This is a genomic window from Flavobacterium sp. LHD-80 (genome assembly GCF_030929605.1).
GTDB lineage: Bacteria > Bacteroidota > Bacteroidia > Flavobacteriales > Flavobacteriaceae > Flavobacterium.
On record NZ_JAVFVS010000008.1, the window covers coordinates 1 to 57,671 of the forward strand.

The window sequence follows — 57,671 nt, forward strand, 5'->3', positions numbered from 1 at the left end:
GCATATACTGTTAGTCCTGCTCTTCCGGGCGGTCTTTCACTGGACGGGTCGACCGGAGCGATTTCTGGTACTCCTACGGGAAGTTCGGCTGCAGCAAATTATGTAATCACTGCGACCAATTCGTGTGGCAGTACAACAGCAACGGTAAATATCACGGTAAATCCACTCCCAACAGTAAACCCAATAGCAGGAGGTGCAACATCAGTGTGTACAACATTAACAACTCCAGCTTTTACAAATACAACCCCATCAGGAACTTGGTCAATTATTAATGGTACCGGTACAGCGACGATTAATAGCTCGTCAGGAGTTGTAACCGCAGGAAATGCTGGAGATGTAACAGTGGTGTATACCGTTACAAGCGGAGGTTGCTCAAATACTGCAACTACAACTTTAACGATTAAGCCAAATAATCCAGCGCCAACGGTTGGAACACCAACTAAACCACTTTGTTCAACAAATGGAGCAAGTGTAACATTAAGTGGTGTGCCAGCTTCAGGAAATTTATTCGTAGATAATGGAACTACAGTTGTTAGTAGACCTTACACTTCGAGTACAATTGGTGGATTAGTACCAGGAACGTATCGATTTGCTTTAGATAATGGCTGTACAGTAACGTATTCTGCAGCGGTAACAGTACTCGCTAATACATTTACTAGCGGTGGTTGGTCATATGGCAGCGCTCCAACATCTGACAATTACGTTGATTTTGCTTTAGGTACGACTATTACAGCAGATGTAACATATTGTTCGGTAACTGTAAGTAATACTGCAGTTGTAACAGTAGATACAGGAAAAACATTAACTGTTACAAATGGAGTACACGTTATTCCTGGAAGTCAATTAATTTTTGAGAACAGTTCAAGTTTACTACAGACTACTCCAGACAAAACCATAAATACAGGAACTATTAAATACAAACGTAAGAGTACCAAAATCCGCCAGGCTGATTATGTGTATTGGTCAACACCAGTTTATAATATGCTTTTGGGAGCTGTTTCACCTTTAACAGATCCAACAAAAATGTATGCTCACAATGGTTCGGGATGGATTTATAAGCCGGGAAGCACTATTATGGTTGAGGGTAAAGGTTATATTATTCGTGGAGAAGAAGGAACTTCAAATACGGTGCGAAATGATTTTGAGGCAACTTTTACAGGAACTCCTATAAATGGTGATATTACGAGCGAAGTAATGACAGGTAATAAGTTTTACTTAATTGGAAATCCATACCCTTCAGCTTTGTTTGCTGATAAGTTTATAGTCGATAATCCAAATTTAACAGGTACACTCTATTTTTGGACACATAATAAACCAGTGGTTTTAGGTGGTGCTTACGAATATGGTGATGATGATTATGCGGTGTATAATTTAAGTGGTGGTACAGGTGTAGGTGCGCCATCCGGAACAAGCAATCCAGCAGGATCGGCTCCTGACGACTCAGATAATATTCAATATGGACCTAGTGGTTATATTGGAGCTGGACAAGGTTTCTTTGCTGGAATTAAAACTACTGGTACTATCACTTTTAGTAATATTATGCGTATTGGAGGAGCAAATAATGGCTTGTTTTTTAAACCTGGAAAAAATTCGAAAACAGCTGTTTTAGAAAAACATCGCGTTTGGTTAAATATGACAAATACAGGAGGTGCTTTCAAACAATTGCTGGTTGCATATGTAGAAGGAGCAACCAATACTTATGACGATCGATACGATGGAATAAGTTTTGATGGTAATCAATATCTCGATTTTTACAGTATAAATGTGGGTGCTAAATTCGCTATTCAAGGACGCAGTTTGCCATTTGCAGATACTGACGTTGTTCCATTAGGATATCGTTCTGCGATTGCTGGAGATTTTACGATTTCAATCGACCATGCAGATGGTAATATGAACACTCAAAAAATCTATATTGAGGATAAATCTACAGGTAAAATTCATGATTTAACAGAAAGCAATTATACTTTTACTACAGCAATTGGAACTTTTACAGATCGTTTTGTTCTTCGATATACTAATAAATCTTTAGGAACAGGTGACTTTGAAAATATTGAAAAAGGTATTACGGTTTCTGTAAAAGATAAAGCGGTTAAGGTAATTTCTTCAAATGAAGCGATCCAAGATGTTTCAATTTTTGATGTTGCCGGGAAACTGCTTTATACTAAAAAGAAAGTGGGAACATCAGAATTAGTGATCTCAAATTTACCATCAAGCAATCAAGTTTTACTAGTCGATATAACACTTGAAAACGGATATAAAACAACAAGAAAAATTATTTTTCAATAAATAAAAATAGTTTTAAATAACAAAAAAGCCATTTCTTTTATGAGAAATGGCTTTTTTGTTGCCTGTAAAATATCACTAAAAGTGGGTATTGCACAAGTATATCGGAGTTCTTAAATTTCAGAAAATTCGTATATTATTAATTGATCTGATTTTTTTGATTTTGATTAGAAAATTACTTTATGCAGTCATCTTGACTGTGTTTTTTGGGAACTTTGAATTTTATGGACAACAAGGAAAAGTGGATGTCACTTTTAATACGCTGGATGACGGTTCAATCGGAGATGGATTTGATGGTCCGGTTCAGACTTTATCTTTGCAGTCTGATCAGAATCTAATTGTAGGTGGTGAATATTTAAACCTGAACGGAATTTCTTCTTCTTATTTGACACGCTTGACACCAAACGGCACAATTGATGAAAATTTTCATACCGGAAGTGGTTTTAATGGGAAAATTTATGCATCATGCATTCAGCCTGATGGGAAAATAATTGTGGGTGGCAATTTTACCTCATATAATGGTCTAAGTGCAGGGAGACTTATTCGTCTAAATCCAGACGGAAGCATCGACCCTTCCTTTAATACCTCAATAGGGGCTCCAACAGGATTTATATATGATATTGCACTTCAGCCTGATGGGAAAATAATTATTTGCGGAAGCTTTACAAAATATAATAATGCAACTGCAAATTATGTTGCCCGAATTTTAACAAACGGATCTTTAGATACTTCTTTTGCAGGTTCGGGGGCATCGACGATAAAAAATGTCAAAGTTTTAAATGATGGAAAAATAGTACTTTCAGGAAATTTTACCAATTTTAATGGTACGCAAATCAACAGAATTATTCGTTTAAATAATGATGGACGAACAGATCTAACTTTTAACGTAGGAGAAGGTTTTGATAGTGAGGTCAGCGCGATGGCAGTTCAGCCAGACGGTAAAGTTATTCTGGGAGGAAAGTTTACCAGTTATAATGGTATCACAGCAAATAGAATTGTCAGAATACTGCCGGACGGAAGTGTGGATCCTTCTTTCTTTACAGGTTCTGGGTTTAATTCTGGAGCTGTTCTAGCGTTTAAAATTGATTCATTTGGAAATATCATGGTTGGTGGATCTTTTTCATCAGGAACTTATAATGGATCCAGCGTTAATCGAGTGTGTATTTTAGATAATTTAGGGTTTTTAAAAAGTGATATTGATTTTGGATCTGGCCCAGCAACCGCTTCCGTTTTTGCATTAGAGAGTGATGCCGAAGGGGCTTGGTATATTGGAGGTTCTTTTTTGGTATTCGATGGTTTAAACCAAGGAAGATTGGCCAAGATTAATTCTGATGGAGATTACGATACAGGTTATTTGGCATCCGGAATAGGACTTGACAATTCAGTTTATAAAATTCTGCCTTTAGAAAATGGAAAATCAATGGCATTTGGCAATTTTAAGAAATTTAATGGCAAAACCGTTTCTAGAATTGTCAAGCTTTTAGAAGATGGTTCATCTGACCCTGATTTTAATTTTGGTCAGAACGGAGCCAATAATTTGATTAAAACTGCAGTTCAACAGCCTGACGGGAAAATCATTTTTGGCGGAAATTTTACAAAGTACAATGAAACAGTAATCAATCGTATCATACGAATTTTACCAAACGGATCTGTTGATCCTTCTTTTAATGTGACTTCGGGCTGTAACAGTCAAGTTTATGCAATAGCAATACAGCCTGATGAAAAAATCATTGTTGCTGGAGGTTTTGCTAAGTATAATGATGTAAAAGTGGGTGGAATAATTAGACTTTTGCCTAATGGTTCTGTAGATACGAGTTTTAACTCTGGACTTGGCGCAAATGCCATTATTGAGTCGGTTTTACTTCAGCCAGACGGAAAACTTTTGGTAGCTGGACGATTTACTACTTTTGATGGCATCTCATTTCCTCATTTGATACGCTTAAATACAGATGGAAGTATTGATCCAACTTTTACCATTGGTTCAGGATTTAACAAAAACGTTTATGCTTTGGCATTGCAGTCTGATCAAAAAATAATAGTTGGCGGAAATTTTACAAGTTTCAAAGATGTCACGCAAAGAAGGATTTTGCGATTAAATCCAAACGGAAGTTTAGATGCAACATTTGAGTCGGGTGCGGGTTTTAGCAAAGGAGAAGTAAGAAGTATATTAATACAGCCAGATGATCGTATTTTAGCTGGTGGTACTTTTTCAGGGAATTACAAAACCACTCCATCATTGCGATTAATGCGATTGCTAAAAAACGGAAGTGTCGATGATTCTTTTGATGCTCAGTTAAACAATAAACTCTTCACAATGAGTTTTTCTTCAGATTTCAAACTCTTGATTGGAGGAGATTTTAATTCGGTTTCAGGGATTTCTAAACATAGAATTGCAAGATTGAAACTTTGTTTAGAATCGACAGTTTGGAATGGAACTGCATGGTCAAATGAGTTTCCGTCTGGTGGAAAAGAATTATTTTTTAAAGAAGATTATCCAGAATTAACATCGGCCAATGTATGTAGCTGTAGTATTGACGAAGGAAAAAAAGTTACCTTATTAAGTGGAAACACTTTGGGAATTGAATTTTCATATTCAGGTTTAGGAACTTTAATTTTAGAGGATTCGGCAAATTTATATCAGCCAGATGATGATATTAAGAATACAGGAATAATTAATCTAAAGCGAAATTCATCACCTATTTTAAAATCAGATTATACGTATTGGTCGTCGCCTGTAGCAAGTCAAAAATTGGCTGATGTTTCTCCAAATACTCCTTCAGATAAATATTATTCTTATGATCCTGTCGTAAGGGCTTGGAATCATGAAAATGGAACAAATACAATGGCATTGGGTAAAGGTTATATTATTCAAGGCCCTTGGAATTTCTCGGCTACTGTTCCTTCAAGTTATGAAGCAACTTTTAAAGGGGTTCCAAATAATGGCAAAATAAATGTCAATTTAAAGACAGGGAATGTGATTTTCAATTTAATAGGAAACCCTTATCCATGCACAATTGATGCCGATATTTTTTTGAAAGAAAATGAATCAAAAATAAAAGGAACTTTATATTTCTGGACACATAATACGCCTATTTCTAATAACGAGTATTCATCTGATGATTATGCTGTCTACAATTTGCTCGGTGGCGTTGGAACTCGAGGAAGTTTAGCCAATGGTGTAAATAATAGTACTCCAGATAACACAATTGCATCAGGACAAGCTTTTTTTGTTGGATGTAAAAATGCAGGTACGATTGAATTCAGTAACAAAATGCGAATGCAACAGCGTAATTCTACTTTTTTTAAACCTAATAAAAATAGTAAAATTCAAAAAAGCGGAATTGAAAAGCAAAGAATATGGCTCGATTTACAGAACAAAGAAGGTGTATTTAAGCAAATTTTGATTGGTTATGCCGAGGGAGCTTCAAACTCTTATGATGAAAATTATGATGCAGACTCTTTTAATGGGAATGAGTTTGCAGATTTTTATAGCATATGTGAGAATAAAAATTTAGCTATTCAGGGAAGAGCTTTTCCTTTTGAAAAAACAGATTCAGTACTACTTGGTTACACAACGATAGTAAGTGGAGAATTCAGCATAAATATTGACCACATCGATAATCAGTTTTTAAATATGGATGTGTATATAGAAGATAAGGAAAAGCAGGTAACATATAATTTAAAAGACGGTCCTTATGTATTTAAAACTGAGAAAGGAACTTTTAATAGTAGGTTTGAATTAAAATATGTTGATAAAGAATTAAATAGTGGAGAATTTAGTACCACTACCAGAAATGTTTTTATTTCAGTAAAAGACAAACAAATTCATATAGAAACGCCGAACGAATTAATTGAAGAAGTTGAAGTTTATGATATTGCTGGAAAGATACTTTATAAAAAAACTAAAATTAGTTCATCTAGTTTGTCTATTCAAAAAGTAATTTCAGCTAATGGAGTTTTATTTGTTACTGTAAAATTAGAAAATGGTTTTTCAACTTCAAGAAAAGTAATTTTTTAATGAACTTTTCTATTTAGAAAAATGACCCGTTTGTGTCTTTTCAAACGGATTTTTTCTTTTGCATTTTTTTCACAGAATTATCATCGACTAGACGTTTTTTCTTGGCATTTTTTTTAAGAGATGTCTGATTTTTTAAAATGAATTGAAAATTTAAAAAATGTAGATTTTAGAATTTCAGATGATTTGCAAAATTTAAAAGACCAATAACATGAAAAAAAAATATTTGAAAGAAATAACTTAAAATTAAAGATATCTAAAAGAACTTTAAATTATAAGTGATTGTTTTTTAAATAGTTGTTAAAAATTTGTAAATTGTTTAAGGGTATTTCTGATAAATTTACCCAACAATATTATTGTTAGTTTTTACATTTTTTAAATAGAAAATAGACTTAAAAATAGAATTGCCTTTATCGCCCCCTTTCTTCCTAAAATCAAATACTTAATGTGAACATTTAAATACCAAATTTAGGGAACAAAATTACTTTACACGATTACTTTTTCATTATTGTCCAGGCCTATTATTAGAATCCCTGTTGAATGTGGTATTTGAGATTGCAGAATAAATTTTCAGTTGAATCTGAATTTAATTTTTGTTATTTAAAAAGCTACAGTATGAAAAAAACATTACTTGTCTCAGTACTAGTTTGTCTTCCTGTTTTTCTTTTGGCACAAACTACAGCAACATTTACATTAGGAGGTACACAAACCTTTGTTAGTCCGGCTGGCGTTACCAGTATTACCGTGCAGGCTTGGGGTGCTGGTGGTGGTGGTGGAAGTTCTACAACGCCTGGTTTTGGTGGTGCAAGAGGAGGATCTGGTGGTGGAGGTGGAGCTTTCGCGAGTACAGCTTTAACAATAACATCAGGCGAAACATTAACAGTTGTAGTTGGAATTGGAGGTAAAGGTGTCGATAACAATAATGGAGGGAATGGAGGCTCTTCAAGCATAACTGGTTATTCTATTCTAGGAGAAGGAGGAAAAGGAGGTTTGTTAAATAATGGTAGTTTAGTTTTAGGTGGAGCTGCTGGTTTAGTAACAAATTCTACGGGAACGACAAGAACATCAGGAACGGCTGGAGGTAATGGAGAGTCTGGCTTTACAGATGATACCGGGGCAATTATAAGTTCAGGCGCAGGAGGTAACGGAGCTAATGGTGGTGGTCTTGGAGGAGCGGCTCTTGCAACAGCTTTTACTACTAATTATGGAAACCCAGGCGCAGCACCAGGAGGAGGTGGAAGCGGAGGAAGATCTTCCTTTTTTGGTGGAGCAAGACGTGGTGGCGATGGAGGTAACGGAAAAATTACGATTACCTATAATTGTCCAACTTATAGTTTGACCAATACCACAGCAACTGCTGTAAATGTTTGTTCAGGAACTTCATCTGAAATTACTTTGACCGGAAATCTGCCTATCGGGCTTTATTCGGTTTCTTATGATATTCAAGGTACAGCACAGACTCCAGCATCAATGAAAGTCACCACGGCAGGAACGGGAAGTTTTATTGCGACCGGTTTTACAACTGTGGGAACAAGAACGGTTAAAATTACAGCTTTATCATCTGGATCAAGTTCCGTTGCGTCAGAGAATTGCAGTTCGCCCATTATTACAAATAACTTTGCAGATGTAACAGTAAATTCATCTGGAACAGCTCCAGTCGCGTTAGCAGGAAGCAATGCGACTTGTACACAAATTACTGCAAATTGGCAGGCGGTTGCTGGAGCAACGTATTATGAATTAGATGTTTCAACAGTAAATACCTTTGCTACTTTTGTGGTGGGTTGTAGCGCGCTTAATGTTGGAAATGTACTGTCCCATGTTGTTTCTGGAAGTACAAATACAACCTATTATTATAGAGTACGAGCTTTTAACGGAAGTTGTATCAGCTCAAATTCTAATACAATAACATATGCAACACCTCTAGCTCCAGTAACTCCAACCTTGGCTGCTATTCCAATAACAGGGAATGCCTGTACACAGTTTACGGTAAATTGGAATGCCGTTCCAAATGCCACAAGTTATACTATTCAGTGGTCGACAACTGCGGCTAACTTTAGTCCAGTTTTAGGAACTGCTACCAATGTGACAGCTACAAATTATACAATAGCAGGATTAACCAGCGGGACTTCTTATAGATATCGAATCGCCGCCGTTAATGGTTGCGGTACTAGTGGATATCTAATAGGAGATGCTACACCATCAGGTTCTGTACTTGGAGCACCAGGAGGCTTAGGACATAGCAATATTTTATGCACTCAATTTAATACTTCATGGACTCCAGTAACTGGTGCAACGAGCTATGAAGTGCAACGAGCAACAGACGCTGGATTTACAACTGGGGTTGTTTCGTTTACTGGCATAACGACAAATTCATTTACAATAACTGGTTTGACTTCTCTTGGCACATATTATTATCGTGTACGTGCAATTAATGGTTGTGGGAATAGTCCGTATTCAAGTGGAGGTCCAGTAACAATGAACAATGCATTACCTGCTGCGCCTACAAATGTTGCATATACTTCAGCTACACTATATTGTAGCGAATTTACAATAACTTGGACTGCTTCTATGGGAGCTGTCGATTATACAGTCCAACGGGCAACCGATGCTGGTTTCACGGCAGGGTTTGTTTCTGTTGGCGGAATAACAGGTACAAGTTATACTTTTACAGGTTTAGTGTCAAATACAAATTATTATTATAGGGTTTATGCCCGAAATGGCTGTGGGACTAGTACTGCAGCTGGGACACCTACTCCAGCTTTTGTTAAAACCAATAGTCCCGCAACAGCGCCTACTGTTTCAGCAGATGGTGCTTTAACAATTTGTCAAACAGATGGTGTTAATCTTACTTCGAGCCTCGCACCCTCTGGTTACTCTTATTTATGGTCTACTGGCGCAGTATCTCAAAGTATATTCGTGACAGCTACAGGAAGCTATACAGTTCAGTTTACTAAAACTGGCGGATGCAATAGCCCTTCATCAGCAGCATCAAATGTTGTTATTCAAGGTTTGCCAACAGCAACCGCAGGTGGTTCTCAAACAATTTGTTCCAATGGCTCTGCAACAGTAAGTGGAGCATCAGCTACTAATGGTACAATTAAATGGACCTTTAGTGGAGGCGCAGGAACTCTTTCAGGAGATACTACGCTTACTCCAACTTACACTCCTGCATTTGGTGGAGCAGCTAGAACTGTTATTTTAACTTTAACAGTCACAAGTAATAATACTTGCGCACCTCAAATCGCAACTGCAACTTATACAGTAAATATTCAAGCAGCGCCTACGGTGTCAATTACCGGATCTAAAATTATTTGTGCAAATGAGACGGCAACAGTTTTGGCTGGAGAAGTTAACGTTGCAAATGGGAATGTTTCATGGACACATGATGGATTAGGCACTCTTTCAAATAGTACAACTTTAACGCCAACCTACAATTCCGTTGCGGGTGATGCCGGAAAACAAGTTACTCTGACTTTGACTGTAACAGCCTCACCAGCTTGTACAACTGCTTATACTGTTTCAGATATATATCCTATTGCTGTTCGATCTGAAAATACAGTAACGGCAGCATCTTTGTCACCGGTTTTATGTGTTAATACATTAATGCCAAATGTAACACACACAACAACTGGAGCCACTGGTATTGGGACTCCTTCTGGTTTGCCATCAGGTATAACAGCAGCATGGGCATCAAATACTATTACAATTAGCGGTACACCAACAAATGCTGGAACATTTAATTATAGTATACCTTTAACGGGAGGTTGCGGAACCTATAATGCAATAGGTACTATTGTAGTAAATTTAAATACTGCGGGAGTCGCATCTTCATCTCCCACTGTTTGTAATCATACAGCAATGACAACTGTTACTCATATAACAACAGGTGCAACTGGTATAGGAACAGCGACAGGTTTACCGCCTGGGATAACAGCATCATGGACATCAAATACGATTACTATTAACGGAACGCCTACAAATACAGGAACATTTAACTATATAATTCCTTTAACTGGTGGCTGTGGTTCAGTAAATGCAACAGGAACCATAACAGTTAATCCGTTGCCAATAACTCCTGGTATTGGTACTATTGTTCAGCCTACTTGTGTTATCCCAAAAGGAAGCATAGAACTAAACGGTCTTCTTACAGGAACAAATTGGACAATAACTCAATCAGGAGCGGCTTCACAAGTTTATAATACTTCAAATGCAAATTTTATAGTTCCTGATTTAATTCCGGGAAATTATACTTTTACTATTCATGAAGGTGTTAATTGTCCATCCTTGGCAACAGTTAGTATAGAAATTAAGACACCAGTAACAAATGTTTATAATGGAACTTGGTCGAATGGAACTCCAGTAGCAACTGATATACTTGAATTTGTAGCTGATTATAATTCAACAGGTGATTTAAGTGGTTGTTCTTGTAAAGTAAACGCCGGAAAAAAAGTAACTTTTAATTCAGGACATACTTTAAAAGTAGATAATCAAGTATTTGTTGACTCAGGAAATGGAGCCTCTTTAACGTTTGAAAATGCAGCCAGTCTTGTTCAAACAAATAACGTTGTAAATACAGGCAATATTATTTACAAACGGAATACTTTTCCTATTCGCCAAGCAGATTATGTGTATTGGTCGACTCCAGTAAATCCACAAAAGATTATTGATGTTTCGCCGTTAACAAAAACAGATAAATTATATAGCCATAATGGTTATAATTGGGTTGCAGAAGCGCCTTCGAATTTTATGATCGTCGGAAAAGGATATATCATTCGTGGCCCTGAAAATTTTTCCAATTCGGTTAGAAGTAATTTCACGGCTTCTTTTATTGGAGTTCCAAATAATGGTACTATTACAGGTGAAGCTGTAGTTGGTGGAAGGTACTTTCTAATAGGAAATCCGTATCCATCTGCTTTAGATGCAGATGACTTCATAAACACAAATTCACCAGTTTTAGAAGGAACTCTTTATTTTTGGACACATAATACACCAGTGGTTTTAGGAGGAGCTTATGAATATGGAGATGATGATTATGCAACTTATAATTTGACTGGCGGTGTTGGTACAGCAGCAGGATCGGGTGATGATGCGGTCGGAAACAATGCAAGTGAGCCAAGTGGGCAAATAGGAGCAGGGCAATCTTTCTTTGCTAAAATTGCAACCTCTGGAAATATTATTTTTGATAATACTATGAGAAATGGAGGCGCAAATAATGGTCAATTTTTTAAACCAAGTAAGGAGTCAAAAGTAAAAGCTATCGAAAAGCACAGAATTTGGCTAAATATGACCAACTCAGGTGGAGCTTTCAAACAATTGCTTGTAGGTTATATTGAGGGTGCAAGCAATGATTATGACAAAAAATTTGATGGTTTAAGCTTTGATGGAAATACATACATCGACTTCTACAGTATCATAAATGACAGTAAATTGACAATTCAAGGACGAGCTTTGCCTTTTGATGATATTGATTTAGTAAAACTTGGATATAGAAGTGCAATAAATGGAGATTTTACTATAGCAATAAGTAAAACGGATGAAAATATGAATGCACAGCCTATATATCTAGAAGATAAAACAACAGGTAAAATTCATGATTTGCGTGAGAGTAATTATACTTTTAAAACAGCAGAAGGAACTTTTAACGACCGTTTTGTATTGCGTTACACAAATAAATCTCTGGGAATTGACGATAATGAAAATACAGAGAGCAACGTTTTAATCTCAGTAAAAAACAAAGCAATTGAAGTACATTCAAGTGTTGATCCACTTGCTAAAGTTTACATTTTTGATGTTACTGGAAAGCTAATTTATGAGAAATTAAATATTGGTGAAAAAACACTGCAGATCGTAAATCTTCAATCATCAAATCAAGTATTGCTTATAAAGACCTTTTTAGAGAATGAAAGCCTAACAACTTCAAAAATCATTTTCTAAAGGAATAGGCCTTCGAACTTTAAATAATCCACTCTGCCTATAAGTGGATTTTTTTTGCTTCAATACTAACTGAAAGAAGAAAAAAAGGTTTTAACATTTTTCTTACTTTTTAAATGATTTAAATTAATTGCTCACCTGTAATGTTAAAGTCTTGATTTTCAAGTTAAAGTTTTTAAATTATGTAAATAAAATCGTACCTTGTTGTTGTTTTAATTCGATAAACAACATAAATGCCCGTCATACTGCAGATTTAATGACATTTAAAGAAAACCAATCTAGTTTTTTATTTGCCGAAATCCCGATCATTATTTTTAGATACCTTGCTTTTGGAAGCAAATAGCATTTGCTCGTCTATCTTAATTTAGTACAAGTTGCAGAACAATTTTTGATTCTGCTTCTGCTTTCAGGTATTTAAAAAATAAAGATGATTCTTATATCCGCTAGAATCTTTTTTTAATTTTTTAAAATGCTACTGTATGAAAAATTCTCTACTCAGATGGTTCTTTTTTCAAATTTTGATTCCATTTTCAGATTATTTAAAACCACAAAAAAAATCTGACTTCGTTAAAAGATTGCAATTTTGTTTTCTCTTGCTCTTTTTTTACAGCTCTTTGTGGGCGCAACCTCCACATACTTATAACTCAAATAATACTTTGTATGTCCCGGCTGGTGTTACTTCTATGGATGTTGAAGGCTGGGGTGCAGGTGGTTCGGGAGGAGATGCAAGTGGAGCTACTGTAGATGGACGAAGTGGCGGCGGCGGCGGCGGTGGCGCTTACGCAAAAGGAAAGGTTACTGTTGTGCCAGGTGCAACCTTAAATATTCAAGTTGCTGGAATCCCAGCCAGCGGGGCTTCTGGTGGAAATTCGACTATTTTAGGATATGAAAGTATTTTTTTAGCAGCGGGAGGAAAAGCAGGTACCCTAAATAATTCTGGAGGAACACCAGCAGGAGGTAAGGGTGGATTAGCAACTGATTCATTTGGCTCCATTACAAAAACTTCTGGAGTAGATGGAGGCGCTGGAAGCACAGGTATTCTTGGGTTATTGCAAGGTTCTGGAGCTGGGGGCAAAGGTGGTGGCACGGGTGGAGGTGCAGGAGGTGCCAGTGTAGCCAGTACAGTTTTAGGTAGCTTTCCTGGAAATACCGGAACACCACCCGGCGGCGGTGGAAGTGGCGCCATGACTACATTATTAGGCGGAACGCAGTTAGGAGGAGCAGGAGCCGGAGGTCGGATAATCATAAATTATACCTGTCCATCCTACGGTATTACTGGAGTTTCGGCTTCTCCCGTCTGTAGTACATCGGGTAATACAACAATAACACTTACTGGATCTCAAACTTCTTTGCCTATTGGAGTTTACACTGTTACTTATAATTTGACGAATCCCACAAACAATGGATTAACAATCGCGATGACTGTGTCAGCAGCCGGTTCAGGAAGTTTTGTCTTGTCTGGATTTAGCACAGCAGGTTCAAGAAATATTTCGATTACCAAATTGACATCAGGAGCTTGTTTTGCTGATATTTCTTCTAATAATACAGCAAGTATCGTTATTTCTTCACCATCAGTTGGGGGAACAGTTGGTGGAGGAACAACGATTTGCAGCGGTGCTGCAAGTGGCGTATTAACTTTAAGCGGAAATACAGGTACTGTTTTAAATTGGGAATCTTCAGTTAGTCCATTTTCTGTTTGGACTCCAATTGTAAATACGGCACCAACTTATACTTCTGGATTATTAACGCAAACAACTCAATTTAGGGCTGTTGTACAAAACGGTGCTTGTACTTCGGCAAGTTCTACAGCCACAACCGTTACGGTTAATCAAATTCCGGTTCCTACTTTTTCTGTACAACCGGGAGCTTCAGTTTGTGTTAATACTGATGTTGTCTATACGACCTTAGCAGGACAGGCAAATTATATTTGGTCAGTTCCAGGAACAGTTGGAGTTGATTATAATATTATTTCTGGTGGTATCTCATCTGCAAATAATACTGTGACTTTGCAATGGGTGACTACTGGAAATAAAACAGTTTCAGTCGGATATTCTTCTAATGGATGTCCTGCAGTTACAAATGCATCGAACACAACTTCTGTGATAAAAACGGAACGTGGAGTTGTGAATGGAGGGCTTCATATTTGTCAAGGAAACCCAAGTCCTTTATTAACATTCAATAATTACGTTGGCACGATTGTAAGATGGGAATATGCTACAACCACACCATATGTATGGCAACCAATCAGTCATACAGGAGTTACTTATCAACCTGGGATATTGACTGAAAGCACAAGTTACAGAGCAGTTGTTAAAAACGGAACTTGCTCTGAGGAATTTGCAATTGAAACCAGAATTGATGTAGATCCCATTCCTGCAGCTCCAAATATTTTAAGTTTTTCGCAACCAAATTGTACAACTCCTACTGGAAGTATTACGCTAAGCGGATTGTCTGGCACTGGAAATATTTTACAGTCTGATGGCACAGTAGTTACGCCACGGGCTTATTCAGGAACTTCTTTGACAATTTCCGGATTGCCTCTCGGGAAATACAAATTCGCGATTGAGAATAATTGTTCTATAACTTATTCTTCAGAAATCACTATTCAGTATAACACTTGGAATGGAAGTTCATGGTCGTACGGAGTAACAGATCCATCTATCGATGATATACTAGATTTTCAAGCTGATTATAATTTGGATAAGAATATAAATGCTTGTTCCTGTACTTTAAACAATAATGCAAAAGTAACTATTCAGAGTAGAAAGACTTTGAATGTCGTCAAAGGAGTCCATGTTAATAGTGGTAGTTTAATTTTTGAGGATAGCGCAAGTTTATTGCAGACAAGTTCAGATAATAATGCAAACACAGGAAGTATTTTTTATAAACGTAGTACTTATCCTATTCGTCAAGCTGATTATGTGTATTGGTCGACACCAGTGAGTCCTCAAGCTCTTATAGATGTTTCGCCAATGACGAAAACAGACAAATTGTTTAGCCATAATGGCTATAATTGGGTAGCAGAGCCACCTTCTAAAATCATGGTTCTTGGAAAAGGATATATTGTCCGTGGTCCTGAAAATTTCTCGAACACCATCAGAAGTACTTTTACAGCTATGTTTCATGGGGTTCCTAATAATGGTAATATTACGGGTGAAAATGTAGTTTCGGAAAGGTTCTTCTTAATAGGAAATCCATATCCATCTGCTTTAAATGCAGACGACTTTATTAATATAAATGGCTCAATATTAGAGGGCACTCTCTATTTCTGGACACATAATACACCAGTGGCGCTAGGTGGTGCTTACGAGTATGGAGATGATGATTATGCAACTTATAATTTAACAGGAGGTGTTGGTACAGCGGCTGGATCCGGTAATAATGCTCCAGGAAATAATAATAATCCTCCAAGTGGTAACATTGGAGCGGGACAATCATTTTTTGCAGGAATAGCAGCATCCGGAACTATCGTTTTTAATAATTCAATGCGAAGAGGTGGAGACGCAAATACACAATTTTTTAAATCTGATCCATCTTCTAAAGATTCGGCTATCGAAAAAAATAGGATTTGGCTTAATATGACTAATACCGAAGGCGCTTTTAAACAATTACTTGTTGGCTACATCGAAGGCGCAACAAATGAATACGACAGAAAATACGATGGAGATAGTTTTGACGGAAATAAATATCTGGACTTTTATAGCATTAACAATGAGCATAAACTCGCAATTCAAGGTCGAGCAGTTCCGTTTAAAAATTCAGATGCTGTTCCATTAGGATATCGTACAACTATTGCTGGTAATTTTACTATTTCAATTCATCATGTTGATGGTAATTTGACTTTGCAATCTATTTATTTAGAAGATAAATTGACAAATAAGATACATAATCTTCGTGAAGCTAATTATACATTTAATACTGAAGTGGGAACTTTTCCGGATCGCTTCACGCTTCGATACACTAATAAATCTTTGGGAGTAGATGATGTTTCAAACGTAGAAAATGATGTCTGGGTAACTGTAAATTTAAAAGACATGAAAGTAATATCAAACAGAGAAGCAATTCGGGATGTTGCTGTTTTTGATCTTTCAGGAAGGCTCCTTTATGAGAAAAAAAATATTAACGCAACAGAATTGCAGTTGCTGAATTTCCGCTCTGCGAGTCAGGTTTTACTAGTAAAAGTGACTTTAGAAAATGGAAATACAACTACAAAAAAGGTCGCATTTTAATAAGAAGATAAAAAAAGAACAGTTAAAGAATCAATACTCTAACTGCTTTTTTTAATTCGTAAATCTTGCTTATGCACTCTTTCGGAGATTCTCATGCGTATTGGTAATTGCTTTTTCATTCTTATAATCAATCCATTTTTGACCTTTGAATTTTCGCATCAAAATATCAAAATGACGCATAATAAAAACATTGTAAGCGGCTTTTGACAAGTTCACAATATTTTTAGGAAAAGAACGCAGGCTCATCGAAAATCCCGGAGTTAAATATTTCATATAATGCCAATAACCTTCGGGCATATACAACATTTCACCATGTTTAAGATTTGTAATATATCCTTCGGCATTTTTTAAAGCTGGAAATTTTTCATAATCCGGATCATCAAAATCAATATCTTCTCTCGAAATTAAAGCGTGTGGCACTTTATACAAATATTTTGATTGATCTGGCGCGAAAAGCATGCATTGTTTTTCTCCATGAAAATGAAAATGTAGAATATTTGAATAATCAATATCAAAATGCATGAAGACTTTTGAGTTTTCGCCTCCAAAAAACAGCATCGGCATTTGTTTTACTAATCGCAAACCAATTTCAGGCCATTTAAAGTCATTATTCAATATTGGAACCTCTTTCATGAAATTATAAAGAAAGATACGGTAATTGGTAGGTTTTGATTCTAAAAGAGCTATGTAATCGCTCATTTTCATTTTTGTATGTGCTTCGTTAAAACCGTCTTCATGATTTACCGGACGATTATCATACAATGGAACCGTAATATCGCCTGCAATTTCATTGATATAGGAAAATTTCCATTTATGATAAGCAGGCCAATCTTCTGTCAATTGTTCAACAACAACGGGAATTTGTTTTTTAACGTATTGGGAAATAAAATCGGCTTTTGAGATTTTTTTTACCCTTTGGATTTGTTTTAACTTCATCTTTCTAAATAAAAAAATTGCTTATAACATTGATTTATAAGCAATTTAAAAATTTTTATTCAGATGGATGAACTCTATTAATTAAATTTTTGATTTAATCGAATGCTCAACATTTCTTTCAATTGTGTGTCCTGGTCTTGTCCATTTTGGTTTTTCACCTAGTGGAACAAATTGAGAATCTGCTGCTTCAACCGTTTTTGGCTGTGAAACTTTTGTAAAAGGTTTTTGCGGATTCAATCCTAAAAGTTCAAACATTTTCATGTCTTCGTGAACATCAGGATTTGGCGTTGTAAGCAATTTGTCACCAGCAAAAATTGAATTTGCTCCAGCAAAAAAGCACATTGCTTGTCCTTCACGACTCATATTTGTTCTTCCTGCAGATAAACGAACTTGCGTATCTGGCATTACGATTCTGGTTGTAGCAACCATACGAATCATTTCCCAGATTTCAACTGGTTTTTCATCTTCCATCGGAGTTCCTTCAACAGCAACTAATGCATTAATTGGCACTGATTCCGGTTGTGGATTCAAAGTCGAAAGCGCAACAAGCATTCCAGCTCTGTCTTCAATGCTTTCTCCCATCCCAATAATACCACCGCTGCAAACTGTTACATTTGTTTTACGAACGTTTTCGATAGTTTCTAAACGGTCTTCAAAAGCACGCGTAGAAATAACATCTTTATAATAATCTTCAGAAGTGTCTAAATTGTGGTTGTAAGCATATAATCCAGCTTCGGCTAAACGTTGTGCTTGATTTTCAGTAATCATTCCTAGCGTACAGCAAACTTCCATGTCAAGTTTGTTAATGGTACGAACCATTTCTAAAACTTGATCAAATTCTTCACCGTCTTTTACGTTTCTCCATGCAGCTCCCATACAAACTCGAGAAGATCCGCTTGATTTTGCACGCAAAGCCTGAGCTTTTACTTGGCTTACGCTCATTAAATCATTTCCTTCAACGCCAGTGTTGTAACGTGCCGCTTGCGGGCAGTAACCACAGTCTTCTGGACAGCCTCCGGTTTTTATTGATAATAAAGTCGATACCTGAACTACGTTAGGATCGTGATTTTGCCTGTGAATGGTTGCAGCTTCATAAAGAAGATCCATTATTGGCTTATTATATATGGCGATTATTTCGTCTTTAGTCCAATTGTGTTTTGTAATGCTCATTGATACAATGTTTTTGAAGCCTCAAAAGTAGTTAAATTGTTCTAATCAACCAATGATGTACTCGGTAAATGAATATTTGACAGCTATTTTCAAAAAAGAAACACTCTAAAATCATAAAAATGTATAATTCTATGATTTTAGAGTGCTAAATGTTACGATTTATTTTGAAATATTAATCGGCTATATATTTATTGCCCCAATAAAGCATCATCAAAAAAGTTACGATGACCGAAGAGGCAATTCCTTCAAAAAGTAAACAGATGCAATATGTTGGTACAGAAGGATTTCCTCCAAACATAAAGGTCTCTGATAAGGTTTGTACATAGGCATCTCCACCTCTTGCATAGCTATAAACTAGTAATCCGAAAACACTCATTGACACGCCAACTACTGAAGTTGCCATGGCAGAAACTGCATTCGACACAAAATTGGTTTCTCCTTCATGCAGGTTCATTTGCATAGTTCTGTTCACGCCATAAAAGATAAAAAACACGTTCAGCGTACGTAAATAGAACAAATCTGCAAGACCTAACACATTCATCAATAAAAAATAAATGCCTATTCCGAGGAATATCAGAAACCCGTTGGTTATTTCTTTAGGTAATTTCATAGTGGTTATTTTTAAAGAAGTTAATAGTAAATGTTTGAAGAACAGTGTTCTATATCAAATTTACTAAAAAAACAACTACGATGATTTAAAATTGATAAAATGTTATGTATGAGGAATGATATTGTGAAAAAGTTGTCATGCCATAAATGAAGTCCTTGACAGGACAATTGATCGAACGCAATATTTATTCTACCAATATTTAATTCCTAGCGGAATATCTCGTAGAGATTTATATTAATAAGCCTATGTTCGTTTAGTTTTTAACCGCAAATTACACAAATTCACGCAAATTAATTTGTTAAATCTTTGTAATTGTGGTAGAATTAATTGTTGTTTTTCTACCAATATTTAATTCCTAGCGGAATATCTCGTAGAGATTTTATATCGGTAACAAAATATTTCAAGACATTCTATATATTTTAGAATTAAATTTTTAAAGCTTGCTCACAAAATCTAAAGCATTTGCTTTATCTTGATTTAATTGTTCTTTCAATAAATCAACTGAACCAAATTTCTGTTCTTCACGCAAATACTTCAGTAAAGAAACCTCAATTTGTTTTCCATAAATGTCTTCATTAAAATCAAATAGATTGACTTCAATAGTTTGCTTTTCACCGCTTACAGTTGGGTTGAAGCCAATATTCATCATTCCAAAAACTTCTTTTTGATCTACAATTGCTTTTACAGCGTAAACACCTGTTTTCGGAATTAATTTGTAATCTTCTTCAATCTGAATATTTGCCGTTGGAAAACCAATTGTTCTTCCTAATTGCTTTCCTTTTACAACTTCGCCGGTTAAAAAATAATTATAACCCAGATAATCATTGGCCAAAGCCATATTTCCCTCTTGAAGTGCTTTTCTGATTTTGGTTGAACTTACCGAAACATCTTGAATTTCCTGAGCCGAAATTTGCTCTACTTCAAAACCATATTCGGCTCCAAAAGCAATTAAATCGTCAATATTTGCAGTTCTGTTTCTTCCGAAACGGTGATCGTGTCCAATAATTATTTTTTGAATCTGAAATTGATCAACTAAAATAGAATGGACAAATTCTTCTGCCGTTAATCTTGAGAAACTTTCGTTAAAAGGATGAATCACAAGATTTTCAATTCCTGTTGCTTCAAGAAGTTTTGTTTTTTCGGTAATGGTGTTTAGAAGTTTTATTTCCGATTTCTCTTGCAAAACCATTCTTGGGTGCGGAAAAAAAGTAAGCACCAAACTTTCATATTTGCCGTTTTCGGTATTCTGAGTAATTCTTTCCAGAATTTTTTTATGACCAATATGCACGCCGTCAAAGGTGCCAAGTGTTAAAATTGTTTTCTTGGTCGAATGGAAATCGTTTATAGAATGAAAGAGATTCAAAACAAATAATTTAAGATGCTGCAAATTTATACTATCTATTTTGAATTTGATGCCAAGGCGAATTGATTTTTTTGAAAGAAGATTGTTTCTTTTTGTGAAAATACGCCAACTCGTCGACTAAAAAGAGTTAAATGTCGTTTATATGTAAGAATTTGATTTAATTCACTTAATTTTGATCTATCAACGCCTCCGAATATGAAAAAACTTTTACTCTCTTTATTTTTTATTGTTTTCTGTACTGTTTTAAATGCCCAAAATAATGATTTGTGGCAAAAAAGCAGTGCAAGCTCTGTGTTGAATAAAAGAATAAATAGCTCAGATTCTGAGAAATTGTATTACAAATTAAATGCACAGCTTCTTCAAATAAAATTGGCATCGGCCACAGGAAAAGGGTCAAAAAATAATACGGCCGAAATTACAATTCCTAATTCTTCAGGAACTTTAGAGCGATTTGTTGTTTGGGAATCTTCAAATTTTGAGGCTGAACTTCAAGCTAAATATCCCGAAATAAGATCTTATGAAGGAAGTGGTTTAGACGATAAAAGTGCCAAAATACATTTTAGCGTTTCGCCGCTGGGTCTTCAGACAATGGTTTTTCGTTCTGATAAATCGACTGAATTTATTGAGGAAAACCCAGATGATAAAACGGAATATATCTTGTTTGCAAAAAACACTTCAACTTCAAAAAAGCTTGTTTGTAAAACTGATGATGCGATCTTGACTAGAGGTATAACTGGAAAAACTGAAAATACAGCATCAAGTGCTAAAGTTTTTAAAACAATACGTCTGGCTTTATCATGTACGGGTGAGTATACAGCATTTTTTGGCGGAACAAAAGCTGGAGCACTTGCCGGCATGAATAATACTTTAACCCGCGTAAACGGAGTTTTTAATAAAGATCTAGCCGTAAAATTAGTTTTGATTGATAATAACGATGCTGTAATTTATACAGATGCAGCTTCAGATCCATATTCAAATGCTTCTACAGGCGCAGATGGTGCTTGGAATCAAGAGGTTCAGACGACTTTGACAAATGTTATCGGGAATGCCAATTATGATATCGGACATTTGTTTGGCGCTTCTGGCGGAGGCGGTAATGCTGGATGCATTGGTTGTGTTTGTACAAATCCAACAACAGGAGTTCCCTTAGGGAAAGGAAGTGCCTATACATCGCCTTCAGATGCTAAACCCCAAGGAGATACTTTTGATATTGATTTTGTGGCACATGAATTTGGTCATCAATTAGGTGCCAATCATACTTTTTCTTATGATTCAGAAGAAAGAACTAACGTAAACGTTGAACCTGGAAGTGGTTCTACAATTATGGCTTATGCTGGAGTGACGGGCGAGTACGATATTCAGAATACTTCTGACGATTATTTTGCATATGTAAGTATAAGGCAAATTCAGAATACATTGTCCAATAAAACTTGTCCGGTAAATACAGCTATTACAAATAATCCGCCTGTTGTTAGTGCAGGTAACGATTATACAATTCCAATAAGTACTGCTTTTGTTTTGACAGGAACTGGCTCAGATCCCGAAGGAGATTCGGTTACTTATACATGGGAAGAAAATGACAATGCGACAACAACTTCGGGAAGCACGAGTATAGCGTATACAACAAAACCAGACGGACCATTATTTCGTTCTGTAATTCCAAGTGCAAGTACGGTTCGTTATATGCCAAGCTTTAATTATGTTCTTCAAAACAGACTTACCACAACTTGGGAATCGGTTTCGTCAATTGCACGAACGCTTCATTTTACCTTGACAGGACGCGATAACGCAGCTCAAGGCGCAGCGCAAACATTTACTGATGATATGGTTGTTAATGTTGTTTCGACAGCAGGGCCATTTGCAGTGACTTCTCATACAAATGATAATGTAAGCTGGTGGCAAGGTTTGAGTGAAACAGTAACTTGGAGTGTAAATAATACAAATTCGCTCGCAGGTGCTTCTGCAGTAAATATTAAATTATCTACCGATGGAGGCGTGACATTTCCTATAATTTTGGCTTCGAATACTGCAAATGATGGTACTGAAACTATTGTGCTTCCTACAAGTGTTCCTTCATCTAAAAATTGCAGAATTTTAATTGAACCAACAGGAAATATCTTCTATGCAATAAACAGCAAGCCTTTTGCAGTTGGTTATACTTCAACTTCAACTTGTGATAATTATAGTTTTGGAAGTTCATTTTCAATACCAAACACAACCACTTTTGTTACAAGAACTGTGACTGTTCCAACATCAGAAGCAATAGTTACAGACGTAGATGTTTCTGTGAATATAACGCACGATAAATTTTCCGATATAGAACTTCAAATTGTCAGTCCTGCTGGAACTGTGGTTCGCTTGTTCAATAAAAATTGCGGATCGACAAAATCTACTTTAGCATTGCAGTTTAATGATTCGGGCGCTGCTTTAGATTGTGCTAGAACGACTGAACAAATCGTTTTACCGGTTGATGCTTTAAGCGCTTTCAATGGTGAAAATACGCAGGGAACTTGGACTTTCAGAGTTAGAGATGCAGTGGTTGGAAACTTCGGAACATTAAATTCCGCTTCAATTAATATTTGTGGTCAGACATATACTTTGGGAACGCCAAATTTTGAAAATATCGATTTTAGCCTTTATCCAAATCCAAATAAAGGAAACTTTACGATTAAGTTTCAAAGTGAGTCGGCAACAGGAGTGAAGGTTTTTGTTCACGATATTTTGGGCAAAACTGTTTATTCAAAAACTTTTGAGAGCACATCAAATTTTGACCAAAATATTCAGCTTCCAAATGCGGTATCTGGAGTTTATCTGGTAACGGTTATTGATGGCGAAAGAAGAACAGTTAAAAAACTTATCGTAAATTAAATTCCAATATTTTAAATTCCAAATTCCAAAAACTAAACAGTTGGAATTTGGAATTTAAAATATTGGAATTTCCTTTTCTAAGAGTTTGCCATCGCCATACAAACAATACTAATTTTTGCTCCCGGAATTTTCAGCAACGCTTTTGCACAGGCTTCAAGCGTTGAACCTGTTGTTAAAACATCATCGACAATTAAAAAGTGTTTGTTGTGATTTTCTTCAGAGAATTTGACATCGAATAGGCTTTCAATATTTTCTGATCGACCAAGAAGATTCTTTTTTGACTGTGTTTTCGAATATTTTTTTCTGTACAAAACCGCATCTTCAAAAGTGAGATTTAGATTTTTTGAAATTGCTTTTGCAAAAGCAGTAACCTGATTGTAACCGCGTTCTTTAAATTTTTTAGGATGAAGCGGTACAGGAATCACAACTTCAAAAGGATTTTCTAATTGAAGTTCTTTTAAATCTTCTGCGTACCAATTTCCAAGAACAGTTCCAATTTCTTCGTGGCCTTTGTATTTTAAATTGTGAATCAATTCCTGAACAATTCCTTTTTTGATAAAATACAATAAAGCCGATGCGTGCTCAATTTCAACTTTTCCATAAAACTTTTTTACAGCTTCATTCTCAGAATCGAGGTGATATTGCGTCAGAGGCAATTCATGTCGGCAATTGGTGCATAAAACGGTTTCGTTAGTCATTAAAACAGAGCGACATCCCGAGCAAACTTTCGGGAAAAAGAGATTTATTATAGAATTAAACACAAATAGAAAGAATTTAGTTACAAAACTAACGAAATTCAAACTTCAATCTTTATTATTTTTCTTTTTTTTAAAAGGACTTTTTATATTTTTGCATCACTATGGCAAAACAAGAAGATTTATTTAAGAATGTGGTTTCGCACGCAAAAGAGTACGGATTTATTTTTCCGTCAAGCGAAGTGTACGATGGATTGAGTGCAGTGTATGATTACGCACAAAATGGTGTCGAATTAAAAAAGAATATTAGAGAATATTGGTGGAAATCAATGGTTCAGATGAATGAAAATATTGTTGGTTTAGACGCAGCAATATTGATGCATCCAACAACTTGGAAAGCTTCAGGCCACGTTGATGCGTTCAATGATCCTTTGATTGACAATAAAGATTCTAAAAAAAGATATAGAGCTGACGTTTTAGTAGAAGATTTTGCTGAAAAGATTAATCTAAAAGCTAAAAAAGAAATTGAAAAAGCAAAAGCTCGTTTTGGTGATGCATTCAATGAAGAAGAATTTGTAACGACAAATGCTCGTGTAATTGAATATTTGGCCAAAGAAAGAGAAATTAGAGAGCGTTTAGGACGTTCTTTAGGAAACGGAGATCTTGAAGATGTAAAAGCTTTGATCGAAGAGCTTGAAATTGCTGATCCTGAAACTGGTTCTAGAAACTGGACAGATGTAAAGCAGTTCAACTTGATGTTTGGAACTAAATTAGGTGCTTCTGCAGAATCTGCAATGGATCTTTATTTGCGTCCAGAAACGGCTCAAGGTATTTTTGTGAACTTTTTAAATGTTCAGAAATCAGGCCGTATGAAAGTTCCTTTTGGAATTGCTCAGACAGGAAAAGCGTTTAGAAATGAAATTGTTGCAAGACAGTTTATTTTCCGTATGCGTGAATTCGAACAAATGGAAATGCAGTTTTTCGTGCGTCCAGGAGAAGAAATGCAATGGTATGAGCACTGGAAAACGACACGTTTAAACTGGCACTTATCTTTAGGTTTAGGAAAAGAGAACTACCGTTTTCACGATCACGAAAAATTAGCGCATTACGCAAATGCAGCAGCAGATATTGAATTCAACTTCCCATTTGGTTTCAAGGAATTAGAAGGAATTCACTCTCGTACTGATTTTGACTTAAAAGCACACGAACAATATTCAGGAAGAAAATTACAATATTTTGATCCGGAACTAAATGAAAACTACGTGCCATACGTAGTAGAAACGTCTGTAGGTCTAGATCGTATGTTTTTAGCAGTTTTTGCAACATCGTTGCAAGAAGAAACTTTAGAAGATGGTTCAACGAGAACAGTGCTTAAATTGCCTGCAGTTTTAGCGCCAACAAAGGCAGCGGTTCTTCCATTGGTTAAAAAAGATGGATTACCAGAAATTTCTAAAAAAATCATTGAAGATTTGAAATGGGATTTCAATGTTGCTTATGATGAAAAAGATGCAGTTGGACGCCGTTACAGAAGACAAGATGCTCTTGGAACGCCTTTCTGTATAACTGTTGATCACCAAACTTTGGAAGATGAAACAGTAACGATTCGTCATAGAGATACAATGAAACAAGATCGCGTTAAAATTTCTGAATTGAGAGCGATTATTGAAAATGAAGTTTCGATGAAAAACTGGTTGATGAAAATGTAATTTTCCCAATTAACATTATATAAATCCCAAATTCCTTAAAGGAGTTTGGGATTTTTTTAATTTTGAAAAATGCATTTCGTCGAATTTTTATGCATTTCATCTTTATGTATTAACATTTTAGTGTAATGTGTTAACAATGAATTATTTGCGTAAATAAATTGCGTAAATTTAATTGCACATCATACGCTAAAATTATAAAATGAACTAGCGAAGGAAAAACCGCTATTCATTTAAAAATTATTTTAAAACCAAATTGAAAAAATACTCCTACATTATAATTGACAATGACGCTGAAAGTGTTTTGAAAACCAGAATCGTTGCAGAAGGTTTTTCAGAATTAACTTTTATAGCATCGGCGACGAATTATCAGCAAGGATTAAATTTGGTTTTAGAACACAGGCCGTACTTCATCTTCCTAGAAATTGATGCTGAAAACAGTACAAGTAATTTGTCGCTCGCATTTATTGGTGAATTGTACCGGTTTTTATCTGTTATACCAAAAATCATTATCACAACAGCCAAAAAGGAACTTGCTTTTGATGCTATTCAATATGGTGTTTTTGATTATATCTTGAAACCTTTGACGCATGTTGATGTTGTAAAAACGCTTTTGAAGCTCGAAAAAGTGCTTTTAGAGCCAAAAGAGCCAAAATCTGCTGTAATTGAATCATCTGCCAATATTTTGGAAGAAAACGTCTCAGAGGCCAAAATAATGCCTTTAGTCGAGGAGGAAAAACAAATTGTAGCCGAAGAAGAAGCGCCAATAGTTATTCAAGAAGTTCAATTGACACAAAATCCTGAAAAACCACTTATTCTCTGCATTAAGTCATATGGCGATTATCGCTACATGAATGCGGCAGATATTTGTTATTTTCAAGCCGATAATAATTCGACAGATATTTATTTGAGTTCTGGCGAAATGGTTACTGCTTTTAAGACTTTAAAGCATTTTGAAAGTATTTTAGTACATCCGTTCATTCGAATTCATAATAGTTATATCATCAATCAAAACTACATTTCGAGAATTCATAACGGAAACTCAGTTTGTTACATAAAAAATTCCCCGAAAAAGGTTCCTTTTTCCAAAACTTACAAAGCAAATGTCGATTTAATCATTGCTAATTTTTCTGCGGGTAATTACATAGAGATCTAAAAACTAGATAATTACACGAATTTGACGTCCAGTGACTATCATTTGGGCATGATCTACCATAAACTCCATTTTTCATGTAAATTTTTTTCGTCTAGGGGTATAATTTTACCAAACCGAAACGCAAAGTGCGATCGGCTCCAAAAACAAAAAAAATCTAAAACCCTTAAATACCTCAGGTCATGAAAAAAACAGCTTTAACATTCGGATTATTTTCTTTAGTAATGGTTGCAACTTCTTTCGCAGCTCCAACAACTTCTTTCGTAGAGTCAGATACAATTATTGGAGGACAATCTACTGGACGTGATGGTGGTAGAAAAGTTGATTTTCACACTACTACTAATGATTTAAAAAATAATCAGTCTGAAGGATTTAGTCAAGACAGACAATCACTAGGAAACACTATAAAACTTGACTAAAAACAAGTTACATTATACAAAAAAAGGCTGTCAAATTTTGACAGCCTTTTTTTGTGTCGGTACTTTTACTATTTTTGGTAAAATTCAAAAAAGCCATTGAAAAAAACTTCGCAAATAATATTAGTTTTATTTCTTATCTTATTAAGTTGCAATAAGAAAGCTTCCATCGATAAAAACGAGGTTTCAAGAGAAGACAGTTTACCTACTTATTTGTCTTTAGCAAATGATATTAATTTGCCTTATGACCTAAAACAAAAATATACTCAAAAAGCCCTTAACATTATAATTGATAAGAACAACGATTCAATCAATAGGGCTAATTTGTTTAAGGTTGCTAATCGATATTACAATATGAATGATCTCAAATCATATCGTAAAATATCAAAATTGGTTTTAGAAAGGTCAATAATCGCAAAAGATTCTGTAAGTATTGGTAAGGCTTATACTTACTTGGGCGATTTTTATAGTTCGCAAAGCGTTCCAGACAGTGCTTTCTTGAATTTTTTTAAGGCACAAAAAATTTATTTGAGGATTAATGACCAGTATAATTTGGCTCAGACTTTTTTAAGCAAAGCGAGCCTTCAATACAATGAAGGAGATTATTTTGAAAGCGAAATTGGCGTTTTTAAAGCGCTGAGCATTTTAAAAAAGCAAAAAAACGTGAGTGACTTGCTTTATGAATGCTACAATCTATTAGGAATTTTATATAATGATAGAGAAGAATATGATAAATCGCTTGAATTTCATAAAAAAGCCTTAAACGTTTTAAAAGACAAATCAATTCCCAGAGAACTACAGTTAGAGGCAACGTCTTTGAATAACATTGGTTTTGTTTATATTAATTTGAATGATTACCAACAGGCAAAAGAATATTTTCAAAGAGGATTAAATCAGAAAAATTTATTTCAGGAGAAAAATGTCTTGTATGCTATGTTGTTGGATAATCTAGCATATTCTAAATTTAAATTAAGAGATTTCAAAGGTCTTCCAGACCAGTTTGACAGGGCTTTAAAAATTAGAGACAGTCTCGAATTAAAATCGGCATCTGTACTGAGTCGGATTCATTTATCAGAATTTTATGCTTTTGAAAAAGATACTTTTAGAGCTATTCAGTATTCAAAACAGGCGTTGGTTTTGGCTAGAAACCTAAATATTGGAAAAAATACATTAGAGGCGCTTAAGCAAATTGCTATTGTTGATCCAAAAAATGCATCGGTTTATTCTAAAGAATATTTTAGATTAAATGAAAAAATGCTGAAATCGGAGCGAAAAATGGGTGAAAAATTCTCTCGAATTGAGTATGAGACCAATGAAATAAAAGATCAGAATTCGAATCTTCAGGAAAAAAACAGAACGTTAGTATATGTATTCAGTATTTGTACTTTGGTTGGTTTGTTTTTTTATGTGTATAAAACGCAACAAGCAAAAAATAGAGAACTGCTGTTTAAACAGCAACAACAAGTTGCTAATGAAGATATTTATAACTTGATGATTTCGCAGCAAAACGAAATTGAATCGACCCGAATTAAAGAAAAGAAAAAAGTTGCGCAGGAATTACATGATGGTGTTTTGGGCCGAATGTTTGGCGTCAGAATTAGCTTAGACAGTCTCGATAAAATTGATGAAGCCCAGGCAGCAGCGAAGCGAAAAAAGTATTTAAACGAGCTGAAACATATTGAAGAAGACATTCGTGAAATTTCGCATGATTTAAATAGAGAAAAATCAGAATTAATTAATAATTTTGTCGCGATCTTGATGAAACTGTTTGAAAATCAGAGAAACACGTATAATTCAAAATTAATTACGACATTTGATTCTCACATAAAATGGGATCTTGTAAGCAATGCTGTCAAAATTAATTTGTACAGAATGATACAAGAAGCGCTTCAAAATTGCAACAAGTATGCAGATGCTGATACGATTACAGTTGAGTTTAAAAGTGAAATAAATTATTTAGTTTTGTCTATTGCGGATGATGGAATTGGTTTTAATGTAAAGAAAACTAAAAATGGTATTGGATTGCATAATATTCAATACAGAGCCGCAGAATGTAAGGGTACAGTTACTATAAAATCTGCCAAAGGAGAAGGAACACTTCTCACAATTAAAGTCCCAATCGATCAAAAAATTAACCTGCAAAATAATGACATTTGATTTAACAGCTCCAATTTCGCACTTAATCACGCGAAACATTTTAATTGTCGACGATCATCCTTTTATAATTGAAGGATACAAAAATGCTATAACGCGATATAATCCAAAACAATATGATTTTCGTATTGCACAGGCGTATGACTGTAGATCGGCTTATGATTTGTTAGAAGACGAATCGACGCCAAAATTTGATGTTGCATTTTTAGATATCAGTATGCCGGCTTATGAAGAAAAGGAACTGTTTTCTGGTGAAGATTTGGCAAAACTGATTTTGAAGAAGATGCCAGAATGCAAAGTAATTCTGCTTACGATGTATACAGAACTTCTGAAAATTAAAACAATTATCAGAACAATCAATCCAAATGGCTTAATTATTAAAAACGATCTAACTTTTGATGAATTATTGCTCGCTTTTGATAAAGTAATGAAAAACGGAAAGTATTATAGTCAGTCGGTGGTGAAAATGGTAAATCAGTCGCCACATAATTCTATTGAAATTGATCAGTTTGATAAACAGATTTTGTTTCATTTATCAAAAGGAACACGAACTGAAGATATGTCGCAATACATTCCGATTTCGTTAGCAGCCATTGAAAAACGCAAAATCAATTTGAAAGAATTGCTGAAAATAAGATCAGGTCTAGATGAAGATCTTTTGAAAGAAGCGAAAAGCAAGGGGCTTTTTTAGAAAGAAATCTCAAATAAAAAATTCCAAATTCCAATTGTTAGTCATTCATTGGAATTTGGAATTTTTTTATTTGGAATTTTTAAAACTTACTCGCTCAACGCATCCCAACCACGTGCTTTTAAAGCAATTTTTGTGTTGGCACGAGTTACAAGGTGAATTCCTTCGTTTTCTTCTGCCATATGGCCAATAATTGAAAAGTTTGGATTTCCTTTTATTTTGTCAAAATCGTTAATGTCAATTGTAAATAAAAGTTCGTAATCTTCTCCGCCGTTAATTGCAACAGTTGTACTGTCGATATTGAATTCTTCACAAGTCGAAATAAATTGCGGATCTAATGGCAGTTTATCTTCATATAAATTACAACCCACTTTTGACTGTTTGCAGATATGAATAATCTCTGAAGATAATCCGTCAGAAATATCGATCATTGAAGTTGGTTTTATTTCAAGTGCGTGTAGAAGTGTACGAACATCTGTTCTGGCTTCTGGTTTTAATTGTCTTTCGACCAAATAGGTATAAGGATCTAAATCTGGCTGGCTGTTTGGATTTACCTGAAAAACCTGTTTTTCGCGTTCCAAAACCTGCAAGCCCATATAAGCGGCACCGATGTCTCCTGTAACAACTAATAAATCAGTTTGTTTGGCTCCATTTCTGTAGGCGATTTCATTTTCATCAGCTTCGCCAATTGCTGTAATACTGATGATTAATCCTTTTTGTGATGAGGTTGTATCACCGCCAATAACATCAACTTTGTATTCTTTAGCGGCATGCGTAATTCCTTCGAATAATTCTTCTAAAGCTTCTAACGGAAAACGGTTTGAAACAGCAACAGAAACCGTGATTTGTGTTGGTTTTGCATTCATCGCACAAATGTCAGAAACATTCACAACAACTGCTTTGTAGCCTAAGTGTTTTAATGGCATGTAGGCTAAATCAAAATGTACGCCTTCAATTAGTAAATCGGTTGAAACAACAACTTTCTTTTCTTTAAAATCTAAAACTGCAGCATCGTCACCAATACTTTTTAAAGTTGATTCTTGTGTAACATCAAAGTTTCGGGTTAAATGGTCGATTAGGCCAAATTCTCCTAATTGTGCTAAACTGGTGCGTTGCGGATTTTTATCTTCTATCATTTTTTCTGAGTTCCAAAATTATTTAGGTGCAAAGGTACAAAGTTGATGGTTAATAGCTGTAATAAAAAGAATAAAGGATATTTTGTTTTGTTAAACCATATAAATGATATAAGCTTATTTAAATGTTTTTGACTTTAAGGAACTGCGTTTTTAATTTTAATTGGAAATGGCTTTGTCGAGTTACAAAGTAGCCAAGCTTTTGTTTTTAATTGCCTCCCGCTTTAGCTGGAGGTTGAATGAATTTTAATTTCATGGCTTTAGCCAAACTTACGCATTTTTGGCTAAAGCCTTTTTCGTGGTCTTATTTTTTACCTCCAGCTAAAGCTGGAGGCAACTCAAATTTAAATTTTTTGCGCTCGCACGCGTAAAAAATCATCGTTTTAAACTGAAATGCGATCTAAATACTTCGCTGACTTGGTCTTGCGTATAAAAAACCTGAAACCAATAATCGGAGGAAGGAAGCGGGTTTCCGTTGTAATTGCCATCCCAACCTGGACCAGAAGGACGAAGCTGTTTTAAAAATTTGCCATAACGGTCAAAAATGTTGATTACAGCATCTGGCTGTGCGGCAAGATCAATAATGTTCCAAGTATCGTTGTAGCCATCGTTGTTTGGCGTAAAAAATTTAGGATATTTAAGGACATTGGCAAACAAAATCAGATTGTCGCAATTTCCTTTTGTGTCTTTTATCGTTACTGCGTGTTCTCCTGAATCGACATTTGAAAAAACATTGCTGGTTTGAAAATCGCCATCATCTAATTGATATTCATAGGTTCCATAACCACTAGTAAGGTTTACAATAATGTCGATGTTATCTTCAAAAGCATCTGTAACGGTTAAAGTTGCAAGCGCTGGACTTGATTTTTCGACTTTAACGGTGGTAGAGTTATAACCGCAGTCGGCGCCAACAGCTGGAGTTATTTTGTTGGGAACTACGGTGTAGATTCCTTCTTCTTTTGCAGTGTAGTTTGGTCCAGTGCTTATTTTATTTCCATTTAAAAACCAGTCAACAGTATATTCGTTGGGATTCAGTCCCGAATTTAATTGAGCAGGACTCAGTAAAGATCCTGTTTGAAAATCGACGCAGATTACACCATTTTTTATTGTAAAATCTTTCAAAGGATAAATGGTGATATTAAAATCATCTTGCGAAATGCAACTTGAATTTGTTGGAGCCGTTGCGTAGATGTACATTCGTTGTGACGCGTTTATTTGCTCTCCTGCAACATAATGCACTCCTGTTGCATTTGGCCCGCTGTAATATTGACCGGTAGATAATACGGGCAATGTATAGCTTTTGCAAACGGCAACATCTGGAAAACTAACTAATTTTGGCGTTGAAGATATATTTACTGAAAAGCTTTTTTCGCTGGAACAAGTGAGTCTATTTCCTGCAATTGCATAAACATAAATAGTTTGCGAAGTTGTCAAAATTGTTCCTGCCGGAATAGTGGCGCCTTTTCCTCCAGGCTGTAAATAGTAATTACCCAATTTTAAAGGTGGTAAGTTATAGCTGTCGCAAACCGTTATATTTTCGAAGTTGCCAACATCGATTCCGTTGATGTTGATTTTAAAGAAAGTTTCATTGCTGCATTTTGCAAAATCAGGCCATTCGTTATAAATATAAACAGTTTGAGCTGTGCTTATAATTGTTCCTTCGGTAAGCAAAGTTCCTGTTCCATTTGGCCCTCCTGTTGCCGAATAATATTGCCCATTTTTTAATCTCGGAAGTTTGAAATTAGTACAGGTCACAACGTCTGTAAAATTGTCGACAAGAGGTAAGGGTCTAATTTCGATAACAAAACTGTGTTCATTGGTACAATCTGTTCCAACTGAAAATATATAAAGAGTCTGTGTGTCAGTTACTATAGCTCCGGCGTGTAATGGAGTTCCTCCACCATTTGTATCGGTAAAATAATTGCCATTTGTCAAGGGAGGCAAAGTATAACTGTTACATTCCAATCTGTTGGCTGGCGTATCGACTAATGGTAACGGTTTTATGGTAATATCATATTTTAGATTGATTGTGCAATTGGGTGAAGTTGTAGTAACGGCATAATAATAAACCGTTTGTGAAGTTGTAATAACTGTTCCGGCCGGAATATTTTTGCCTTGACCGCTAGGACTGTCATAGTAACTGCCTATCGCAACTGCCGGCAAGGTGTAGCTTCCGCATTCTGTTATTGGAACAAAACGTTGGGAATTAATAATATCTATTTTAAAGGAATTTTCATTAACACATCTACCATCATTTGCAAAAACATAGAGCGTTCGGCTAGAGGTAATGCGATCGCCAGCATTTAGTTGATTACCCAAACCTCCTGAAAGTGAATAATAATTCCCATTTGTTAAAGGTGGCAAAATATAAGCATCGCAAGTTACTATATTATCGGGCTTATCGACTAAAGGTAAAGGATGTACAATAAATGGAACCGGAATATCCTTGCAAACCACTCCATCAATTACGGCATAATAGTAGATCGTTTGGCTAGCGGTAAGTGCTGTTCCCATCGGAATAGGATTTCCTTTTCCTCCAGCTTCAGTAAAAAATCCCCCGGCAACGACATTGGGAACTATGTACCTGCCACAGGCTTCTTTTGGAAATTCGATTTCGTAAATTAAGGTAATGCTAAAGGTATTTTCATTGGTACAATTGTTTGGTGCTGGACCGCTGTAAATATAATAAGCGCCAGATTTTGTAATGACATCTCCCGCATTTAGTCGTGTTCCTGTTCCGTTTGGGCCTGTATAATAAAAACCAAAAGTTATTGGAGGCAATGTATAACTGTTGCAGGCAATAACGTCTGGAAGATCATTTACTGGCGGAAGCGAATAAATAATGATATTGAAATTTACAGTTTGATAGCAAAAAGAACTTTGTAGACTTTCAACTCTAACATAAATAGCTTGTGGCGACTGTGATAAGGAAGAACTGAAAAAAGCAGGATTTAAAATGCGATTTGCACCGCTGTTTGCTTCGGCTTGACTTAAGTGATAAGTAAGTTTATAATTCGACGGATTTAATCCATTTAAAATTGTAGCTTCCTGAACAGTTAAATCAACAGGAACTCTTCCTGATTTAGTATTGCAAAAAGCCAAATCGGGAGGTTTTACAATGTTGATTGGAGCGGTTACAAGCAAGTCAAATGAAATCAAATTATTGCAAAAAGTACCACTATTATTTATTGGGACTGCTTTTATATAAATGGTTTGGTTACCGACACTTGTATAAGAATTTAGTTGATTTTGTGGTATTGCGGGACCGTTTGCATTGGCAGCCGTTAAAGTGCTGAAATATAAAAGAGAATATTCTGCAGCGTCAAGCCCTAAAGTAGTTAGGTTATTCTGAGTTAAATTATAGCTGTAGATGCCGTTTGTAGTATAACAGGCAGTTAAATTTTGAGCAGGCTTAATTATTAAATCTGTAATTTTTACTTCATCTTTTATAATACAGCCCGAAAGTGTGGCGGTTACTCCATAAGTTCCAGATTTGTCAACCGTTAGTGAACTGGTTGTTTGTCCAGAAATAACAGTTCCGTCAAGAGTCCATTCATAACTATAGTTTCCTACGAGGCCAGACTGAAGTGTGATTTTTTCGCCTTCGCAAATGGTTCGGTCTGGGCCTAAATCCATGGCGGTAATAAAACTTCCTCCCTTTATAAAAACTGCCGAATCGTAACTGCTGTCATTGTAATCGCCTATTGCCAGTTTTATACTGTAAGTTCGATTTGGAATTACGGGCGAAGAAGCCGTTAAAACTTTAGTTTCGCCTCTCATGTTTATTGCTGATGACGGAGGATCATTCACATTATAATGATCAAATAAATTGGCATTGGCTGATAAACAGGAAGAATTATATTGGGTATCTCTAATGTTTTTTACCGAAACGGGCGTCGATGTTCCTGGAAGTACCGCGAGATTTGAAGAAACTCCAGTTGTTAAATCGGTTAAAATAAAAGCAAAAACATCGCTGAAACCGCATTGAAATTCGCCATATTCATTTGAAGCAAAAAGAAAATCAAAACTAAAATTACTAGACAAAGGTGTAAAGTCAAACTGAATATAACTCACATCAGTAATAGGAACCATTTGTCCGTTACTATCGCTGATGGCTTGCAGGTCACTATCGTTGGCAGTATTTAATTGACTGCTTTCGTTGGCACCAGTATAACTTCCTCCAGTATGTGAGGCAATTCCGTTTCGAATAATAATGCCTTCTGAAATTGGAAAATTAGGATTTGTATTTGTGAATTTGCCAATGCCTTGATGAGATGAAAATTTAAAGTTGCTTTCGTTAGCGCAGGCATTTTTCATTAACTCTTCGCGAACAAGCTCAGGTATACTCAAAGTTGTAGTGTCCACTATGATCCCCTGTGACAAAGATATAGTCGAGTAAAATAATAAAAATAGAAGTAGAGAATTTCTCATAGTCCTGATTTTATTAATTAGGGGGCTTTAAAGGTACGAATGATTTTTGTTTTAACACAATGAATGTCAGTATTTTACACTTGTTTTCGTTTTGTGTTTAAATGTCTTTGTAAAATCTAAAAATATTTTTTTTAATTATTTTTTTTCCTACTGACAAACTGTTGTCACCAGCCCATTTTACTTTTGATGTATAGAAAATTTAAAACTTTAAAATCATGAAAACATTAGAAGCACAAGTAATCACTTCAGAAGATTTATTGAAACACTGGCAAGGACATCGCGCATTGACACGCCGATTGATTGAGTTATTTCCTGAGAAAGATTTCTTCGAATTTTCGATCGGAGGAATGCGACCTTTTTCAAAATTAGTCGATGAACTTTTAGCAATTGCAGCTCCAGCACTTAAAGGAATTGTAAATCGTGACAGCCAGCCTTATACAGAAGGTGCTGAAAAATTAATTTTTAAAGCACAATATCTTGAAAAATGGGACGAAGCAACTGAAGAAATCAATAAATATTGGGAACAATTGTCAATTGAAGATTTTAGCGAAAAATTTAATCTATTTGGTCAATATGAATTTCCAATCATTCAGAATATTTTATATTTTATTGATAATGAAGTACATCACCGTGGACAAGCTTATGTGTATTTAAGAGCTTTAAATATCGAACCTCCATTTTTTTGGGAAAGATAATCAGCCATTTGTTGTAACTTTATTTAAAACCTAAAATTAACTGCTATGAGTTTAAAAAAGATAATGTCAAATTATGCCGATTATAATTTATGGGTAAATCAGCAATTTGTGAATTGGCTTTCGCCAAAATCAAGCGAATTGCTTTATGCCGAAGTACCTTCTAGTTTTTCAACCATTGTGAAAACATTGGATCATATTTGGTCTACAGAGGAATATTGGTTTTCTGTAATTTCTGAAACTGAGATGTCAGAAAAGAAGCCAAAAAATGAATTGTCAAAAGAAGAAATCTTTGCAGGCTTATTAAATTCATCGACAAAGTTGAAACATCTTATTAATTCATTGTCAGAAGAAGATTTGGATAAAGAGGTTAAAATCGTAAATCCGTGGTTTGAATGTGAATTGCCAATTTCTGAATATTTGATTCAAGTTATCAATCACGGCACGTATCATCGTGGTCAGATTGTGACTATGGGCCGAAATATAGGAATTACAGATGCATCAAATACCGATTATAATTTTTACAATGTGGTAAAAGCACAGCAATAAAAACAAAAAACTCCCGACGATAATCTCTCGGGAGTTTTTTTATAAAAGTCTTTGTTTGTTTATTTCCAATAATTCTAATGCACGAACTTTGAGTCTTTCGGGTTCCAAAATAGTGGCATAATCGCCAAACATTAAAAACCAGCGCGGAAAACCGCTTTCAATATCACGGCACATAAAGGTCATTTCGATTTTTCCGTCAATTTCTTTTTCAGAAACATAACCATGATATTTTTTTTCCGATGCTAAATATCGCGCTATTTTCTTCTCAATTAAGATTCGGACTTTTGTTGTTGGACACGTTTCTGTTTTGGTCAAATAAGTTTCTAAAGCATCGTGCTCAATGGTAAAATCAGATTCCGTTTTTCGAATACCTTGAATTCTATCGGTTCTAAACTGACGATAATCTTGTCGTAAATGACAATATCCAAGAAAATACCAATTGTTATTATCATGAAAAACGCCTACAGGTTCAATATTTCGTTGTGTAGTTTCGTCGGTATCAAACGTTTTGTATTGAAGCAAAATTTGCTTTTTCTCGGCAATACCTTCAAAAAGAACCGCTAATGTATTTGGTGAATTGTCGTTGAACATTGGCTCAGCCGTTTGCATCACAACTCTCGATTCAATATTTGAAAGGTAATCTTTATCCGTATTTCTCAAAACCGATTTCAGTTTGAACATAGCCGATGCGTAATGATTTCCAAGAGAAGGATCAGTAAATTTCTGCATTAATTTTTCGGCAGCAATAAAACTGTTTACTTCCTCGCGCGTGAACATTACTGGAGGCAATCTATAACCTTCCATCAAAGCATAACCAACTCCCGCTTCACTATAAATAGGAACCCCCGAAGCTTCTAATGTTCGAATGTCTCTGTAAATTGTTCTCAAACTGCAATCAAAACGATCTGCCAATTCTTGTGCTTTCACAATTTTCTTGGATTGCAATTGAATCAAGATGGCAACAATTCTATCAAATCGTTTTGGAGTTTCGTCGAGCATTTTTTTCTTTTGAGGTTCAGAGGTTCAAAGATACAAAGGTTCCTAGTTTAAATAAATAAGAAGTTTGTTCCAAATTAGGACAGATTTTATTGGTTAAGAAATTATAATTTATTCCATTTTTGGGTTTTGCTGTTATTGATATACTTTGGGTAGGCGAACTGCTGTGCGTCTCTACAAATCTGTGTCGGTAAATTGAGCGTAATAGGAATGTATTTTCGCAATGTATATCTGTAGAGGCGCACAGCAGTGCGTCTACGTCCAGTAAGTCGACAAAGAAATTAAAATCTAATGTTTTTTAATTTTTTAAATAGGAAAAGGTATTTTTGAAAAGCAATAGGACTAACATTATTAAGTTTTAAAAAGTAATTATATGATTGAAAACTACACTTTCAATGAATACGATAAGAGTTTTGAACCAAAAGAAACTACATGTGCATTTTGTGAAGAAGCACAAATAAAAAACATGAAAGACACTCACTTCGTTGCACTTTATGTCACTAACGATCGTACTAATCTTATTGTATACAGATCCGTAAAATACTCGATACTTTCAATTGGAATTCCAAGATGCGCATCTTGCAGAGAAATTCATGAAAAATCGGTGTCTAAATCCAGATTACTAACATGGATTATAGTTCCAATTTTAATGGGACTTTTGTTTTATTATATTTCGACCTTAGGCGTGTTCCTTTTCATAGCTGGATTTTTTGTCATTGTTGCAGCTGGATTTTATGGATCGCATAAACTCACTCAGTTTTTTGTCGCAAAAGAGAATATTTGGAATTTACACGATGGTATTGAAAATGATCGATTTATTCAAAATTTAATTTTAGATGGTTGGTCTTTAAATCAGCCATCGGCATAAAATAAAAAAGCTGTCCTAAATATAGAACAGCTTTATATGTAAATTCTCGAATGAATTAAAATTTGTACAATAGCCCAAACTTAGGCTGATCAAAGATATTGTTGAACAAATTGATGTTTAATTCGAATGTATTTGAAGATGGACCATTTTCTGGAGAAACGCTGTTGTACGATAATAAGTTAGCTAGAACGAAAGTTACCGCGATATTTTTGGTTACAAAATAATTCAACCCAACATTGATATTAGCTGTTAAACTATTACTGTCATCAGAGCCTGTTGGGTCTTCTACTTTGTTTCTCCCGTAACCCAATCCAGCTTCACCATACGCTTTAAAACGTTTTTTGTCTAATTCTAATACATAGTATCTTGCAAATCCGCCAATACCAAAGATATTGGTTTTAGTGTCAGTAGATTCATATTTGTCACTTGAAAAACTAATTTGTCCGCCAACGGCAAATTTGTCATTAAGGAAATATCCAAATTTGGGATTAAAAGCATAAAAATCGCGATCGCCGCCGGTAGCAATTTGCAAAGCACCTTCGATAAACATATCGCCGTGAGCAAAGGTGATGCCTTTTGCAGAATTCATTTCAGAATTAACCTGATCTTCTTGTTGCGCATTGGCAAAACTGAATGTAAATAAAGCCGAAATAATAAATAATTTGGTTTTCATAATCTTACAGTTTAAAAGTTGTAGGATTAAAGTTATAATTTTTATTATTAAATTAACTTTAAGTTCGATGAAATACGTTAAAAATCAGATATTTAGGCTATTTTTATTGCTTAAACAGGATTAATCCTACTTAAAAATACTATAATTTTAACTATTTGATTATCAGTTAAAAATGAAAATAAACAAAAAACCCAACAACTTTCGTCATTGGGTTTAATCTATAATCTTGTTTCTTTATTCTTTCTTCTAAATAAAAAAAATCTAGTCATTCAATTTCAATACAGCCATAAAAGCTTCTTGTGGAATCTCAACGTTTCCTACTTGACGCATACGTTTTTTACCTTTTTTCTGTTTTTCAAGAAGTTTACGTTTACGCGAAATATCTCCACCATAACATTTTGCGGTAACGTCTTTACGAAGTGCTTTAATCGTTTCACGAGCGATAATTTTTGCACCAATTGCAGCTTGAATCGGAATATCGAATTGTTGTCTCGGAATCAATTCACGTAGTTTTTCGGTCATTTTTTTACCAATGTTGTACGCGTTATCTTCGTGAATCAATGCAGAAAGAGCATCAACTGTCTGAGCATTTAAAAGTACATCAAGTTTAACTAATTTTGAAGTTCTCATTCCAATTGGAGAATAATCAAAAGAAGCATAACCTTTAGAAACGGTTTTTAAACGATCGTAAAAATCGAATACAATTTCCGCCAAAGGCATATCAAAATTCAATTCAACTCTTTCAGTAGTCAAATAAGTTTGATTGGTAATTACACCACGTTTTTCGATACACAAACTCATTACGTTTCCAACAAAGTCAGATTTAGTAATGATGGTAGCTTTGATATATGGTTCTTCAACTCTGTCCAGTTTTGAAGGCTCTGGCAAATCTGAAGGATTGTTTACAATTAATGCCTTTTCTGGCTCTTTTTTAGTGTAAGCCAAATACGAAACGTTAGGAACTGTAGTAATTACAGTCATATCGAACTCACGCTCTAAACGTTCCTGGATAATTTCCATGTGAAGCATTCCTAAGAATCCGCAACGGAAACCAAATCCTAATGCTGCAGAACTTTCGGGAGTAAAAACTAACGAAGCATCATTCAATTGCAGTTTCTCCATAGAAGAACGCAAATCTTCATAATCTTCAGTATCTACAGGATAAATTCCGGCAAATACCATTGGTTTTACATCCTCAAAACCAGTAATCATATTGGTTGTTGGCACTTTTGCATCTGTAATTGTATCACCTACTTTTACTTCGCGTGCTTCTTTAATTCCTGAAATCAAATAACCAACATCTCCGGCAGAAACCACAGTTTTAGGAACTTGATTTAATTTTAAAGTTCCAATTTCATCAGCAAAATATTCATTGTCCGTAGCCATGAATTTAATTTTTTGCCCTTTTTTGATTTCACCATTTACAACTCTAAAGATTACTTCGATTCCACGAAACGGATTATAAACCGAGTCAAAAATCAAAGCTTGTAATGGTTCTTCCGGATTTCCTTTTGGAGCTGGAATTTTTTCGATAATCGCAGCCAAAATATTTTCAACACCAAAACCTGTTTTTCCAGAAGCATGAATAATATCTTCTAATTTACATCCAAGTAAATCAATTATATCATCACTTACTTCTTCAGGATTAGCACTTGGTAAATCGACTTTGTTCAAAACTGGAATAATTTCCAAGTCATTTTCTAAAGCCAAATATAAGTTCGAAATAGTTTGCGCCTGAATACTTTGCGCAGCATCAACAATCAAAAGCGCACCTTCGCAGGCAGCAATCGATCTAGAAACTTCGTATGAAAAGTCAACGTGACCAGGAGTATCAATCAAATTCAGGATATATTCTTCACCTTTATAAGTATATTCCATTTGTATGGCGTGACTTTTAATGGTAATTCCACGCTCGCGCTCCAGGTCCATGTTGTCAAGCAATTGTGCTTTTTCTTCACGAGCTGTAACGGTTTGTGTAGCGCCCAATAAACGGTCTGCCAGTGTACTTTTACCGTGGTCAATGTGTGCAATAATGCAAAAGTTACGTATCTTCTTCATTTTAATATATCAGTTCTCTATTCGAGTTTAAATCTTTTTTTGGGTATAAATTGCACTGCAGCAATTGCTTTAGCACGTGTTATTAAGGCGCAAAGATAGCGCAAAGTTTTGGATTCTGAAATGTAGTTGCCCGATACTTGTCTGCCGAAATTCAAAACATACTTTAAAATTCAAAATTGAATCCTTTTTCAGTTAGTTTTTTGTAAATATCAGGATCAAATTTATACAATTTTGCAGCCCTGTGCGAAACGTCTTGTTGCTTTTCATCAAGCGCAACAAGCAGTTTCATATGAAGAATTTTTCTGCGGAAATTCGATTTATCTAATTCAATTCCAAGAATTTCCTCATAAAGATGCATCAGTTGCAGTAAAGTAAATTTCTCAGGAAGAAGATTAAAACCAATAGGTGCTTGACGCACGCGGTTTCGCAACTGCATCAAACTGAAATCAAGAATTTCGTTATGATCAAAAATCAAATCCGGAATCTCGCTTATTTTGTACCATTTTGCTTCTATAACTTTTAGACTCGCTTTGATATTATAATCTTCACGGTTTACCAAGGTATAATAGCCAATAGTAACAACGCGCCTTTCGCTAACACGATTCGGATTTGTAAAAGCTTTTAATTGCTCTAAGTAAATGTTGTCGAGCGTGGTAAGTTCATACACAATTCGTTGCGCGGCTTCATCTGCGCTTTCCTCTTTTTTAAGATAACCGCCCAATAAACCCCATTTTCCAATACTTTCTCCTTCGGCATGTTGCACTAATAAAACTTCCAGATTTGATTTGTTGAATCCGAAAATCGCACAGTCAATCGTAATGCCATCTACGGCTGTATCGCTATCTGGTTTTTCTGGTTTTCTTGGAGAAGGAAATGTCATTTTAGTCTTTATAAACGGTGTTTAAAATTCGAAATTAAATCCTTTTTAGTTTCATTTATGGTAAATCTTAGGTTCAAATTTATACAATTTAAAAGAAAAACAGACATCATATTTTGTCAAAATAGAAAATTAGCGCTATACTTGTAGTCTATTTAACCATAAGATGCTATTGTTTTAATTTTGAGGTTAAAAAAGTAAGCTTGTTGGATTATTCGAGACATTATTGCGTTTATAAGAAATAAAAGCCAGTTGGGAAAGATCATGTTTGAAAGTCCTTTCACTATAAGCAAAAGCTTTATTTACTTAAATATGTAAAACTAACCGGTAGGTGATTGATCCTGTCACAGAATGGTATGTTTATATTTGTTTTTCAAAAATTTTCAAAAAATTATATCAAAATGAAAAATAAAAGAAAATATTTAAGCGGCAGTCTGGCATTTTTAATGCTGGCAGTAATTACATTATTTATTTCATGCAATAAAAACGAAGAGGCTTTCAGCAGCCGAAAAGTTTCTTTTAATTCAGATTGGAGTTTTCATCTTAATGACAGCATCGTTGATAAAGATACCATTGACGCTGCAACAAAATGGAGAACTTTAAATGTTCCTCATGATTGGAGCATCGAAGGGAAATTTGATGAAAAAAGCCCTGCCGGATATGGTGGAGGTTCTTTAAATGGCGGTTTAGGCTGGTATAAAAAAACATTCAAAGTTGCTGCAGAAGACAGTACTAAAATAACTTCTATTACTTTTGACGGCGTTTACAGAAACAGTGAAGTCTGGATAAACGGGCATTATCTAGGAAAACGCCCAAATGGATATATTGGCTTTCAATATGATATGTCTCCATATTTAAATTACGGAGAAAAAACCAACGAAATAATTGTTAAGGTTGACAATTCGAAACAACCCAATTCACGCTGGTATTCAGGTTCAGGAATTTTTAGAAATGTCTGGATCGAAACAACAGATAAATTGCATGTTGCACAGTGGGGAACTTATGTAACAACTCCAAAAGTTACTGCTGAAAAGGCTTCTGTTGCTATTGAAACTACCATTCAAAATCAAAACAAAGAAGCAAAAAAAGCAACTGTAACAACCACTATTTTTTATGGTACCGGTAATGATCTTAGAAGAATAGAATCGGCTAGTCAAGAAATAGCCATTGGTGCCAATGCCAATCAAGCCATCAAACAAGATATTGAAGTTGGAAATCCTGTTTTATGGTCAGTTGATAAACCGGAATTGTATACGGCAGTTACTGAAATTTTAGTTGATAAAAAGGTTGTTGATGAATACAAAACCAATTTCGGAATCCGAGATTTTAAATTTGATTTAGACAAAGGCTTTCTTTTAAACGGCAAACAAGTCAAAATTAAGGGAGTTTGTATGCACCACGATTTAGGGCCATTGGGTTCTGCAATCAATACAAGAGCAATAGCACGTCAATTAGAAATTCTAAAAGAAATGGGCGTAAACGGAATCAGAACTTCTCATAATCCGCCTGCTCCTGAGCTTTTAGATCTTTGCGACAAAATGGGTTTCATTGTTATGGATGAAGCTTTTGATATGTGGAAAACAAATAAAACAAAATACGATTACGCAAACGACTGGGATAAATGGCATAAAAAAGATTTGATTGACCAATTGCTTCGCGATCGTAATCATGCGAGTGTTTTTATTTGGAGTATCGGAAATGAAATTCCAGATCAATGGAGTGAAACAGGCGTACAAATTGCAAAAGAATTGGCCGGCATTGTACGTGATTATGATAAAACCCGACCACTTACTGCAGCAATGAATCCGCCTGTAAATATGAACATGGATGAGGTAACACTTCAGTTTGAAAAAAAGAATGTTCAAGTTAATCCAATTGCGGCATCTGGAGTTTTAGATTTGATCGGATATAATTATGCGCATCAAACCTATGAACATCACAAAGAATATTTCCCAAAAACACCTTTCATAGCAACAGAAACCACTTCGGGATTACAGACCCGCGGTTATTATGATAATGTTTCTGATGTTGTAAAAAAATGGCCGGTAAGATGGGATCTTAAATTTACAGATGGAAATCCTGGAAACACAGTTTCGGCTTACGATCAGGTTCAGGCGCCTTGGGGTTCTACGCACGAAGCGACTTGGAAAGTAATTAAAAAACACGATTATCTTTCGGGAATGTACATTTGGACTGGTTTTGATTATATCGGAGAACCAACTCCATACGAATGGCCATCGGTAAGTTCGTATTTCGGAATTGTGGATTTAGCTGGTTTTCCGAAAGATGTTTATTATATGTACCAAAGCGAATGGACAGACAAAACCGTACTTCACATTTTTCCGCATTGGAACTGGAAAGCCGGAAAAACTGTTGATGTTTGGGCGTATTATAATAAAGCAGATGAAGTTGAACTTTTCTTAAACGGAAAATCTGTCGGAATCAGAAGCAAAAAAGGAGATGATTTGCACGTAATGTGGAGAATTCCTTATCAAGCCGGAACACTAAAAGCAATTTCTCGCAAAAATGGAAAAACAGTTTTAGAAACAGAAATCAAAACAGCTGGAAATCCTGAAAATTTAAAATTGACCGCAGACAGAAGTACGATTAAAGCAGATGGAAATGATTTGTCATTTGTTACAGTTGATATTTTGGATGCAAACGGAACTTTGGCTCCAAATGCAAATAACGAAATCAACTTCTCTTTAAAAGGAAACGGAAAAATAGTAGGCGTTTGCAGCGGTGATCCGGTAAGCCACGAATCGTATAAAGGTTCAAAACATACTGCTTTGAACGGAAAATGTTTAGTGATTGTGCAATCGGACTTTAAATCGGGAAGAGTAGAATTAACCGCTAATGCCAAAGGATTAAAATCGGCAACAATTGTAATTACTGCCGAATAATAAGTTTACAGACTTTAATTACTTAGAAGAAGTAAAAGAAGAATTTGTAGTCTTGAAATGATGGTTCAATTATTTTAAATATATAGTTGTCTGTTTTAGAGAATAGCCAACAAAAAATAGTTTTTATTGAGTTTCTAAATCGGGCGAAAGCCTAATTTTCGTCCGATTTATTAAAAACGAATTAAGAAAAATATCATGAAAAGACAGCTAATTCTTATCGCTTTTTTACTTTTAGTTTTGATTGGATACAGTCAAAAAACGAAAAACACTTATGAATTGGCATCGCCAAACGGACAAAATAAAATCAAATTTGAGCTGGTAAAAAATGCTCCAAAATACACTGTTTCTCATGGGAAAATCGAAGTAATTTCTCCTTCAGATATGGGTTTTTTGCTGAAAGGAAATGAAGATTTAAGTTCGAATTTTGATATCAAAAATGTCAAAACAGCTTCTTATGATGAAACTTGGGAACAAGTTTGGGGTGAGAAGAAAAACATCCGAAATCATTACAATCAACTTTCAGTCGAATTACAGCAAAAAACAGGAAACAAGCGTAAATTGGAAATTCAATTTCGTGCTTTCGACGACGGAGTTGCTTTTAGATATGTTTATCCAAAACAAAACGTAAAAGACAGTATTTTCATCATGGATGAAAAAACAACTTTTAATTTAAAAGAAGACGGAAAAGCGTGGTGGATTCCTGCAAACAGAGAAAATCGCGACGAATATCTTTTTAAAGATTCTCCAATAAGTACTTTAGATACGGTTTTAACTCCGCTAACAATTGAAAGTAAAAGCGGATTGGCTTTGAGTTTTCATGAAGCAAATTTGGTCGATTTTGCGAGCATGACTTTGGTAAACACAAAAGGAACCGAATTAAAATCAGATTTAGTGCCGTGGGCAGATGGCGTTAAAGTTCGTGTGAAAGATTCGTTTACTTCTTCGTGGAGAACCATTCAAATTGGAGAAAAACCGGGCGATTTGATTACATCTTATTTGGTTTTAAATCTTAATGAGCCAAACAAATTAAAAAACACCAATACGTATTTCAAACCTTATAAATATTTAGGAATTTGGTGGGGAATGCACATTGGGAAATATACTTTCTGGGAAAGCGACAAACAAGGCGCAACCACAAAACACGCCGAAGAATATATTGATTTTACTGCCAAAGAAGGTTTTCATCATTTATTGATTGAAGGCTGGAACAAAGGCTGGACGCCGGGCTGGTATGAAAACCGTATGCATATGTTTAGTTTCACCAAAACCGCTGACAATTTCGACTTAGAAAAAGTGGTTGAATACGGAAAGAAAAACAATATTGAATTAATTGGATATCATGAAACAGGTTCCAACTTAATTAACTATTTAAAACAAGTTGACGAAGGTTTTGCCCTATATAAAAAACTCGGAATTCATACAGTTAAAATTGGCCACGTAGGTTCTAAATTAAATATGAAACAAATGCATTTTGGGCAGTTTGGAGTAAATTATTTCAGATATATTTTAGAAAAAGCAGCGCAATATGATTTAGCTGTTTTATATCACGAATCAATAAAAGATACGGGCGAACGGAGAACATATCCAAACATGGTTTCAAGAGAAGCGGCGCGCGGACAAGAATATAACGCTTGGAGCGAAGGAAATCCGCCAAATCATTTAAGCATAATTCCGTTCACAAGATTGCTTTCTGGTCCAATGGATTTTACACCTGGAATTTTTGATGTTGAGGTAAAACAAGGTTATCAAGGAAAAAGAATTCAGGGAACAGTTGGCCAGCAATTGGCTATATACGTAACGATTTATTCTCCAATTCAAATGCTTGCCGATCTTCCTGAAAATTACAAAGGAAAACCTGCTTTGCAATTTTTAAAAGATGTGCCGACAGATTGGGAAGATACAAAAGTGTTAAACGGGGAAATTGGCCAATACATTACGATAGTCCGAAAAGACAGAAACAGCGATGATTGGTTTTTGGGAAGCATTACAAATGAAAACCCAATAGAGCTTGAAATTTCACTTTCTTTCTTAGATTCCAATGCAAATTACGAGGCGCAGATTTATGCTGATGCAGAAAAAACTGATCAAAAACACAACCCAGAAGCCGTTGCAATTTCAAAGAAAACAGTAAAAGCTTCAGATTCAATACAATTACATTTAGGTGGCGCAGGAGGAACAGCAATTAGATTCAAAAAAATATAATTATTTTAGATTTTAAAAAACATAACTATCAAAAACTAAAAACCACAATCAATGAAAAACAAAATGATATACCTGTCGGCAGCTTTGGCTTTTGTATTATTTACGTCTTGTAAAAATGATGCAAAAACTGATAGTTCAGAAAGTGCGCAAACAGAAGAATATAAAGGAAAAGAAATTGGGTCAGAACATGATGCTGAAATAGATAAATTAATTTCTCAAATGACGCTTGAGGAAAAAATTGGAATGTTGCACGGAAACAGTATGTTCAGTACAGGCGCCGTAGAACGTTTGGGTATTCCCGAATTAAAAATGGCCGATGGTCCACTTGGAGTCCGTGAGGAAATTTCGAGAGACAACTGGGCGCCAGCCGGATTAACAAATGATTTTGCAACCTATTATCCTGCAGGCGGTGGTTTGGCAGCAACTTGGAACGCTGAAATGGCACATACTTTCGGAAATAGTTTGGGAGAAGAATTACGTGCAAGAGATAAAGACATGTTGCTTTCGCCAGCAATTAATATGGTCAGAACGCCACTTGGCGGAAGAACATATGAATACATGTCTGAAGATCCGTTTTTGAATAAAAAAATTGCCGTGCCTTTGATCGTTGGTTTACAGGAAAAAGACGTGATGGCGTGTGTAAAACATTATGCAGCAAACAATCAGGAAACCAATCGTGATTTTGTAGATGTTCAAATGGATGAAAGAACATTGCGCGAAATTTATCTTCCTGCATTTGAAGCTTCGGTAAAAGAAGCAAAAGCGTATGCAATAATGGGCGCTTACAATAAATTTAGAGGAGAATATTTATGTGAAAACGATTATATGCTGAATAAAATTCTGCGTGACGAATGGGGATTTAAAGGCGTTGTAGTTTCAGATTGGGCTGCGGTGCATTCAACTGTAAAATCACTAAAAAGCGGATTGGATATTGAAATGGGAACTCCAAAACCATTCAACGAATTTTTCTTAGCAGATAAATTAATTGCAGCCGTAAAAGCGGGAGAAATTGCAGAAAAAGAAATTGATCTGCATGTAAAACGTATTTTACGAGTTTTGTTCCAAGTAAAAGCAATGGGCGCAAAAGACCGTACGAAAGGAAGTATTGCGACAGAAGCACATTATCAAGACGCCTATAAAATTGCGGCAGAAGATATTGTATTGTTGAAAAACAGCAACAATGCATTGCCTTTAAAATTGGACGGAGTTAAATCTATTGCCGTTATTGGAAACAATGCGATGAAGAAAAATTCTTTAGGAGGATTTGGCGCTGGAGTAAAAACAAAAAGAGAAATTACACCGCTTGAAGGTTTAAAAAACAGATTGCCATCTTCTATAAAAATCAATTATGCCGAAGGTTATTTAGAGCGTTATGACGAAAAAAATAAAGGAAAATTAGGCGATATTACATTAAATGGCCCTGTAACGATTGACGAATTAGATCCAGCAAAAGTTCAGGAAGCGGTTGAAGCAGCCAAAAAATCGGATGTTGCAGTGATTTTTGCAGGTTCAAATCGTGATTATGAAACAGAAGCTTCTGATAGAAGAACTTTGAAATTACCTTTTGGTCAGGAAGAATTAATCAAAAAAGTATTGGAGGTAAATCCAAGAACTATTGTGGTAATGATTGCTGGAGCTCCATTTGATATTAATGAAGTTACTAAAAATTCGCCTGCAGTAGTTTGGAGCTGGTTTAATGGTTCTGAAGGAGGAAATGCTTTGGCCGATGTATTGCTTGGAAAAGTAAATCCGTCAGGAAAACTGCCTTGGACAATGCCTAAAAATATTATGGATTCGCCAGCACACGCAACAAAAAGTTTCCCAGGAGGAAAATCGGTTAATTATGCTGAGGGAATTTTGATTGGCTACCGTTGGTTTGATACTAAAAATATTGCGCCGTTATTTCCTTTTGGTTATGGATTGTCTTATACTACTTTTGCTATCGAAAATGCAAAAACAGACAAAACTTCATATGCTGAAAATGACATTATCTCTGTTTCTGCTGAAGTAAAAAATACAGGTAAAGTTGATGGAAAAGAAGTTGTTCAAGTATATTCTTCTAAGGCTGATTCAAAAGTAACCCGAGCTTCAAAAGAGTTGAAAGGTTTCAAAAAAGTATTGGTAAAATCAGGAAGTTCAGAAACTGTGACGATTCAAATTCCGGTAAAAGAATTAGCGTATTATAATGTTTCGGCTAAAAAATGGACGGTGGAACCAGGAAAATATACACTCAAAATCGGAAATTCATCAAGAGATATCAAAACTGAGATTGCGATAACAATTCAGTAAGAAGAAAACAGTAAATTTACCATATAAGGAATATAAGTGAATTAAGTTCAGCCTCACCGTTAGCTTAATTTTACTTATATTCCTTATATGGTTTAATTTTTTATATTAGAAAAAATGAAAAAAATCACAATCTTTTTTTTACTTCTATGTGGCATAATGGCAAATGCCAATGTCAAAATGCCTCTGCTATTTTCAGACGGAATGGTATTACAGCGTAATAAAGCAATCCCAATTTGGGGTTTTGCTGACGCCAATGAAAAAGTAGAAATTCATTTCAACAAACAAATCAAAAAAACACAAGCCGATAAAAACGGAAAATGGACTGTCAATTTAGATGCAGAAAAAGCAGGTGGGCCTTTTGAACTTGTTATCATCGGAAAAAATAAAATCACGATTAAAAATGTTTTAGTTGGTGAAGTTTGGATTTGCAGCGGACAATCAAACATGGAATTTCAGGTTTCTAAAACCATCAACGCAGAAAAAGAAATGAACAATGCCGATTATCCGATGATTCGTCATTTTGGTGTCGAGCGAGATTTTAGTGGAAAACCAAAAGACGATCTAAAAGCCGGAAAATGGGAAGTTTCGAGCAAAGAAACAGTTGGTAATTTCACTGCTGTCGGATTTTATTTTGCCCGAAAAGTTTATGCCGAATTAAAAATCCCTATCGGAATCATCAATACTTCTTGGGGCGGAACCAATGTTGAAACTTGGACAAGCCGTGAAGCATTTGAAAAAAGCAATGAATTCAAAAATATGATCGCCGATGTTCCCGTTATGAATGTCGATTCTATTTCAAAATTGTACGCAAACCGAATGAAGGAAAGAATCGAAAAAATTCAAGGAACTCCAGTAAATACAGCTAATGAAAATACGTTCAAAGAACTTTCTTTTAATGATACGTCTTGGGGCGAATTAAACACGCCAAGTATTTGGGAAAGTCAGCATCTTGGCGATTTAGACGGTATAGTTTGGATGCGAAAAACAATCACACTTTCTGCAGAAGACATTAAAAATAAAGCAACATTAAGTTTAGCAAAAATCGACGACGAAGACATTACATACATAAACGGAATCGAAGTTGGGAAAAATTTTCAATATGATGTCAAACGTACTTATCAAATACCCACAAATATTTTAAAAGAAGGAAAAAATGTAGTTGCCGTGCGAATTGTCGATAACGGCGGAGGCGGAGGCATTTATGGAGAATCTGAAGATTTAAAATTAACCGTTGGCAGTAAAGTTCTTCCGCTTGACGGGAAATGGAAATTTAGAGTAATCGAAGTGAAAACAGCTTTATCGCCAAATAGCTATCCGTCATTATTATATAACGCAATGGTAAATCCATTGGTTCCTTATGCGATCGAAGGCGTTTTATGGTATCAGGGCGAGACGAATGCCTGGAGGGCAAATCAGTATAAAATCGCATTCCCATTATTGATAACAGACTGGAGAACCAAATTTAAACAAGGCGATTTTCCTTTTTACTTCGTTCAATTATCAACTTTTGACGAATCTGGAGGAAACAGCAAAAAAGGAAGTCGCTGGGCCGAACTTCGCGAAGCACAGTCTGAAACCTTAAAATTGAAAAATACCGGAATGGCCGTTACTACAGATATTGGAAACGCAAAAGACATTCACCCAACAAACAAACAAGATATTGGATTGCGTCTTGCAGCAATTGCGATGAATAATATTTACGGCAAAAAACAAGTTTTTAGCGGACCAACCTATAAATCTCAAGAAATAAAAGGAAACCAAATTATTCTGACTTTCGATAATATTGGAAGTGGTTTGACAACTTCAAATAACGCTGAATTAAAAGGTTTCGAAATTGCAGGCGCCGACAAAATTTTTCACACAGCGAAAGCGATAATCAAAGACAACAAAATAATCGTTTTCAGCGAGGAGGTTCAAAACCCAGTTGCCGTTCATTACGGTTGGGCCGACGACGACTCACAGATTAATCTTTTCAATAAAGAAAAATTCCCTGCATCGCCTTTCAGAACTGATAATTGGGAAATGATTTCGGCAAACGAAATATATAAAGTGAGTAAGTAAAACTAAAAAAGTTCCGTTAGGAACAAAATATCGTTAGCAACGGATTTTAATCCGTTGAGAATAATTATTGGGGCGTGACCACATCCTGATAAGCGGGCTAACTTTCTTTGCGCTTATTCGCCCACTTATCAGGATGCGGTCGGGCTATCCGCGCTACTTCGGTAGCTTGCTTCTATCCCTCACGCGAGCAAAGGTGATAAGAAATCTCCGTTAGGAACAGTTATTTGTTATTGCAAGATTAACACGATAGTTTTGTCATTCCGAGGAACGAGGAATCTTCGCAAGAAACTCCATAAAGTAAATCTTCAATCTTTGTCGAGCTACTACCGAAGATTCCTCGTTCCTCGGAATGACAAGATTGCAGAAATACGAGATGTAAAAAACACGACCAAAAACAAAAAGCCTATGAATCCAAAAATCATAAAAAAAACATTTCTCATCTTACTTCTCCCATTTTACTATACAAACATTTCGGCACAATCCAAAAGTGTTTTATGGTACAATCAACCCGCAGAATTCTTTGAAGAAAGCTTAGTTTTAGGAAACGGAAAAATGGGCGCAACCGTTTATGGTGGCGCAAATTCAGATAAAATTGATCTGAATGATATTACACTTTGGTCGGGCGAACCAGTAAATGCAAACATGAATCCGGAAGCTTACAAAAACATTCCGGCAATTCGTGAAGCTTTAAAAAACGAAAACTACAAACTCGCAGAAGAACTTAATAAAAAAGTTCAAGGAAAAAACTCCGAATCGTATGCGCCTTTAGGAATATTAGAAATCAATAATTCTGAAAAAGGAAAAGCGGTGAATTACCATCGCGAATTGGATCTTTCAAATGCAATCTCAAAAGTAAGCTACGAAATGGCGGGCATAAAATATACCCGTGAATATTTTGTCTCAGCGCCAGATCAAATTATGATCATCAAACTGACCGCTGATCAAAAAGGCGCTTTGAATTTTGATATTAATCTAAAAAGTCTCTTACAATCAACTGTCGAAGTGAAAGGAAATGTTTTGGTAATGACAGGTACTGCGCCAATTCATGAAAATAAAGGATATACCGTTTTGCCAAAATATTTGAGCATAAAAGAAAGAGGGACAAAGTTTACTACCTTGATCCAAATCAAAAAAACAGACGGGAAAGTCACAACTTCAAGAGAAGCTTTGACTTTAAAAGACGCGACAGAAGCTATTATTTTTGTTTCTGTAGCAACAAGCTTTAACGGTTTTGACAAAAATCCTGCAACCGAAGGTTTAGATGATATTACAAATGCATTGCAAAATTTGAACAAAGCGTATGCAAAATCATTCGGCAATTTAAAAGAATCTCATATTGCCGATTATCAAAAATTCTTCAATCGTGTCAATTTAGATTTAGGAAAAACCACGGCTCCAGATTTGCCGACAGATGAACGTTTATTGCGATATTCAGAAGGGAAAGAAGATGAAAATCTGGAAATTTTGTATTTCAATTTTGGGCGTTATTTGTTGATTAGTTCATCAAGGACAATTGGCGTTCCGGCAAATTTACAAGGACTTTGGAATCCGTATTTGAATCCGCCTTGGAGCAGTAATTATACGATGAATATTAATCTCGAAGAAAATTATTGGCTGGCAGAAAACACCAATCTTTCCGAAATGCATTTGCCGTTGTTGAGTTTTATTAAAAACCTTTCGGTAACGGGTAAAGTGACTGCTAAAACTTTTTATGGAGTTAAAGAAGGTTGGGTGGCTGCGCACAATTCTGATATTTGGGCAATGACCAATCCGGTTGGGCAATTTGGAAAAGAAGAACCAATGTGGGCGTGTTGGCCAATAGCAGGCGCGTGGCTGAGTACGCATATTTGGGAACATTACGTTTTTAGTCAAGACAAAGCGTATCTAAAAAAAGAAGGTTATCCGTTGATGAAAGGCGCTGCCGAATTCTGTTTGGGCTGGCTGACAACCGATAAAAACGGAAATTTAATCACATCTCCATCAACATCGCCAGAAAATCAATACAAACTTGCAGACGGATTTGTGGGTGCAACACTTTATGGAGGAACTGCAGATTTGGCCATGATTCGCGAATGTTTTGATAAAACCATAAAAGCCTCAAAAGTGCTTAATGTTGATGCCGATTTTAGAAATAAACTAGAAAAAGCATTGGCGAAATTTCATCCGTATCAAATTGGCAAAAAAGGAAATTTGCAGGAATGGTATTTTGACTGGGAAGATAAAGATCCAAAACACCGTCATCAATCACATTTATTCGGACTTTTTCCTGGAAATCATATTACGCCTTTAAAAACACCAGATTTGGCCGAAGCATCAAGAAAAACACTTGAAATAAAAGGAGACGAAACCACAGGCTGGTCAAAAGGCTGGAGAATTAATCTCTGGGCAAGACTTTGGGACGGAAATCGTGCTTATAAAATGTATCGTGAATTGTTACGCTACGTAGATCCTGATAAAAAGAAAACAGATAAACCAAGACGAGGCGGAGGAACCTATCCGAATTTATTTGACGCGCATCCGCCTTTTCAAATTGATGGAAATTTTGGTGGTGCCGCTGCCGTTGCCGAAATGTTGGTTCAGTCTGACGAAAATGAAATCCGTTTGCTTCCCGCTTTGCCAGATGCCTGGGATGAAGGTTCGGTAAGCGGAATTTGTGCCCGTGGCGGATTTGAAATCGAAATGAGCTGGAGCAATAAAACAATTCAAAAATTGATAGTTTCTTCGAAACTTGGAGGAAACACAACTTTAATCTTCGGTGATAAAAAACAAAATATTACTTTGAAAAAAGGAGAAAAGCTAGAAGTAAAATTCTAAATATTATTTTGAAAACAATTGTCATCCTGAGCGTCCCGAGGCTTCGGGAGAAGGCTAGCTTGTAATAAATGGGCTTCTCCCGAAGCCTCGGGACGCTCAGCCTGACAACATGTTGTAAACCCGACAGGTTTTTAAAACCTGTCGGGTTTGGTTTTTAAACACATAGAAACATAGATTTTATGTTTTGTCTAAAATAAAGAGAACTAAAAGAAAAACACATTTTTCACACATAGCTCTATGTTGTTTAAACAAGTGAAACGCCTTTAACCGCAAAGAAAAACTATGTTTCTATGTGTTAAAAAAAAATCATTCCAATTTATAACTAAATCCTAATTGCAAATAAAAAGGGATCAACGGCGTACTTTTAAAATCTTCATTCATTACTTTTCCAGCTCTTAAAGTTAGATCGCTTCTGCTAAAAGAATAACCACCTTGAATCCCGAAGTTGAAATTCCCTCCTGTTGTCGGTTCGAACCAGCCATTTTTCACATCGGGATAAACTTCTTTATAAATTTCGCTGTGTTTAAAATGAGTTACAATGGCTTTGTCAAAACCAAATTCTCCGGCAACAAACCATTTGGATTTGTAATAACCAATTGTCGTTGAGGCATCGGCACCAAAATTTTGTAAAGTCACGAGCGGATTTCCATAACGCCTATAAATTCCGTGAAGCGTTGCATTAAAATAGAAGTTTTCGGTATGATATAAATTGATTTGTCCGCCAATTTTAGTTTTAAAATCATCAAAAACAACTTCGCCAGAAGCAAGCGAAATAGAACTTTCTAGAATAATAGGCAATTTGGTTTTTAAATGATAACCGTAACCAAAACCATAAACAAAACTGTATTCCCAGCCGGCATTGACATTTAAAATGTTTTTTTCTTCGCTTTTAAGATTTTTCCAGTTGATGTTTTGCGCTTGTAAAATGTTGGAAGTAAAAAGTGAAATGACAAATGTGATAAATAATAGTATTGCTTTCATGGCTCTTATTTTAAATCATTTAAATAATTCAACACAATTGGATACACGTTTTCCCATTTGAAATAAATCATTTCATGGCCGGTTCCCTTTACTTCTGCAATGGCGGAATTTGGAAAATAAGCTGCTTCTTTTTGAGCAAAACTCAAGCCATATGACTGATTTAATTCTCCGTATAAAAACAAAACTTTCGTCTTGTATTGATTTAAATTTGTAGTGAAATCAAAGCCATCATTTTCGGCGATGTCTGTAAAACTTTCCAAAACAGTTGTTCCGATTCTCCAAAATGGCGACGGACCGGGAATGCCTTCTTTATTGCCTTTTGCATAAGAGAAACTCGTAGAAATGCCGAATTTATAATCGAGAATTTCATGCTGATTTTCTTTTCCGGTCAAAAATTGATCAACGTATAAAAGATTGCTGGTGACTTCAGAGAATATCTCAATTTTCCGACTCATTTCGCCGTATTCATCTAAGAGTTTTTTGTTGAGTCCGCCCGGTTCTGCTAAAATTAATCCGTCGATTTTATCTGGATACGAATTGACATAAGCAGTTCCGAGCATTGCGCCCCACGAATGTCCAAAAAGAAATACTTTTTGATTTGGAGAAGTTTTGTAGTGTTTAATAACTTCTGTCAAATCATCTAAAACAAGCTGAATAGAATAACTTTTTTTATCATGTCTTTTTGATAATCCAGAACCGCGCTGATCGTAGAAAATGACATAATAACCGTCGTTTTCGAGTTGTTGGACATTTAGGCCATTTCGGTAATCAGAGCCTGGACCGCCGTGCAAAAAGATAAGCATTGGATTATTTGGATTTCCAAAAGTCTCTGCATGAAGCTGTGTTCCGTTGACTGAAATTGAAGGTAATGTTGGATCTTGATCGACTGTTTTTGGAACTAAATTTCCAATGCCGTCTATGTCATTTTCATTTTCGCATCCAAGAAAAAAGAAAATCGAAACAGCAATTACAGCTGTATAAATTACGTTGGTTTTCATTGCATAAATTTTTAAAATTTCATGCAAAGATGTATTTCAGTACTATATGAGTCGCCCCAACTTGTAAGGTGGTTCTTTTTTTAAAGATGCTAAGTTACTAAGGTGCTAAGTTGCTAAGTTTTTTTTGTGTTGAAATTTGTTTGCAAAGACATGAAGTTGTTTTGCCACAGATTGTTGGGATTAAAATGATTTAAAAATCTGTTTAAATCTGCGGAATCTGCGAGAAACAAAAAAACTTACTTTAAATATTCAGACGGAGAAAGTCCGGTTGCTTTTTTAAAGTTTCGGTTAAAAGCGGTTTTTGAATTAAAGCCACATTCGAATGCAATAGAAAGTAGTGTGAATTTTTGATTTTCGGGCAAAAGAATCAGCTTTTTGAATTCTTCTACGCGCTGCGAATTAATATAGTCGTAAAAATTTTTCCCCTCTGCCGAGTTGATGACCTGCGAAAGAATATTCGAATGAATATTTAATTTTTGAGATAATTCGGCTAACGTTAAATCGGGATTTTTGTATAATTTTTCATCCGTCATTATTTGAGTCATCTTTTGATGAAGCGAATGAAGTTCAGAATTGCTTAAACTTGATTTCTCATATTTTATTTTTTCTGATAAATTTTCAGTTTCGATATTTTCATTAGAAGAAATAGATAGAGTTTTGTCTTCAGAAATAGTTTGATTCGTAAAAATCCCAACTTGTTTGATTCCAAAATAACCAATAAACATCAAATAAAAAACAACGACCGAAAAGATATATTCATCATTAAAAAAGATGACAACAATCCAGATAATACTCGAGCCCAGAATTAAATATTGAAGCCAGCTTAGGTTGATTTTTTCGGTAGACGAAAATGCTTCTGAAATGTTTTTTCGATGTTTTGAAAGTTTTCGGAGCGAAAGCAATGCATAAACAATTCCAGAAATAAGAATTGC

32 protein-coding genes (1 of these 32 running past the window's edge) are annotated in these 57,671 nt (G+C 35.4%); 18 read left to right on the top strand and 14 right to left on the bottom strand.

Features of this window, described 5'->3' with window-relative positions; translation table 11 throughout:
- From RB619_RS11510 to RB619_RS11525, 4 genes are all read left to right on the top strand, one after another.
- The coding region (locus RB619_RS11510; protein ID WP_308097531.1) for a T9SS sorting signal type C domain-containing protein at positions 1-2,286 on the top strand (2,286 nt) is incomplete at its 5' end.
- A 160-nt stretch (positions 2,287-2,446) separates the two neighbouring features.
- Positions 2,447-6,301 carry a T9SS sorting signal type C domain-containing protein gene (locus RB619_RS11515; protein ID WP_308097539.1) on the top strand — a complete coding sequence of 1,285 codons (3,855 nt, stop codon included), beginning with the start codon at positions 2,447-2,449 and terminating at the stop codon, positions 6,299-6,301.
- A gap of 612 nt (positions 6,302-6,913) precedes the next feature.
- Positions 6,914-12,232 (top strand): fibronectin type III domain-containing protein, encoded by a 5,319-nt coding sequence (locus RB619_RS11520; RefSeq protein ID WP_308097542.1) that lies wholly within the window; start codon positions 6,914-6,916, stop codon positions 12,230-12,232.
- 476 nt (positions 12,233-12,708) lie between these two features.
- Positions 12,709-16,458, top strand: coding sequence for a T9SS sorting signal type C domain-containing protein (locus tag RB619_RS11525; RefSeq protein WP_308097544.1), 3,750 nt, complete (start codon positions 12,709-12,711; stop codon positions 16,456-16,458).
- A 69-nt stretch (positions 16,459-16,527) separates the two neighbouring features.
- On the opposite strand, the gene RB619_RS11530 is transcribed toward RB619_RS11525, so the two are convergent.
- The 4 genes from RB619_RS11530 to RB619_RS11545 form a co-directional block, all read right to left on the bottom strand.
- Positions 16,528-17,394, bottom strand: a complete 867-nt coding sequence (locus tag RB619_RS11530) for a cupin-like domain-containing protein (RefSeq protein WP_308097547.1) — start codon at positions 17,392-17,394, stop codon at positions 16,528-16,530.
- 81 nt (positions 17,395-17,475) lie between these two features.
- Positions 17,476-18,564 (bottom strand): biotin synthase BioB, encoded by a 1,089-nt coding sequence (bioB, locus tag RB619_RS11535; RefSeq protein ID WP_308097549.1) that lies wholly within the window; start codon positions 18,562-18,564, stop codon positions 17,476-17,478.
- A gap of 172 nt (positions 18,565-18,736) precedes the next feature.
- Complete coding sequence (locus RB619_RS11540; protein WP_308097551.1) at positions 18,737-19,174, bottom strand: hypothetical protein; 438 nt, start codon at positions 19,172-19,174, stop codon at positions 18,737-18,739.
- A gap of 433 nt (positions 19,175-19,607) precedes the next feature.
- Entirely contained in the window at positions 19,608-20,537 is a 930-nt protein-coding gene (locus RB619_RS11545) for a bifunctional riboflavin kinase/FAD synthetase (protein WP_308097553.1), read from the bottom strand.
- A 195-nt stretch (positions 20,538-20,732) separates the two neighbouring features.
- Between RB619_RS11545 and RB619_RS11550 the strand changes: the two genes are divergently transcribed.
- Positions 20,733-23,405: a reprolysin-like metallopeptidase gene (locus RB619_RS11550; RefSeq protein WP_308097555.1), complete on the top strand. Its 2,673-nt coding sequence runs from the start codon at positions 20,733-20,735 to the stop codon at positions 23,403-23,405.
- Between the two features lie 77 nt (positions 23,406-23,482).
- On the opposite strand, the gene RB619_RS11555 is transcribed toward RB619_RS11550, so the two are convergent.
- A complete protein-coding gene (locus tag RB619_RS11555) occupies positions 23,483-24,103 on the bottom strand; it encodes a ComF family protein (protein ID WP_374119702.1) in 621 nt (206 codons plus the stop codon).
- 161 nt (positions 24,104-24,264) lie between these two features.
- Here RB619_RS11555 and RB619_RS11560 point away from each other — a divergent pair, with 161 nt between their 5' ends.
- The 5 genes from RB619_RS11560 (at position 24,265) to RB619_RS11580 (ending at position 30,217) form a co-directional block, all read left to right on the top strand.
- Entirely contained in the window at positions 24,265-25,806 is a 1,542-nt protein-coding gene (locus tag RB619_RS11560) for a glycine--tRNA ligase (protein WP_308097559.1), read from the top strand.
- A gap of 253 nt (positions 25,807-26,059) precedes the next feature.
- Positions 26,060-26,959, top strand: a complete 900-nt coding sequence (locus RB619_RS11565; protein ID WP_308097561.1) for a LytTR family transcriptional regulator DNA-binding domain-containing protein — start codon at positions 26,060-26,062, stop codon at positions 26,957-26,959.
- Between the two features lie 179 nt (positions 26,960-27,138).
- Positions 27,139-27,375 (top strand): hypothetical protein, encoded by a 237-nt coding sequence (locus tag RB619_RS11570; protein ID WP_308097562.1) that lies wholly within the window; start codon positions 27,139-27,141, stop codon positions 27,373-27,375.
- A gap of 96 nt (positions 27,376-27,471) precedes the next feature.
- On the top strand, positions 27,472-29,529 hold the full coding sequence (locus RB619_RS11575) for an ATP-binding protein (RefSeq protein ID WP_308097564.1): 2,058 nt from the start codon (positions 27,472-27,474) through the stop codon (positions 29,527-29,529).
- Complete coding sequence (locus tag RB619_RS11580; protein ID WP_308097567.1) at positions 29,519-30,217, top strand: response regulator; 699 nt, start codon at positions 29,519-29,521, stop codon at positions 30,215-30,217. The genes RB619_RS11575 and RB619_RS11580 overlap by 11 nt, the downstream gene beginning before the upstream one ends.
- Positions 30,218-30,303: 86 nt before the next feature.
- On the opposite strand, the gene thiL is transcribed toward RB619_RS11580, so the two are convergent.
- A complete protein-coding gene (gene thiL / locus RB619_RS11585; RefSeq protein ID WP_308097569.1) occupies positions 30,304-31,350 on the bottom strand; it encodes a thiamine-phosphate kinase in 1,047 nt (348 codons plus the stop codon).
- Between the two features lie 372 nt (positions 31,351-31,722).
- Complete coding sequence (locus RB619_RS11590; protein ID WP_308097571.1) at positions 31,723-35,697, bottom strand: choice-of-anchor L domain-containing protein; 3,975 nt, start codon at positions 35,695-35,697, stop codon at positions 31,723-31,725.
- A gap of 296 nt (positions 35,698-35,993) precedes the next feature.
- Between RB619_RS11590 and RB619_RS11595 the strand changes: the two genes are divergently transcribed.
- Both RB619_RS11595 and RB619_RS11600 read left to right on the top strand, forming a co-directional pair.
- On the top strand, positions 35,994-36,473 hold the full coding sequence (locus tag RB619_RS11595; protein WP_133526091.1) for a DinB family protein: 480 nt from the start codon (positions 35,994-35,996) through the stop codon (positions 36,471-36,473).
- 45 nt (positions 36,474-36,518) lie between these two features.
- Entirely contained in the window at positions 36,519-37,019 is a 501-nt protein-coding gene (locus tag RB619_RS11600) for a DinB family protein (RefSeq protein WP_308097575.1), read from the top strand.
- A 39-nt stretch (positions 37,020-37,058) separates the two neighbouring features.
- Here RB619_RS11600 and RB619_RS11605 read toward each other — a convergent pair whose 3' ends face one another.
- Entirely contained in the window at positions 37,059-38,018 is a 960-nt protein-coding gene (locus RB619_RS11605; protein ID WP_308097577.1) for a YafY family protein, read from the bottom strand.
- Between the two features lie 370 nt (positions 38,019-38,388).
- On the opposite strand from RB619_RS11605, the gene RB619_RS11610 reads away from it, so the two are divergent.
- Positions 38,389-38,883 carry a hypothetical protein gene (locus tag RB619_RS11610; protein WP_308097579.1) on the top strand — a complete coding sequence of 165 codons (495 nt, stop codon included), beginning with the start codon at positions 38,389-38,391 and terminating at the stop codon, positions 38,881-38,883.
- Positions 38,884-38,938: 55 nt separating this feature from the next.
- On the opposite strand, the gene RB619_RS11615 is transcribed toward RB619_RS11610, so the two are convergent.
- From RB619_RS11615 to RB619_RS11625, 3 genes are all read right to left on the bottom strand, one after another.
- Positions 38,939-39,556 carry an outer membrane beta-barrel protein gene (locus tag RB619_RS11615; protein ID WP_308097581.1) on the bottom strand — a complete coding sequence of 206 codons (618 nt, stop codon included), beginning with the start codon at positions 39,554-39,556 and terminating at the stop codon, positions 38,939-38,941.
- Positions 39,557-39,817: 261 nt separating this feature from the next.
- On the bottom strand, positions 39,818-41,614 hold the full coding sequence (gene lepA / locus RB619_RS11620; protein ID WP_308097583.1) for a translation elongation factor 4: 1,797 nt from the start codon (positions 41,612-41,614) through the stop codon (positions 39,818-39,820).
- A gap of 163 nt (positions 41,615-41,777) precedes the next feature.
- Complete coding sequence (locus tag RB619_RS11625) at positions 41,778-42,494, bottom strand: NUDIX domain-containing protein (RefSeq protein ID WP_308097585.1); 717 nt, start codon at positions 42,492-42,494, stop codon at positions 41,778-41,780.
- A 443-nt stretch (positions 42,495-42,937) separates the two neighbouring features.
- On the opposite strand from RB619_RS11625, the gene RB619_RS11630 reads away from it, so the two are divergent.
- The 5 genes from RB619_RS11630 to RB619_RS11650 all read left to right on the top strand — a co-directional run bounded on the left by RB619_RS11630 (position 42,938) and on the right by RB619_RS11650 (position 54,760).
- Positions 42,938-45,394 (top strand): glycoside hydrolase family 2 TIM barrel-domain containing protein, encoded by a 2,457-nt coding sequence (locus RB619_RS11630; protein WP_308098065.1) that lies wholly within the window; start codon positions 42,938-42,940, stop codon positions 45,392-45,394.
- Positions 45,395-45,589: 195 nt separating this feature from the next.
- On the top strand, positions 45,590-47,596 hold the full coding sequence (locus tag RB619_RS11635) for a glycoside hydrolase family 97 protein (protein WP_308097587.1): 2,007 nt from the start codon (positions 45,590-45,592) through the stop codon (positions 47,594-47,596).
- Positions 47,597-47,647: 51 nt separating this feature from the next.
- A complete protein-coding gene (locus RB619_RS11640; RefSeq protein WP_308097589.1) occupies positions 47,648-49,885 on the top strand; it encodes a glycoside hydrolase family 3 C-terminal domain-containing protein in 2,238 nt (745 codons plus the stop codon).
- Between the two features lie 114 nt (positions 49,886-49,999).
- Positions 50,000-51,946: a sialate O-acetylesterase gene (locus RB619_RS11645; RefSeq protein WP_308097591.1), complete on the top strand. Its 1,947-nt coding sequence runs from the start codon at positions 50,000-50,002 to the stop codon at positions 51,944-51,946.
- A 405-nt stretch (positions 51,947-52,351) separates the two neighbouring features.
- A complete protein-coding gene (locus tag RB619_RS11650; RefSeq protein ID WP_308097594.1) occupies positions 52,352-54,760 on the top strand; it encodes a glycoside hydrolase family 95 protein in 2,409 nt (802 codons plus the stop codon).
- A 306-nt stretch (positions 54,761-55,066) separates the two neighbouring features.
- Here RB619_RS11650 and RB619_RS11655 read toward each other — a convergent pair whose 3' ends face one another.
- The 3 genes from RB619_RS11655 to RB619_RS11665 form a co-directional block, all read right to left on the bottom strand.
- Complete coding sequence (locus tag RB619_RS11655; protein WP_308097596.1) at positions 55,067-55,741, bottom strand: hypothetical protein; 675 nt, start codon at positions 55,739-55,741, stop codon at positions 55,067-55,069.
- Between the two features lie 5 nt (positions 55,742-55,746).
- On the bottom strand, positions 55,747-56,739 hold the full coding sequence (locus RB619_RS11660) for an alpha/beta hydrolase (protein ID WP_308097598.1): 993 nt from the start codon (positions 56,737-56,739) through the stop codon (positions 55,747-55,749).
- A 236-nt stretch (positions 56,740-56,975) separates the two neighbouring features.
- On the bottom strand, positions 56,976-57,671 hold the 3' portion of the coding sequence (locus RB619_RS11665) for a helix-turn-helix domain-containing protein (RefSeq protein WP_308097600.1). The gene runs 405 nt beyond the window's last position; 696 of the gene's 1,101 nt are visible here — the last part of the coding sequence; its start codon lies off the right edge, out of view; the stop codon is at positions 56,976-56,978.

Coding starts and splice junctions, on each gene's coding strand:
- RB619_RS11635 (WP_308097587.1), top strand. CDS start 45,590: ATGAAAAGACAGCTAATTCTTATCGCTTTTTTACTTTTAGTTTTGATT.
- RB619_RS11660 (WP_308097598.1), bottom strand. CDS start 56,739: ATGAAAACCAACGTAATTTATACAGCTGTAATTGCTGTTTCGATTTTC.
- RB619_RS11625 (WP_308097585.1), bottom strand. CDS start 42,494: ATGACATTTCCTTCTCCAAGAAAACCAGAAAAACCAGATAGCGATACA.
- RB619_RS11610 (WP_308097579.1), top strand. CDS start 38,389: ATGATTGAAAACTACACTTTCAATGAATACGATAAGAGTTTTGAACCA.
- RB619_RS11550 (WP_308097555.1), top strand. CDS start 20,733: ATGAAAAAACTTTTACTCTCTTTATTTTTTATTGTTTTCTGTACTGTT.
- RB619_RS11615 (WP_308097581.1), bottom strand. CDS start 39,556: ATGAAAACCAAATTATTTATTATTTCGGCTTTATTTACATTCAGTTTT.
- RB619_RS11605 (WP_308097577.1), bottom strand. CDS start 38,018: ATGCTCGACGAAACTCCAAAACGATTTGATAGAATTGTTGCCATCTTG.
- RB619_RS11540 (WP_308097551.1), bottom strand. CDS start 19,174: ATGAAATTACCTAAAGAAATAACCAACGGGTTTCTGATATTCCTCGGA.
- RB619_RS11580 (WP_308097567.1), top strand. CDS start 29,519: ATGACATTTGATTTAACAGCTCCAATTTCGCACTTAATCACGCGAAAC.
- RB619_RS11570 (WP_308097562.1), top strand. CDS start 27,139: ATGAAAAAAACAGCTTTAACATTCGGATTATTTTCTTTAGTAATGGTT.
- RB619_RS11640 (WP_308097589.1), top strand. CDS start 47,648: ATGAAAAACAAAATGATATACCTGTCGGCAGCTTTGGCTTTTGTATTA.
- lepA (WP_308097583.1), bottom strand. CDS start 41,614: ATGAAGAAGATACGTAACTTTTGCATTATTGCACACATTGACCACGGT.
- RB619_RS11525 (WP_308097544.1), top strand. CDS start 12,709: ATGAAAAATTCTCTACTCAGATGGTTCTTTTTTCAAATTTTGATTCCA.
- RB619_RS11650 (WP_308097594.1), top strand. CDS start 52,352: ATGAATCCAAAAATCATAAAAAAAACATTTCTCATCTTACTTCTCCCA.
- RB619_RS11655 (WP_308097596.1), bottom strand. CDS start 55,741: ATGAAAGCAATACTATTATTTATCACATTTGTCATTTCACTTTTTACT.
- bioB (WP_308097549.1), bottom strand. CDS start 18,564: ATGAGCATTACAAAACACAATTGGACTAAAGACGAAATAATCGCCATA.
- thiL (WP_308097569.1), bottom strand. CDS start 31,350: ATGATAGAAGATAAAAATCCGCAACGCACCAGTTTAGCACAATTAGGA.
- RB619_RS11560 (WP_308097559.1), top strand. CDS start 24,265: ATGGCAAAACAAGAAGATTTATTTAAGAATGTGGTTTCGCACGCAAAA.
- RB619_RS11530 (WP_308097547.1), bottom strand. CDS start 17,394: ATGAAGTTAAAACAAATCCAAAGGGTAAAAAAAATCTCAAAAGCCGAT.
- RB619_RS11600 (WP_308097575.1), top strand. CDS start 36,519: ATGAGTTTAAAAAAGATAATGTCAAATTATGCCGATTATAATTTATGG.
- RB619_RS11555 (WP_374119702.1), bottom strand. CDS start 24,103: ATGACTAACGAAACCGTTTTATGCACCAATTGCCGACATGAATTGCCT.
- RB619_RS11645 (WP_308097591.1), top strand. CDS start 50,000: ATGAAAAAAATCACAATCTTTTTTTTACTTCTATGTGGCATAATGGCA.
- RB619_RS11630 (WP_308098065.1), top strand. CDS start 42,938: ATGCTGGCAGTAATTACATTATTTATTTCATGCAATAAAAACGAAGAG.
- RB619_RS11520 (WP_308097542.1), top strand. CDS start 6,914: ATGAAAAAAACATTACTTGTCTCAGTACTAGTTTGTCTTCCTGTTTTT.
- RB619_RS11595 (WP_133526091.1), top strand. CDS start 35,994: ATGAAAACATTAGAAGCACAAGTAATCACTTCAGAAGATTTATTGAAA.